The organism is Streptomyces sp. IBSBF 2435 (assembly GCF_036815005.1).
GTDB lineage: Bacteria > Actinomycetota > Actinomycetes > Streptomycetales > Streptomycetaceae > Actinacidiphila.
On the sequence record NZ_JAJSYW010000023.1, the window covers coordinates 1 to 45,691 of the forward strand.

A 45,691-nucleotide genomic window follows, 5' to 3' on the forward strand; every position below is an offset into this window, starting at 1 on the left:
CCAGGGGACGGGGGCGCGGTGGTGGGTGGCCTGCGTGCACATCGCGATGACCTGGGAGGGGGACGGCCGCAGGGCCGGGTCCTTGATCAGGCAGCGGGTGACGATCTCCCGCAGTTCGCCGGGCAGTTCGGAGAGGTCGGGCTCCTCCTGGACGGCGCGGGCGCCGAAGGGCGCCGTACCGATGGCCGCGTACGCGGCGAGCTGGCCGAGGGCGAAGACGTCGGTGGCCGGTACGGGCGGCTTGTCCGCGGCCTGCTCGGGCGAGGAGAAGGCCGGGATGCCCGGGGCGTCGGCGGCGGCGCGGGTGACGCCGTAACCCGTGACGCGCGGGCCGTCCGCGGCGAGCAGCACCGTACCGGGGCCGAGCCCGGCGTGGACGACGCCGGCGTGGTGGACCGCGCGCAGCGCCTCGGCGACCCCGGCCACCAGCCGCAGCACGACCGGCACCGGCAGCGGCCGTCCGGTGTCGCTGACGGCGGCGTGCAGGGTGAGCGCGGGGACGTAGCCGGCGGCCAGCCAGTACCGGGAGCCGTCGTGGCCGCTGCCGAGCACCGGCACGGTGTAGGGGCCGTGCACCCGCCGTACGGCCTGCACGTCGTGTTCGAAGGCGGCGGCGAAGCCGGAGCGGGCGGCCAGTTCCGGGCGCACCGCGGTCAGGGCGACGGGCCGGCCGCCGGGCGCGTAGGCGAGGTAGACCGGGCCGAGGGCGCCGACGCCGAGCCTGGCGGCGATCCGGTGCCCGGCGACGAGCGCCGGGTCGTCGGGCGTGAGCGGCTGGTAGAGCGGTCCTGGATGCCCGGCGTGCCCGGGGCCGACCAGACCGCCGGTGTGCTGAGCGCCCATCAGTCCCCGTTCCTCGGGCTCGCGCGGACGAGCCCGCCGACGCGGCGGCGGGCTCGCTCCCCGCGTCGCCCGCGGGGAGGGAGGCCTGCGCGGACACGACGCCCTCGTACCGCCCCTCCCGGCCCCTGGCCAGACGATACCGGAACACACAGACCCGGCTGCGGCCTGTTCCGCTGCGGGCGGTCACGCGGTATGCAGGATGCATGGACACAAAGGGCGAGGTGGCCGGGCTGCTGCTGGCGGCGGGTGGCGGACGGCGGCTGGGCGGGCGGCCGAAGGCGTTGCTGCCGTACGCAGGCCGCCCACTGGTGGAGCACGCGGTGGGCGCGCTGCGGGACGGCGGCTGCGGCCCGCTGTACGTGGTGCTGGGCGCGGCGGCCGAGGAGGTGCGGGCCACCGCGGACCTGCCGGACTGCGTGCTGGTCGACAATCCGAGCTGGCCCGAGGGCATGGGCTCGTCGCTGCGGGTGGGCCTGGCCTCGCTCGCCGCCGCGCCCGTGCGCCCGGCGGCGGTGGTGATCGCGCTGGTCGACCAGCCGGGGGTGGGCGCGGCGGCGGTCGCGCGGGTGGTGGCGGCGGCCCGGGCCGGCGACGACCTGGTGTCGGCGCTGGTGTCGGCCGCGTACGGGGAGCGCCGCGCGCACCCGGTGCTGGTCGGGGCGGCCCGCTGGGCGGGGGTCGCGGGCAGCGCGGGCGAGGACCGGGGGGCGCGGACGTACCTGCGCGAGCACGTCGCGCACACCATCCTGGTGGACTGCTCGGACATCGCCGACCCGGCGGATATCGACACGCCCGCCGACCTGCGCCTTCTGGCACCCCCTGCACCGCGTGCCACAAAACGTTGAACTTCCGCACTGCGAAAACTATGCTCCACCTTGCAGAAGCGCCCGCAGCTCGTGGCGGCCCGGCACCGCGTGCCACGCACGCACGACGGCATGCCCCGCACGCGCGACGCACCCGACGGACGCCGGCACCGCTCTGGAGGAATGACCGCATGTCCGCACCGACCCCTTCGTCCGCCGCCGCCGTCACCGGGACGGCCGGGCACCATGTGCCGCGCGAGGAGGAGGTGCTGACTCCCGAGGCGCTGGACTTCCTCGCCGAGCTGCACCGCCGCTTCGCGCCGCGCCGCGCGGAACTGCTGGCCCTGCGCGCCGAGCGCCGCGCGGAGATCGCCCGCACCGCGACCCTGGACTTCCGGCCCGAGACCGCGCACATCCGCGCCGACGACAGCTGGCGGGTGGCCGAGGCCCCCGCCGCGCTGAACGACCGCCGGGTGGAGATCACCGGCCCCACCGACCGCAAGATGACGATCAACGCGCTGAATTCCGGCGCGCGGATCTGGCTCGCCGACTTCGAGGACGCCTCGGCCCCCACGTGGGAGAACGTCATCGGCGGCCAGCTCAACCTGATCGACGCCTACGAGCGGCGGATCGACTTCACCTCCCCCGAGGGCAAGACGTACGCGCTCGGCGCCGCCGACCAGCTGGCCACCGTCGTGGTGCGGCCGCGCGGCTGGCACCTCGACGAGCGCCACCTGACCGTGGACGGCGAGCAACTGCCGGGCGGCCTGGTCGACTTCGGGCTGTACTTCTTCCACAACGCGCAGCGGCTGCTCGACCTCGGCAAGGGGCCGTACTTCTACCTGCCCAAGACCGAGTCGTACCTCGAAGCCCGGCTGTGGAACGACGTGTTCGTCTTCGCGCAGGACCGGCTCGGCGTCCCGCAGGGCAGCGTCCGGGCCACCGTGCTGATCGAGACGATCACCGCCGCGTACGAAATGGACGAGATCCTGTACGAGTTGCGCGACCACGCCTCGGGGCTCAACGCGGGCCGCTGGGACTACCTCTTCTCGATCGTGAAGAACTTCCGCGACGGCGGCGCGCGTTTCGTGCTGCCGGACCGCAACGCGGTCACGATGACCGCGCCCTTCATGCGCGCGTACACCGAACTGCTGGTCCGCACCTGCCACAAGCGCGGGGCGCACGCGATCGGCGGCATGGCGGCCTTCATCCCGTCCCGCCGGGACGCCGAGGTCAACAAGGTCGCCTTCGAGAAGGTCAAGGCGGACAAGGACCGTGAGGCGGCCGACGGTTTCGACGGCTCCTGGGTCGCGCACCCCGACCTGGTGCCGATCGCCCGCGCCTCCTTCGACGCGGTCCTCGGCGACCGCCCGAACCAGAAGGACCGGCTGCGCGAGGACGTCCGGGTGACCGCGGCCGAACTCATCGACATCGCCTCGCTCGACGCCAGCCCCACCTACGAGGGGCTGCGCAACGCCGTCCAGGTCGGCATCCGCTACATCGAGGCGTGGCTGCGCGGCACGGGCGCTGTCGCGATCTTCAACCTGATGGAGGACGCGGCCACCGCGGAGATCTCCCGCTCGCAGATCTGGCAGTGGACCAACACCGGCATCGTCCTCGACAACGGCGAGAAGGCCACCCCGGAACTGGTCCGCCGGGTCGCCGCCGACGAGATCGCCGCGATCCGCACCGAGGTCGGCGAGGCCGCCTTCACGGCGGGCAAGTGGACCGAGGCGTACGACCTGCTGCTGCGCACCGCCCTGGACGCCGAGTACGTCGACTTCCTGACCCTGCCCGCCTACGAGCAGTTGGCGGACTGAGCCGGGCGCACCGCCCCGGACCGTCAGGTCGTGGTCCGGGGCGGTGCCGCCGTGCCCGGTGGGGGCACGGCCACCGGTCGGGGGCCGTCCCTCCCCGACCGGTCGTCGCGGTCAGCCGGTCAGGCCGGCGATCCTGGCCAGGCGGCGCGCCTGCGCGCGGGTGAGGCGGGCGATCGCGTCCTCGTCCACCCGGGTCAGCCGGCCCTGTTCCACCACGGGGCGGCCGTTGACCAGCGAGAGGGTGACCGGGGCCGCGGCGCCGAGGACCAGGGCGGCCACCGGGTCGGCGATCGACGCGTGGCCGAGGCCGTCCAGCTTCCACAGCACCAGGTCGGCGAGCTTGCCCGGCTCCAGCGAGCCGATCTCGGCGGCCCTGCCCAGGACTTCGGCGCCGCCGTAGGTGCCGAGCCGCAGCGCCTGCCGGGCGTTCAGCGCCTTCTCGCCGCCGCCGAGGCGGTTGATGAGCAGCGCGTTGCGCAACTCGGTGTGCAGCTCGCCGGATTCGTTGGACGCGGTGCCGTCCACGCCCAGGCCGACCGGGACGCCCGCGGCGAGCATGTCGGGGACCCGGGCGATGCCGGCCGCGAGCCGGGCGTTGGAGGACGGGCAGTGGGCGACGCCGGTGCCGGTGCGGGCGAAGGCGGCGATGTCGGAGTCGTTCATGTGGACGCAGTGCGCCATCCACACGTCGTCGCCGAGCCAGCCGGTGGACTCGAAGTAGTCGGTCGGCCCCATGCCGAACAGCTCGTGGCAGAACTTCTCCTCCTCCACCGTCTCGCTGCCGTGGGTGTGCAGGCGTACGCCCTTGCGGCGGGCCAGCACCGCGGCCTCGCGCAGCAGCCCGGTCGAGACCGAGAAGGGCGAGCAGGGCGCGGCGGCGATGTGCAGCATCGACCCGAAGGACGCGTCGTGGTGGGTGTCGATGGCGGCCTCGGTGGCCAGCAGCGCGTCCTCGGTGGTCTCCACGGCGAAGTCCGGCGGCAGCCCGCCGTCGCTCTTGCCGCGGTCCATCGAGCCGCGCGCGGCGGTGAAGCGCACCCCGGTCTCGGCGGCGGCCCTGATCTCGGCGCCGAGCAGGTCGCCGGTGCCGCGCGGGAAGACGTAGTGGTGGTCCATGGCGGTGGTGACGCCGCCGCGGGCCATCATCGCCAGCGACCCGGCGGCGCCCGCGTGGACGATGTCCTCGTCGATCCGCGCCCACACCGGGTACAGCTCGACCAGCCAGTCGAAGAGGTTGCTGTCCTGGGCGAGGCCCCGGGTGAGCCACTGGTAGAAGTGGTGGTGGGTGTTGACCAGGCCGGGGGTGGCCAGGTGCCCGGTGCCGTCGATCCGCCGGGTCACACCGGCCAGTCCCGCGGGGGCGGGTCCCGCGCCCACCGACTCGATGACGTTTCCCGCGACGACGATGTGCCCGGTGTCGTATTCGGTGCCGGCCGCGTCCACGGTGGCGACGGCGCAGTTCTCGATGACGACGCGCCCGGCGCCGGGCTCCGCACCCGTCCCGGTCGTCCCGGCGCCGGCTTCCGCACTGGTCTCGGTCATGGTGTCCGCGCCTCTCAGTCCGTCACCGGGATGCCGGCCTCGGCGCCGTCGCGCAGCACCGTGCCCTCGATCAGCCCGTAGGGGCGGTCGGCGGCCAGATAGACCTCGTTGTCGTTCTTCAGGCCGAAGGGCGCCAGGTCGGCGAGGAAGTGGTGCTTGTTCGGCAGCGACAGCCGCACCTCGTCGATCGCGGCGGTCCCCGTGCTGTTGTCGATGACCCGCGAGCCCATCGCGAACAGCGTCTGCTGGAGTGAGAGCGAGTACGTCTCGGCGAACGCGCCCAGCAGGTCGCCGCGCACCGCCGCGTACGACTCCTCCCAGTCCGGCACGTCCTTCTCGCCGCCGGTCCAGCCGAACCGCCAGCGGGCGTTGACCTCGGTGGCGAGGATCCGGTCGTGCGTCTCCTTGAGCGTGGTGTAGCCGTCCTTGGCGAAGCCCCAGAACTCGGAGTCGGTCGAGTTGAGCACCACCAGGCCGGCGAGACCGGAGATGACCTGCCAGCGCTCGCCGTCGAAGGCGACCTCGGTGGTGCGGGTCTCCTGGCCCTTGCGGACGAAGGAGTGCTCGCCGCGGTCCGCGCCGCCGGCCGGGATGCGCTCCCAGGCGTACTCCTCGATACGTATCCGCGCCCGGTGGATCGGCTGCCGGCTGGTCACGAAGTGCCGGGCCAGATGGATGCCGAAGGCCTCGGCGGAGTCGATGCCGTGTTCCTTGGCGAAGGCGAAGACGGTGTTCTTGGTGGTGTCGGTGGGCAGCACGTTCGCGTTCGACCCGGACAGGTGGACCTCGTCCATGTCGCCGGACAGCGCGACCGAGACGTTCAGGTCCTTGATGTGGTGGGTGTCGCCGTCGCGGGTGACGCGGACAACGCGGTTCTCCGCCTTGCCGTACTGGTTCTGGCCGAGCATCGTGGGCATGTCGCTAGCTCCCTCGGTATACGGAGTAGCCGAACGGGTTGAGCAGCAGCGGTACGTGGAAATGCTCGCCCGGGACGACGGCGAAGACCACCGCGACCTCGGGGAAGAAGGCTCCGCTGTCCCTTGGACCGTGGTCCGTGCGGGGGGCGTCCTGCTGGGCCTCGGCTGGATGGGCGTGACGTGCGAGGTACGGCGCCACCTCGAAGTGCAGCCGTACGTGGGTGGCGGCCTCCGGCAGCGCGGGCAGGTCCTTGCAGCGGCCGTCCGGGTCGGTCGCGGACGTGCCGTGCGGCTCCCACGGCGCGTCAGGGCCGGTGCGGACCGACAGCGTGACGGCCACTCCCCCGGCGGGGCGGCCCGCGCTGGTGTCCAGGATGTGGGTGGACACGGATGTCATGAGGGGTCCTCCTGCGCGGTCGCCGCGAGCCTGCCGAGCCTGATCCGGTTGATCTTTCCCAGTTCGGCGCGGACGATCTCGCGCTCGGTGTCCTCGTCATTGCCGAGCCGCGCTTCGAGCGCGGCCCTGATCCGCGCGCCGGTCGCCCCGGTGGCGCAGATCAGGAAGACATGGCCGTGGGCTTCCTGGTAGGCGAGGTTGAGCGCGAGCAGTTCGGCACGCTCCGACACCTCGACACCGCTCTGCTCACGGGCCGAGGCCGGGTCGCCCGGGGTGGGGCGGCCGATCGGCGGGTGCCCGGCCATCGCCTCGCGCAGGTCGGCGGCGGTCAGCGCCGCCATGGCCGTGTCGCTCGCCGCGAGCAGGTCGTCGAGCCGGTCGTACGGCCGCCGCGCGGCCACCGCCGCGCCCCACGCGACGCTGGCGCACACCTCGTGCAGCAGGGCGGCAGCGGCGGGGGCGGGGGCCGCGTTGAGCCGGGCAAGGCCCGGTGAGGCGCTGGAAGTCACACCCGCACGCTAGGAGCCGCCGCGCGTCAGCGTCAACAGTTTGTTGAAAACTTCTGGTTACGGCGCCGGCGGCCGTACGGCGTCACTGGCTGTCGCGGGCGGCGTTCTCCCTGTTCAGGTAGTTGTAGACGGTGAAGCGGCTGACGCCGAGCGCCGAGGCCACGATCTCCACACCGTGCCGCACCGAGAAGGCGCCGCGCTCCTCCAAAATCCGCACCACCTGCTGCTTCTCCTTTCGGCCCAGCTCAGGCAGCGGCCCGTGCCTGCGCCGCAGGTCGGCCAGCAGGTGGTCGAGCGAATCGGCCAGGTGGGGAAGCCGTACCGCGACGACCGGCGCGCCCTCCCAGCTGAGCACCACATCGTCGCCGCGCGCCTGCGCGGGCGCGACCAGCTCGCCGCCCATCGCGTCCACCAGCGGCTTGACCGCCTCGGCGAAGGGGTGCGCCAGCCCGTCCGCGGCGCTCATGCGCCGTCCTCCCCCAGCGCGCTGACCTGGAGTGAGACCCGGGTGGCGCCGGCCGCCAGAGTACGCCGCAGCAGCTCGCCGACCGCCGCGACGACCTCGTCGGCCGAGCCCTCGGCCGTATTGCCGAACGGCCCCACGTCCACCGCGTCCAGCATGCCGGCCTCCACGACCTCCCTGGCCACCACCGCGTGGCGGGGCGGCACGTCCAGGTCGAACGGCTCGGTCGTGAATTCCAGCCTCAGTCTCACCAGGGTCACCCTTCGGCGGCTGCGGGACGTGCGGTTCGCCGCCCGCCGCCCCCGCAGCGCCCGGGCGGCGGCGTCGCAGCCGACCCTATGCGACCTCGGCGGGCACCGTCAGGGCGGCCCGCGCCGCGGCCGTCATCGCCGCGATGCCGGTCTCCAGCGTCAGCCGCGGGTGCGGGGCGAACAGCGGCGAGTGGTTCGGCGGCAGCACGCCCATCCGGGCCGCCGCGTCCGCACCGGGGCCGCCGGCCGCCGCCCACTGCCGGGGTCCCGCGCCGCCGAGCATCCAGTAGCCGGTGCGGATGCCGGGCACGCCGTGCAGGTCGAGACCCGCGTCGCCGTACAGCGGGAAGTCCTCGGTGGCCATCGACGGCTGCCAGCGGGTGACCCGGTGCGGCCCGAAGGCGGCCTCGTGGGCGCGGCGGACGACCGCGGTCGCCCCGGGGTCCGGCACGGTGGGCCGGGAGCGCGACAGCACCCGGACGTCGGGCTCCGGCGGCGCGGGCAGGGGGGCGGCGGCTGCCTCGGCGCGGACGATACGGCGCACGGCCGCGACCGCCCGCTCCAGGCTCTCGTCGGTGAAGGCACGTACCGTCACTTCGAGCGTCGCCCGGTCGGCGATGACATTGCTGCCGCCCGGCGTGCCCGCCCTTATCGAGCCCACGGTGACCACCAACGGCTCCCCCGGGCCCGTCTCGCGGGACACGACGGTCTGCAGCCGCATCACCACGGCCGCGGCGGCGATCACCGGGTCCGCGGACAACTGCGGCGCCCCGGCGTGGCCGCCCCTGCCGTGCAGCACCACTTCGAGGGTCGCGCTGCCCGCGAGCAGCGGCCCCTCGGCGTGCGCGACCATGCCCGCGGGCAGCGGCACCACATGCTGGGCCAGCACATGGGACGGCACGGGGAAGCGCCGGTAGAGCCCGTCCGCGAGCATCGCCGCCGCCCCGCTCAGCGTCTCCTCCGCAGGCTGCCCGACGACCACCAGGGTGCCGCACCACGTGTCCGCCGTCCCGGCGAGCACGGCGGCGGCGCCGGACAGCGCGGCCAGGTGCGCGTCATGGCCGCAGGCGTGCATCACGGGCACGGGTGTGCCATCGGCTCCCGGCGCGGTGACCGTGCTCGCGTAGGGCAGGCCTGTCTCCTCGCGGACCGGGAGCGCGTCGAGTTCGGCGCGGATCATCACGACGGGACCGGGGCCGTTGCGCAGGACGCCGACCACGCCGTGGCCGCCGACACCGCGCTCGACATCGAGGCCCGCGCCGCCGAGGGCGGCGGCGAGACGGGCCGCGGTGCGCTCCTCGGCCCCCGACAGCTCCGGGTCGCGGTGGACGGCGACGTACAGCTCGGCGGCCCGCGCCAGTGCGTCGCCGGGCACGGGCGCCGGGGCCGGCGGGGGCGGGGCCACGGCGTCAGGGGCGGGTCCTGCCTGCGGGGTCATCGGGGGCTCCTGACGGGTCGGTGGCAGGCGGCGCCGGCAGCGGCGCGCGGCGGACGGACGCGAGCGCGGGCGCGCGCGTGCCAGCGGAGTGACAGCGGGCGGCAGGGTGATCGGTCAGTGGACGCGCGTAGAAAAGACTCAGCCGGTCCGTTCAGGGCCGCGTCCCCCGCCGAGAAAAGGGAGTCACCATGGCGATCATCAAGCAGGACACGCCGCTCGCGTCGCTGGCCCAGGAGATCCTGGAGCTCGAGTCCGAGACCTTCGAGATCACCGACTACTCGGACGCCAGCGAGGTCATGCTCGGCTCCTCGACGAGCTGCTCCAGCACCAGCACCTGCTCCAGCACCACCAGCACCACCAGCTGCACCGCCTGACGGCTGCTCCGCCGTCCGCCGCTCCGCGGCCCGCTGTGTGCGGGCCGCGGAGCGGTTGCGTTCGGGGCCGCCGCCTGCGGCTTCCGGTCGTGCGGCCGAAACCGGAAGGGGCACCGGACACCCGGTCCTCACGGGAAGGGGTGCGGCACCCGGCGCACCTCGGACTCGCGCAGGTCGTCGGGGCGCAGCCCCGCCCGCCGCTGCGCGGTGCGCAGCCGCGGCATGGTCAGCGCCCGCTGCCGCGCCCACCCGAAGTCGATCGGCAGCAGGCCCGGCGCGATCGTGCACACCGTCCGCAGCCCCATCCTGCGCTGCTCGGGCGCCGTCTGGTCGACCACGATCACGTCGCAGCCCGCCCGGGCCAATTCCGCGGTGCACCACCGCAGGTCCTCGCGCAGGTCGAGGCCGCGCGGCCGCCGGTCCTCCCACTCGGCGTAGACCTCGGCCGGCGGGCGCACGGCGGTGGGCTCCAGATAGCTGCCGACGTAACGGGTCATCCGGGGCAGGCCGAAGAGCGCCGCGTGGTCCGGCAGCCTCCGTACCAGCCCGAAGTCCTCGGCCATCGCGGCCAGTTCGGCGGGGCGCTCGGTCACCTGGCGTGGCAGGTGCGGCAGATAGGTGAGGATCTCCGACACCGCCGCCTCCACCGCGGTCTCCGGGTCGAAGGCGGCGCCCGCGGCGAAGGCCAGCGTGCCGGGGCCGCCGTCCTTGCGCACGGCGAGGCCGGTGACGACGGGGACGGCCAGGTCGATGCGGTTGTCGAAGGCGTGCACGTCGTAACCGCACAGCGCGGCCCGGTCGGTCATGGCGCGCAGCACCGGGCTGCGGCAGGCGCCGAGGTCGATCTCGGTGAGCCGGGCGTCGCCGTACCAGGCGAGCAGGAAGGCGTCCCGCTCGATCAGCTCCAGCAGGCCGAACAGCACCGCCTCCTCCAGGCAGCTGCCGGTCGCGCAGCCGTTGGAGCACTCGAAGACGAAGTGGTCGGCGGCCGTGCCCGCGCTGTAGTACACCAGCCGGGCGGGCACCAGCACCGGGCGGTTGTCGCGCAGCGACCAGCCGTGTACCCAGGGGATCGGCCGCGACGGGTCGAAGGGCGCGATCATCGGGTCGTCGCGGTAGGCCTCCGGCGCGTACAGGCCGCAGTCGCGCGGGTCGAGGGCCGCCTCGCCGAGGTTGTCGTACGAGTCGGTGACGATGCCGCCGGCGTCCCTGCGGTGGGTGCCCGCGTAGCGTTCGAGGCCTTCGAGGAAGGCCAGGTCGCGGCTGGCGGCGAAGGAGTGGGACTGGCCGCTCCAGGTCACATCGGTCAGACCCGCGTAGCCCCGCATGAAGACGCTGCCCGCGACCGGCGCGGTCGTCGGCGAGGTGACATCGCTCCAGGTGCCCGCGCCGAGCACCCCGCACACCGGGTTCGCGAGCGCGGCAGCGGGCAGGTCGTACCCGCCGGGCGAGCGCAGCCGGTAGCGGTCGGCGGCGGGCTTCGGCCGGGACACCGGAAAGGCCTCGGGCTGCGCCGCCTGCGGGGTGTGGGGGGCGTGCGGGCAGAGCGGGTCGGCGAGCAGCGGCACCGTGCTGACCAGGCCGGTCTCCAGATCGAGCCGGGTGACCTGCGGCAGCCCGGCACTGTCCGGGGCCCGGGTACGGCCGGTGCGCGTACGGTCCGCGCCCCCGCCGGCATCCGTACGGCCCGCGGCCCGGCCGCCATCGACACCGCCTGCCGCCAGGCGGCACAGGGCCCACACCGCGTCGGCCGTGTAGTCCGGGAGCACCGGCCAGCGGCCCGCCGCGGTGCTGGCGAGGCCGGTCTCCAGAGCGTCGCGTTCGGTACGGGTGCGCAGCCGCTGCCAGCGGATGGCCAGGCAGCAGCCGCAGGCCGCGGTGGCGGCGGACCCGCCCCAGGGGCCGATCAGCACGGCGTCCGCGGTGAGGTGGACGGTGGCCGCCGCGCGCGCCGCGGCGGCCTGCGGGCTCTCCCGGCGCAGCACGTCGGCGCCGCCGATGACCGCGACCCGGGGCGCGGGGGCGCCCTCGCGGGCGGCCCGCCCGGCGAGCCTGCGCTCCAGGTCGAGGCCCGCCGACTCCAGCGGCAGCGGTCCCGGCGCGGGGGCGGGGACGGGGCGTACGGCGGTGTCGGTCGTCATGTCCGGTTGCTCCAGCGGAAGATGCGGGCGGCGATCAGCCCGAAGACGACGGTGAAGGCGGCCAGGCCGCCGCAGTCGAGGGCCAGCGAGCCGACGGTGGCGCGGCCGGCCAGGACGTCGGTCAGGCCGTCGTCGAGGTAGCGCAGCGGCAGCACCCACGACGCGGTCCGTATCCAGCCGGGCAGCAGGTCGGCCGGGTAGAAGGAGCCGGACAGGAAGGCCATCGGCACCATCACGCAGTTGGCGATGGCGGCGACCGCCTCGGGGGTGTCGGCGAGGCTGCCCACGACCAGGCCCATCGCCAGGAAGGCCGCCACGCCGAACACCAGCAGCGGCAGCGCCAGCGGCCAGCTGCCGTCCAGGTGCAGCCCGAAGAAGGGCAGCAGCGCGACCGCGGTGAAGAGCACCGCCTGCGACAGGCCGACCACGACGGCGACCACGAACCGCGAGCCGAGCACGGTCGGCAGCGGGGTCGGGGTGCGCCAGATCAGCCGCAGGATGTCGTCGCGGCGCCAGTGCATCAGCGCGAAGGCCGGGCCGAACAGCGCCGCGTTGCCGACGCCCCACGACAGCACGCCGGGCGCCACGTAGTTGATGTACGGCAGGCCGCCGTCGACGGACTGGCCGCGGAAGAGCAGCCCGAAGACGACCAGGAAGACCAGCGGGAAGGCGAAGGTGAAGAAGACGGTGGTGCGGTCGCGCACGGACGCCAGGAAGGTGGCCCTGGTGAGGGTGGCGTAGGCGCTCGGGACAGCGCGCGTGGCGCTGGTGGTGGTGGTCATCGGCCGTGCTCCGTTCCGACCGCCGGCGCACCGGCCCTGTCCTGCGCGGCGGGCGGCGGGGAGGCCGTCAGCCGCAGATACGCGTCCTCCAGCGTCGCCGTCCTGGTCTGGATCGCGTCCATGTCGACCAGCGCGCCCAGTTCGATCAGCACCCGGTTGGCGTGCCGGGTCTCGATGACGACCTCGCCGCCCTCCAGCAGCACCCGCTCCGCGCCCTCGACGGCCCGGGCCTGCTCGACGGTGATCCGGTCGGCGGGCACCAGCAGCCGGGCGGGCGCCGCCATCGACCTGATCAGCGCGCCCGGGCTGTCCAGGGCCACCACCCGGCCGCCGGCGATGATGGCGACCCGGTCGCACAGCGCCTCGGCCTCGTCCAGGTAGTGGGTGGTGTAGACGATGGTGCGGCCCTCGCCGCGCAGGTCCCGCAGGACCGACCACAGCGACCTGCGGGCCTCGGGGTCGAGCGCGGCGGTCGGCTCGTCGAGGAAGATCAGGTCGGGCTGGTGCACCAGCGCGGTGGCCAGCGCCAGCCGCTGCCGCTGGCCGCCGGACAGGTCGTCCACCCGGCTGCGCTCCTTGTCGGAGAGGCCGACCAGGTCGAGCGCGTAGCGGGCGGCGGCGCGGTCGGCGCCCTGGAGCGCGGCGACGGTCTCCAGGTGCTCCCACGCGGTGAGCCGGGTGAAGAAGGCCGAGGTCTGGGTCTGTACGCCGATCCTGCGCAGCAGCGCGGTGTTGCGCGGCCAGGGGCTGAGGCCGAACACGCTGACCGTGCCGGAGTCCGCCTTGCGCATGCCCTCGACGATCTCGACCAGGGTGGTCTTGCCCGCCCCGTTGGGGCCGAGCACACCGAAGAACTCGCCCTGCCCGACGGTCAGCGACACGTTGTCGAGCGCGTGCACCTCGCCGTAGCGCTTGCTGACGCCGTCGAGCACGATGGCGGTCCCCGCCGGACGGGGTTGTGCTGTCATGTCGCCCTTCTCCCGCTGCTGTGGTGAGGTGCCCGGCTGCCGTACGGCCGGGGTGGTTCGCGGCGCCTGCCGCTCGTGGGTGTCCGCCGCGGGCGCGCCCTGGGCGGTTCCCGGTACGGTCTGCGCCGTCTTGCGCGCGGCCGCGCGCTCGCGCAGGGCCGCGGCGCGCAGGCCGAGCAGCCGCAGGACCAGGGCCGCGGCGATCAGGGCCAGCGGCAGGTAGCAGGTCCAGGAGTCGTAGCGGGCGGGCAGCGCGGCCCGGCACAGCAGGCCGGCGCCGGCCAGTACCGCCGCGGCCAGCAGCGCGCAGCAGAGGGCGAATCCGCCGTAGACGGCGCGCAGCCTGCCGGGGTAGCGGCGCAGCCGGGTACGGGCGCCGTCCGGGGTGCGGCGCAGCGAGCCGGCCGCCACCGCGAGGAAGGTGCGGCTCTCGGTGGCCAGCCGCAGGGTGCCCAGCCCGTAGCCGAGGATCTTGTAGCCGTCGAGCGGCGGCAGCGGCACCAGGTTGAGCAGTGCCATGGCGGTGCCGAGCAGCAGCAGGCCGCCGAGCGCGGGCAGCGCCTGCGCGGAGTCCGGCAGCAGCGCCCACACCGGCCAGAAGGGCAGCAGGAAGAGCAGGTTCATCACCGCGCCCGCCACGGCCACGGCCACCTGCCTGCCGCGCCGGTCGAGGAACTGCACGTCCTCGACCTCGCAGTAGAGATACGTCATCACGCCCCAGAAGCGCTGCAGGCCGATCTCGCCGACCCGCAGCCCGTACGCCCGCGCGACCAGGCCGTGGGCCAGTTCGTGCAGGCCGAGGCTGACCCACAGCACGCAGCCGACGGCGGCGAGGGTGACCGGCTGGTGGTACAGCCGCTGCGTCTGGCCGGCCAGTTCGCCGAGCTTCACGGCCACCGCGACCGGCACCGCGGCGGCCAGCACCAGCAGCGGGACCAGGACGCCTGGCCGGCGCGCGAAGGCGGTGGCGCCGTGCAGCCGGTCCATGAGCGCGGGCGCGTCGGCGACCATCCGGGTCCTGCCGCTCATCAGGCGCGGCTTCCCGGCCGGCCGGTCGACGGCGGCGGGGGCGGCGGCGGCGGTGACCGGGCGCCCGCCGTCGAGCAGTTGGCGGGTGGAGAGCAGCCGCAGCATCTGCTGCCATTGCGCGTCGCCGAGCCGGGCTCCGAAGTGGCCCGCGTATTCCGCGCCGATCTCGGCGAGCGAGCGGCTGCCGTCGAGCCGGGCGATGATGAAGGCCTCCTTGGCGCCGACCTCCATCCGCACCCCGGTGACCGGGTCCCTGAGCAGGTGGACCACGGCGGGGCCGCGCGTCAGGGCGGGGCCGACGAGGATGCCGGGCCGCAGCGCGGGCCGCAGGTCGAGCAGGCCGCCGGTGGTCATGGCGCCGCCGTGGGGCGGGGCTCGCGCAGCGCGCGGGCCAGCACGTACGACAGGAAGGCCTCGTCGCGGACGGTGACCGACAGCCGGTTGTTGGTCATATGCATGTACGGCGACAGCAGCATCGGCAGCGCCTGGTCGGGGTCGGTGACCGGCAGGTCGCGGGTGCCGTCCCAGGACCGGAAGACCAGGTCGCCGCCGCGGGCCAGCGCCACGACCCGTTCGCGCAGGTCGAGGCAGTGCTCCGCCCAGCCGCCGAGGAAGCTCGGCAGCCGTTCGGGGGCGGGCTCGGCGACGGCCGCGCGGATCTGCTGGAAGCGGGCGGGCAGCGCGTCCATGGTGCCGTAGGCGCGGTCGTAGCCGTCCTGGGCGGTGTAATTGGTGGTGGAGAAGGCCGAGTTCCAGAAGTCGTGGTAGCGGTCGAGGAATTCCAGCAGCGCGGCCTCCTCCCGCAGCAGGCAGCCCGACATGGTCATCATCAACTGGGCGGACACGCCGAGCAGTACGGTCCGCAGGTGCAGGTTCATGGTGCCGAGCGCGCCGGAGACCAGCTCGCTGGAGCGCTGGAAGTGCCACTCGGCCAGCTCGACCCCGGCGGGACCGCCGTATTTGCCGTACTCGGGCTCGTAGGGCTCGGGGCTGAAGGTGTTGTTGGGCCGCAGCTTCATGTGGCCGTCCTCGTCGACCAGGCCGTTGCGCTCGCCGCCGGGGAACTCCAGCTCGAACAGGGTGTTGTAGAGGTCCGCGAGAAAGCCGCCCTTGACCTCGTAGAGCGCGGGGCGCTCGCGCAGGAAGGCCTCGATCGCACGGCCGGCGCGCGCCGCGACCTCGGCGGACGCGGCCGGTGAGGAGGGGCGCAGCCGCAGCCGGATGTGCGGGCCCTCAAGCCAGTAGTTGATGAAGAACCAGCCGCTGAGCAGGCCTTCGCCGGTGAGTTCCGCGACCAGCGGGCGGACGCAGCGCAGCAGGAAGGGGCGGGGGCTGGCGGCGTAGAAGACGTGGAAGGCCTGCCAGTCGCCGCGGGTCCCGGCGTCGGGGGCGTCGGCGGCGGGTGCGGTGGCGGTGGCCGCCTCTGGGGTGGTCATACGGCGCTGTCCTGCCTTCCTGGCCGGGCCGCGGCGGCGGGGGCCGCCGCGCGGGGGACGATTTCCACGGCCAGCTCGGCGACGTGGTGGCCGCGCGGGGAGCGCACATGCAGCTCGTCCTCGCCCGGCAGCATCTCCTCGAAGACCGTCCTGGTCCGGCCGCCGCCGGTCAGCGCGTCGAGGGCGATCAGCGACAGCGGGCTGTCGAAGTCGACGTATTGGGGCTTGGACCCGCCGAAGACCGCGCCGAAACCGCCCGCGCCGTCCTCGCGCTGCTCGTGCAGGGTGGCGAACACCCGGTCGGGCAGCCCGTGGTCGCGGCGCCAGCGCTGCCAGCGCAGGTAGAAGCCGGCGTCGTCCATGCCGGGTTCGCGCACCGGCAGGGCGCCCGGCGCGGCCGTCCAGGACCTGCGGTGCAGCACCAGGCTGCGGTAGCGGACCCGGGGCCTGGCGGTGACCCCGTCCTGCCCGGGCGCCTCGGGGACGCCGCGCCACACGTCGAAGGACGCGCGGGAGGTCGGCGAGAGCAGCAGCAGCGTACGCGGCACCTCGGGCAGCACCATCGGCACCAGATAGCCCAGGTAGAGCGGTACGACCTCGCGGTCCAGCCGGCGGGAGCGCAGCACCAGCCGGTCGGCGTCCTCGTCGTGCTCGGCGTAGAGGTCGTCCAGGTCGATCCTGGCCTCGGCGGGGGCGGTGCTGCTCTCGCCGGGGCAGACGATCTCGTAGTCGGTGAGCCGGCCGTGCAGGTTGAGGTTGGTGGTGGCGGAGCCCGCGGTGATCTCGGCGAAGACCGCGCCGGGCGGCTGCCAGCCGCGCAGCGTCTCGCGCAGCCGCCCGGTCAGGCCGCCGTCCTGCCCTCCCCCGTCCTGCCCTGCTTCGTCCTGCCATGCGCCGTCCGCGTGCCGGCCCTCGTCGAAGCAGTGCGTGAAGCGGGTGAAGGGGAAGGACAGGCCGCCGTAGGAGTTGTTGAGCACCACCAGCGGGTCGCCGGTGCGGCGGGCGAGCTGGAGGAAGTGGCTGTGCGGGGCGAAGGAGGTGCCGAGCGGGGCGAGTTCGCCGGTGACCGCGGCGACCGTGTCCTCGCCGAGCCGCAGTTCCCCGCCGCCGTCGGGGTGCGCGGCCCAGCTCTCGCGCATCCGCCGGGTGAATTCGGCGCGGGCGGCGTCGAGGGCGGTGACCTCCGGCATGCCGAGCCAGTTCTCCTCGGGCGCGGGGCTGCCGTCGGCCGCGAAGGGCGACTTGAGCGAGGTGAACTGCAGGTACTGCGTGAAGATGTCCTCGTGGAAGTCGTGGACGAGCCGCAGCAGGTCCTCGCAGCGTCCGCCGCGCCCGTAGCGGGCCAGGAAGAAGCCCTTGAGGGTGAGCCGCTGCGGCAGTGCCACGTCGAAGGCGGGCATCATGCCGGTGAGCGCGTGCAGCGGGGCCGCCGCCAGCTCCGTCCACTCGGCCAGGTCGGCCGCGACCGGCTCCTCGCGGACGTCCTCGTAGAGCAGTGTCTGCGGCAGCGACGGGTCGGCCGCGCCGAGGTCGCCCTGGAGCGCGAGCAGGTCGCGGCGCAGCCGGGCCAGCAGCGCGCGGCGGGTGGCGACATCGGCGTCGCGGTAGCGGTCGACGCATGCGGCGGGGCCTTCGAGGCGGTCCGCGACGTCGTCGGCCCAGCGGCGGTCCAGGGCGCGCAGGGCGCCGCGGAAGGACCGCAGCGGGTCGGCGGTGTGGACGTCGGTGGCAAGCCCTGTCATCTGCAGGATGCCCAGGTCGAGCAGGGTGGCGGCATAGTGGGCGGCCTGCTCGCCGGTGGCCGCGGTCTCGGTGGTGAGCCAGCTCGTCAACTCGGCGTAGCGCAGTCGGCGCCGCTCGCGGAAGAGCGCCGTCATCCGTTCCAGGGTGCCGCTGTTGCGGAGGAAGAACAGCCGGTCGTGGGCCGCGTCGAAGCTCACCGCGGCACTGTCGTCACCCGCGGTGACCGAGCGGCGGACGTAGCGGATGCGGTCCTCGTCCAGCTCCCACCCGGCCGACAGGGTGACCGGCAGGTCGTCGCGGCGGGCGCTGTCGGCGGCGATCAGTTCGGCGAGCCTGGCCAGGACCACGACATTGAGCCGCGGGTGGCTGGTCCAGCCCCCGCCGGTGCGCACCTCGGGTCCGGTGTCGCCGAAGGTGCCCTCGGCGACGGCGGTGAAGGTGCTGAACGGGCTGGTCTTGCAGGCGGTGCGGTAGAGGTATGCCAGCAGCGAGCGCTCCTTCTTCCTGGTCCGCTTGTCCGGTACGGGCGCCCGGTCGGCGATGAAGGCGTCGAGCTGCCCGTCGAGGGTCGGCGAGGCCAGCGCGAGGGCGAGCCGCAGCCGGTCCTCGGCGGCGAGCCCGCGCAGCTCGGCCCGGCTCGCGGCGAGTTCGCGGTCGAGCAACGGGCCGCCCGCGCCCAGCAGTTCCTCCAGCCGCAGCCGGGCGTCGAGCCAGCCGGCGAGCAGGTCGCCGGTGCCGCCGCCGAGCCCGGCGGCGAGCCGGCGGACGGCGTCGGGGTCGCGGGGCAGCCGGTCGTTGAAGACCTGGCGGCGCAGCGCGAGCACCGCGCGGCGGTCCGCCTCGTCCTCGGTGGCCTTGACCAGCACGGTCAGCGGGTCGCTCAGCTCAGCCCCGATCGAGGCGAGTCGCTGCTCGGCTGCCAGCACCTGGTCGGCCCAGCGCCGGGCGCCGGGGCTGCGCAGCCGGTGCACGGCCTCCACCGGCAGCCCCGCCACCCGCAGCATGAAGCGGCGGTGCAGCAGCCAGCTCCGCGGGCTGTCCCCCGTGTCCGGCGCGGCGGCGTTGACACTCATGCCGCTCCTTTCTGTCCTTGGATCCGTGCGTGCATCGGGTGTTCGCGGCGGCCCGGGGCGGGCCGGGCGCTCAGGCGAGGTCGTAGCGGAAGTCGGCGGGGCGGGGCCGCTCGTGGCCGATCATCATGATCAGCAGCGGCACCTCGCCGGTCGCGTCGAGGTCCAGCTCCTCGGTGAAGGAGATCGCGTCGAAGCCGAGCGCGACCCCGCAGGACAGGCCTGCGGCGGCCGAGGCGGTGTAGACGGCCTGCGATATGCCGCCGATCACCGCGTTGACCAGGCGGTATCCCCGGCCGCCCACGGCGTCGAGCACGGCGGTCGTACGGGCCACGGGCACGATGACGGCCGCCGCCTGCTCCAGGTTGTAGTTGGCCAGGAAGTAGTTGCGCTGGAGGAATTCCCCCGGCGCGCCCGCCGTGACCAGCCGCAGCGAGCCGTCCGTACGGTCGTGCAGGTAGCTGCCCGGCTCGACGCCCGCCACGTGGTTGACGAAGACGTAGGCCCGGCTGAGCGGCCCGGCACCCGGTGTCTCGGTGTCGCTGTCGAGAGTGCCCGCCGCGTCGACGGCGGCCAGGACGGTCGCCAGCGCGTCCGCCGCCAGCGGTGCCGTCGCCTGGAAGCGGCCGAAGCTGCTGCGCCTGGCCCGCAGCGCGGTGCTCACCGGGGTGTCGAGCGCCCGTGGCGCGGGCAGCGCGGTCCGCTCGCCGCCCTCGGGCACCGGCAGCGCGAGCGCGCCGTCCAGCGCCCCGGCGGGCGGCCGGTCCGCGGCGCCGTCGAGCGTCGCGGCGTGCATGCGGCGTACGGTCTCGAAGGTCATGGTCGTCCGGGACCGCTCCTGGTCGGCGTACCGGACGCTGGGCGGTACGGGCGCGGGCGCGGCGGCGGGCGCGGGCGGTGGGGTCCGGCCGCGGTCCCAGCTGAGCGGGACCACCGCGAAGACGCCCTCCTCGTCCTCGTCGAGCCCCAGCAGCCTGCCGAGCCTGGCCTCGTCGAACCACAGGGCCGGGCCGATGTGCAGCCCGCGCGCCCTGGCCCAGATCCGCCAGGTCTGGAGCAGGGCGCCGGTGTCCATCGTCACGACGTGGTAGCTGAAGCTGTTGTATTTGAAGGCGTTCTGCCAGAAGCGCACGCCGAGGACCAGGAACTGGTCGTGGTCCGCGAATCCGTCGCCCGCCGCCGCGCGGACCTCGGCGGTGACGTCGCCGGCGAGCAGCCGCCGCAGGTCGTGGTGGGGCGTGGAGTAGTAGTACACGCCCGGGGTGAGCGGGCCCGAGGGGCCGGCCACCCAGTGCACGCCGACCGGGTAGAGGCCGCCGCCCGACGCGCTGCCGCGCGACCAGTTGGCCTGGGTGTACATCGGCAGTGTGCCGAGGTCGGAGTTGGCCTGGACGGCGAGCCTGCGGCCGATTAGTCCGTAGGACTCCTGGAGCATCCCGGCGAGCAGCGGCAGCGTGAAGACGCCGGTTCCGGGCGGCCCGAACAGGCCGCGCTGCACGGTGGCTTCGTCGCCCGCGGCACCGCGGGGGGCCGGCGGCAGCGGGAAGGACTCGGCGCCGGGGAAGTGCTTGCCCTTGCGCGGCCGGTCGGCCCAGTCGGGCACGAAGTCGGCCGGTTCCATGGGATACCTGCCCCGCCGGACGATGGCGGTCGCGTACTCATGGGCGAATCCCACGGGCGTTTCCTCTCTGTGCGGGCTCGGCGCTGTGCGGGTGCGGCGGGGCTGTCGGCGGTGCTGTGCGGGTGCGGCGGTGCTTCGAGGCTCGGCGGGGCTCTGGGCGGCCCCGCGGCTCGGACGTGCGGCCGCGTGCCGCTCAAGGGAACGGGTGCGGGGCCTGGTTGAGGTCGGCGGCGGCCAGGTCGTGGTCGTACAGGCCCGCTTCACGCAGTGCGGTGCGGGTCCTGGGCAGGTGGCGGGCGCGCTGCCGGCGCCAGCCGAAGTCGATGGGCAGCAGCCCCGGCACGATCACCCCGGCGGTGTGGAAGCCGAGTTCGCGCTGCTCGGGCATGGTCTGGTCGACGACGACGACGTCGAAGCCGGCCTTCGCGACCGCCGCGACGCAGGCCGCGACGTCGTCGCCGAGGTCGTCACCGGGCGGCAGCACCCCGGGTCCTGTCGCCGGGAGGTCGGCCAGCGCGACGGCGGGGCGGTCGCCGCGCAGCAGGAAGTCGGCGTGCACGGCCATGTCGGGCAGGCCGTAGAGCAGCGGGTGGTCGTGCAGCACCTGGACCCGGTCGAAGTCGGCGGCCAGGGCGCGCAGCCGGGCCTCGTCGCGGGCGGTCCTGCGGCGCAGGTTGACCGCGTCGGTGGCGATCTCGCACAGCCCGGCCGAGAGCGCCGCCTCCGGGTCGAGCCCGGCACCTGCCCCGAAGCACAGCCGGCCGAGGCCGCCGTCGGTCCGCTCGGCCACCGCGGTGACCACGGGGACCGGGAAGGTGATCCGGGTGTCGAAGAAGCGGGCGCGGTAGCCGTACATCGCGAGCCGGTCGATCATCGCGCGGGTCTGCGCGCTGCGGGTCCCGGTGACGTCGATCTCGGGCAGCGGCGCCCTGCCGTACCAGGCGAGCAGGAAGGCGTCGCGCTCGACGACCTCCATCAGGCCGTAGTAGACGGCCTCGGCCAGACTGCCGCCGGACGCGCAGCCGTTGGAGCTCTCCTGCACGAACCGGTGCTCGAGTCCGCCGGGCGCGTGGTAGTAGGCCAGGATCTCCGGTACGAGCAGCGGCTGCTGGTCGCGCAGCGACCAGCCCCACACCCAGGGGATCGGCCGGCCCGGGTCGAAGGGCCGCACACCGGGCTCGGCCCGGTGGAAGTCGTCGGAGTACAGCCCGCAGGCGCGCGGGTCGAGCACCGGCTCGCCGCCGGCGAGTTCGTCGTACGCGGCCGTCACGGCGGTGCGCTTGCCGCGCGGGCGCATGCCGGCGAAGCGCTCAAGGCCTTCGAGCAGCCCGACGCGCTCGCTGGAGCGGTAGCGCGGGGTGTGCCCGCCCCAGAAGCACTCCCGCAGGTAGTCGCCGGAGCGCAGCAGGAACGACCCGACGGTCGAGGACGTGGACGCCGAGATCAGGTCCGGCACGACGGACGGCCCGAGCATGCCGGCCGCCGGGTTGACGAACGCCTCGAAGGGCACGTCGTAGTCGTCGGCGGGCCGCAGCCGGAAGACCTCGGGCGCGGGTTTCGGGGCGGGCGCGAAGTCGATCCGCGCGCCGTCCGCGGTGTCGGCGGGCCGTACCCCGCAGCGCGGGCACTCGGCGTCCGGTACGAAGGCGAAGCGGGTCACGCGCAGCGTCTCGGCGTCCACCAGGAAGGAGTACGGCAGCCGTCCGTCGCCGCCGGGCCGTGCCCGGTGGGCCGCGATCAGCGCGGCGACGGCGTCCACCCCGAACGCCGGGTCGCCCGCGCCCGGCCCCGCCGCCCGCGTCCCGGCCCCCGTCTCCAGCGCCTCCCGCAGCGCCCGCGACCGCACGCCTTGCCAGCGGCGCGCCAGGCACCGGGGGCAGCCGGCGGCGCCGTCGGGGGCGAACGGCCCGACGAGGACGAGGTGCCCGTAGCGGTAGACCCCGACCGTGCCGTGCGGCATGTCCTCGCCGTCAACGACGGCCAGTTCGTCCCGCACACCGAGCGCTCCGACGACGACGTCACCGGCGCTGCCGCCGGTGAGCCCGCGCAGGCTCACGGCGAGCCGCTCGGCCAGCCGGGCGCAGGCCTCCCCGAGCGGCCCGTGGAATCCGGCGGGGCGCGCGGCGGCGTCCACCGGGGGGGCGGTGGTCACTGGCCGGCCTCGGGGGTGGTGAGCAGGACGCGGGCGGTGTGGATGCGGCCCGCGGCCAGGTCGGGGGTGTGGGCCGGGGCCGTCAGGGCGTCGCGGCCGGCCGCGCGCAGAGCCGCGGCGACCGCTGGCCAGTCGGTGTCCGCGGCGGCGGGTGCCTCGCCGGCCGGTACGAGGGCGGACGGGTCGAGGTCGGCCAGGAGGGCGTCGCCGAGGTCGGGTTCGCCGCCGGTCTGCACGGCGCCGAGCAGGTCCCGTACCGCGGTGAGCACGGCGTCGCGGCGGCGCAGGCCCGCGGCGACGGCCCAGCACGGCCGGCCCGTCGCCGGGTCGGCGGCCCTGGCCAGGACGACCGGCAGGGCGCGCTCCCCCGGGCCGCCGGCCAGGTCCAGGATCTCCAGCTCCGCGCCGAGCCCCGCGGCCGAGCGCAGCAGGAACGTGATCTCGGCGTCGTCGCCGTCCAGCGCGGCCGGCGCGATGCGGGCGACGGCGGCCGAGCCGCCGAGCGCCCGGCGCAGCGCGTCGTGGGCGAGCGCGGTCCGCAGGCCGCGGGCCACCGCGGCGGCCGGGGTCGTACCCGCTCCGGTGCCCGCCGAGGTCGGCTCGACGACGCGGCCCTGGTTGTCGGCGCCGAACGGCCGCAGCGCCGCCGCGGGCACCAGCAGCGTCTCGCCGCTCAGCAGCGACGTCACCGGGCACCAGCGCGGGATCAGCGCGGCCGGTGTGCCGAGCCCCGACGCGATACTCAGTTCCGCCGGTCCGACCGTCCGCCACTTCCCGCGGGCCGCCTCCAGCTCCGCCCCGCACAGCGCCTGCTGGACCGGCACCACGCGCTCGGCGTAGACCTCGGAGGCGCGCAGCAGCGCCCGCAGCCGCGCCCCGGCCACATGGTGGACGTCGAAGGCGGTGATCTCGCGCCGCACCCGGTGCCCGGTGCCGAGCACCACCGTGCTGACCTTGAGCGGCGTCTGCACCCAGTCCTCGTCGGCGTACGCGGCGAAGACCCCGGTCTGCGCCTGCACCAGCGCCGACCGCCCGGAGATCTCGGCGAGCGCGGCCTGAGCGGCGTCCTCCTCCCCGGCGCCGTCCCCGACAGGCCCGCCGAGCGGCGAGACGGCGCCCGCCACCGGCTCGCCGGCCTGTCCGAGGGGCGGCAGGTCGGCCAGCAGCACGGCCGGCTCCGGCGTCTCCGGGGCGGTGGCGCAGTGCGGGCAGCGCGGGTGCGGCAGCAGCGGCTCGGCCGTGGTGTCGAGGGAGTCGGTGTGCTGGATGAGCAGCTGGTTCTCGGTCTCCGCGGGCAGCACACCGGTCGTGCGGCGGAAGACCTCGTAACCGAGGAGGTTGCCGATCATCGCCGCGAGCGGGCCGCCGACCGCGGGGGCGGCCGGGTCGCGCGGGCCGCCGGGGGCCATCGCGCTCCACACGTCGGCGGCGGCGCCCGCCTCGCCGTTCGTCCCGAGCCGCAGCGCCGCGCAGGTCCAGCAGCCCGCGGCGCCACGGGACATGAGCGGGCCGATCACCACGGAGTCGCCGAAGGGCCAGGCGGGCAGCAGCAGCCGCCCGGCCGGTATGCCGGCGTCGAGCAGCGCGGCGAGCCGCCGGGGGGCGTGGGCGCCGGTGACCAGCACCATGTCGTAGCCGTCGAGGTCGTCCCAGCCGTACGCTGCCTGGTCGGCGCCCGCGGTGGCCTCCAGCAGGGCGACCTCGGCCGGGCAGCCCGCGTCCCGCAGCGCCGCCGCCTCGTCGGTGACGTCGGCGAAGCCGTTGCCCGGGCGGTCGATGGAGTGCGGTACGGCGACGGCCGCGCAGCCGTTGCGTATCAGGCTCAGCGCGGCCCAGCGCGCCACCGCGTCGTCGCCGACGACGGCGACCCGGGTCTGCCGGAAGCGCTGGAAGCGGGCGACGGAGCCGTCGGTGTAGTGGTCGATGTAGTCGACCTGCGCGGCGAAGCGCTCGGCCACCGCGGCGTCGAGCGGCTCGGTTTCGGCGTCCACGGGAGCGGCGTCCCGGGCGAAACCACGCGCGTAGAGCGTACCGACCAGTCGGACGACCATCTCGCGCTGCCGCTCGCCGAGCCCCTCACAGAGCTCGGCGACCGTGTGATCGCCGGTCAGATGCGGGACCATGAGCGTCGCGAAGCGGTAGGCGGACGGCATGACGACGCTGAAACCGCCGCGCGCGTTGTGGAAGTGCACGCCGGTGGGCGTCTGGGTGTAGAGCACGTCCCGGCGGATCCGCGGCCGGGTGCCTGCGAGTTCGTCGTAAGTGGACACCATGTCAGTCACGCCTCCGTGGGGTGCAGTCCTGCGGCACCTGGCCGCTGCGGTTCTGTGGTGGTGTGTCCGGTACGGGCCGGCGCGGACGCGGACAGGGAAGCCGGCGGCGCCAGTGCCGCGGCCGGGGCGCTGGCGCCGCCGGCCGCCGCGGCACGGGTGAACACCCGCAGGAGTTCATGCACCCGGTACAGCCCGCGCGGACCCTCTTCGAGCAGGCCCGCGCCGACCAGGCTGTCCAGCACGCGTCCGCCGTCCACGGGTTCGCCGACCGCCGGGTCGGCGCCGTGCGCGGGCGCGGCGGCGGGCGGCGGTGACTGCCGGCGCGGCGGCCTGGTCTCCTGGCCGCTGTGCGACTCGCCGCGCAGAATGGCCAGTTCGAGCCGTTGCAGGGCGGATCCCGGGTCGACGCCGAGCACATGCGCGAGGTGCGTCTTGAGCCGCCGGTATTCGGCCAGCGCCTCGGCCCGGCGGCCGGTCCGGTCGAGCGCTTCCATCAACTGCTCGGTGAAGCGCTCGTGCAGCGGGTAGGCGCGGGCGGTCGGCCAGATCTCGGTCAGCGCCTCGCGGTGCCTGCCGCACTCCAGTTCGAGGTCGAACACCCTCTCGATCGCGCGCAGCCACTCCTCCTGGAGCTTCGGCAGCTCGTCGCGGTGCAGCAGGTCGGAGGGCACATTGGCCAGCAGCGGCGGCTGCCACAGTTCGAGTGCCGCCCGCAGCAGCCGCAGTTCGGCCTCCGGCTTCCCGGTGGCGTAGGCGGCGCCGAGCAGTTCGCGGAAGCGGACCAGGTCGAGCGTGGCCGCGTCGGCGGTCAGCCGGTAGCCCCCGGGCACCGCTTCGATCATATTGCCCGCGATGCCGTATTTGCCGAACAGCCGGCGCAGCCGCAGAACACAGCTGTGCAGTGCGGACTTGCCCTGCGCGGGTGTTTCCTCACCCCAGATGACGCGCTGCAAGAAATCCACGGATACGACCGAGTTGGCATTCAGCAGCAATGCGGCGAGCAACGCCGCAGGTCGCGAGGGTTGAAGCACCACGGATTCGCTGCCGTCAGCGACGGCCAGCATTCCGAGCACCGTGAAACGTGTGTGGTTCGCCGGTGACGTCGGCGATCCTTCATTTTCCGATGGTAATCCTGCACTGTTTTTGAGCGCGTTGGACAAGACCACCCATCCACCATCCCCGTAGCCCCGAGTCGACCGCCGCCGCCGCTCCGCGGGTGTGCGCGGGTGAACGGTAGAAGTCCCAGTCGGTTTGGCTGGTTGCGGTCACGGAGGACAGTACGGCAGGCCTCTTTACCTTGTCCAGAGAATCCTCCCGGCGCCGGAGCATCAATGCCATCGGCATCGCCCGCACGACCACAAAGCCGAATTCCCGCCCGCAATCGGGACACACCGGGCCGCATGCGTCGGACACGGAAGCGAGCAATCGGACATATCCCGCAGAAATTACCGGAGTGTAAAGCGGCGTTAACTCTACCCAATAGCCGGCGGCTTTACGCGAGCCACCCGCGGGCCGGTCGCGGTTTAGGACACACGCGGATCGGGGCGAATAGGCGGCGGCCATTCGGCGGGTGCGCGCACCATGCGGCTGAGCTGCGGCGGAAGCCGGCGGTCCGCGCCGGGGCCGCTCACCGGGCGCCGCCCGGGCGGGTCGGCGGACAGCGCCCGCCATGACTTGACAGCCGCGGCGGAGCTGATTCACTCTTCCACAAGACAGAATTCTACTTCCGCAATACGGAAGGGGCGCCCTCTCGTGAGCTTCACCGCCGCGCGCTTCGATGTGAACCTCTCGCTCCTGTTCACCGAACTCCCGCTGCTGGAGCGGCCGGCCGCCGCAGCCGCGGCGGGCTTCGACGCGGTCGAACTGTGGTGGCCTTGGCCCGGAGAACCCGACCCGGGCAAGGCCGCGCTCGACGGCCTGCGGACCGCGCTGGAAACCGCCGGCACGCGACTGGTCGGACTGAACTTCTACGCGGGTCTGCTGCCCGGCCCCGACCGCGGCGCGCTGTCCCTGCCGGGAGCCGAGTCGGAGCGCTTTCGCGCCAACATCGAGGTCGCCGCGGACTTCGCCGCGTCCGTGGGCTGCACGGCACTCAACGCCCTGTACGGCAACCGGGTCGACGGGGTGGACCCCGCCGAGCAGGACGCGCTCGCGCTCGACAATCTCGTACGGGCCGCGGCCGCCGCGGACCGCGCCGGGGCGGTGCTGCTGATCGAGGCGCTCAACGCGGTGGAGTCGCCGCGGTATCCGCTGACCGACGCGGAAGCCGCTGTCGCGGCGGTGCGACGGGTCAACGAGGCCAGCGGGCTCGGGAACGCGCGCTTGCTGCTCGACCTCTACCACCTGGCGGTGGGCGGGGCGGATCTGGCCGCGGTGATCGACCGCCACGCGGACTGCGCCGGGCATGTCCAGATCGCCGACCTTCCTGGCCGGGGGGCGCCGGGGACAGGGGCGTTGCCCCTGTCCGACCTCCTCGACCGGCTCGACCGGGCCGGCTACGAGGGGTACGTCGGGCTCGAACACAAACCGGCACCTGCCGGCAGCGCGGCCAGCTTCTCCTGGCTGCGGTGAGCTCGGCGCTCTGCGCCTGCTCTGTGGGGGCGCCGCTTGGGGTGCGTTCTTGTCCGCGGCGCCGTGGCGGCCGGGCGCGCGGTTCCCCGCACCCCTGCGGTTGCCGCTTGCGGTGGCGTTCCGCCTGCTGCACCGCCGTGGCTCGTCGCGCCGTTCCTCGCACCCCTGGGCGGTTGCCGCTTCCTGTCACCTTGCGCCTGCGGGGGCGTCGTCGTTGCGCGCGCCGGTCCTCGCGCTCCTGAGGGGGCGCGCCCTCCGGCGCAGGGGTGGCCTCCTCAAGGGGGCGGGGACCGCGTGGGCAGGCAGGACGGGGCGCGGACGATCCGGACACCGCACGAGGCAGCCGCAGGGAATCGTCGATAAGGAGATGCAAATGCGCACGAAGCCGAAAATCGCCTGGATAGGCCTGGGGATCATGGGGTCCCCCATGTCGGAGAACCTCATCGCCGCTGGTTACGACGTCACCGGGTACACGCTGGAGCCGGAAAAGCTGGCCCGGTTGGAAGCCGGGGGCGGCACCGCCGCGGAGTCCGTCGCCGAGGCGGTCGAGGACGCCGACGTGATCATCACGATGGTGCCCGCCTCTCCCCAGGTGGAGGCCGTCGCCTACGGCGAGCACGGCATCCTCGCGCACGCCCGCCGCGGCGCCCTGCTGATCGACACCTCCTCGATCGCCCCGCAGACCTCGATCGACCTCGCGAAGGCCGCCGCGGCCAAGGGAATCCGCGTGCTGGACGCCCCCGTCTCCGGCGGCGAGGCGGGAGCCGTCGAGGCGGTGCTGTCGATCATGGTCGGCGGTGACGCCGAGGACTTCGCGCAGGCGCGGCCGATCCTGGACGCGCTGGGCACGACCGTGGTCCTGTGCGGCCCGCACGGCGCGGGCCAGACGGTCAAAGCGGCAAACCAGCTGATCGTCGCGGTGAACATCCAGGCCTGCGCCGAGGCCGTGGTCTTCCTGGAGAAGTCCGGCGTGGACCTGTCCGCCGCCCTTGAGGTGCTCGGCGGCGGCCTCGCCGGCTCCACCGTGCTGACCCGCAAGAAGGCCAACTTCCTGGACCGCGAGTTCGCCCCCGGCTTCCGTATCGACCTGCACCACAAGGACATGGGCATCGTCACCGACGCCGCCCGTACGGTCGGGGCCGCGCTGCCGGTGGGTTCCGTGGTGGCGGACCTGGTCGCGTCACTGCGGGCGCAGGGCGACGGCGGGCTCGACCACTCGGCTCTGCTGCGCGGGGTCGAGCGGCTCTCGGGGCTGCCGGTCACGGTCTGATCGGCGCCCTCCCGGAACACCGTCCGGCGGTGCGTGACTGTCCTGTCGCGCCGAACGCACCGCCGGGCGGGCAGGGGTGACGGGCTGTCGGCCGCCGGTTACAGCGGGCGGGAACTTCCTGCACTATGGGGTCACGACACCGACCGGAAGTTGTGACCCCATGGCAGAGAGCGTGCTGGTGCGCTGTCCGGCCTGCCGCCGTGACCACACCTACACCGCGCCGACCTTCCCGTGTGCGTGCGGGGCGCCGCTCTGCCTGCCGGTGCTGCGCGGCGGGCTGCCGGTGGAGGTCATGCACCGCTCGTGGGACGACTCCTGGGTACGGCTGCGCTGCCCCGACTGCGGGCGGACCGGCCACTGGCCGCAGCCGGAGTTCGGCTGCACGTGCGGCGCGCTGATCCGGCTGCCGGTGGACGGCGAGGCGGCCGGCGAGGCGGGGCCGCTGCCCGTACCGCACGCCGGGCCCGCCGCGCCCGCACCGGGCGGGGCCGTACCGCCGCCGTCGGACCGGCCGCCGTTCCGCCCGGTCACCATCCGCACCGGGCGGGACGCGCTCACAGCGGCGGCGCAGTATCTGAAGTGGCTCGGCTTCGCCGATGTGCGCCTGGCCGGCGACCGTACGGCCAACGGCATCGACCTGCGCGGCAAGGACCTGGTCGCCCAGGTCGACCCGACCACCCAGCCGACTCCCGTGCGGGACGTCGAGTGCCTGTGGCTCAACTGCGCGAACGAGGACGCGGCGGGGGCGTTCTTCTCGCTCGCGGGGTACGCGCACGACGCGCGGCTGCGGGCGGACCACCTGGGTGTGCCGCTGTTCGTCATGGACCTCACGGGGACGCCGCAGCCGGTCAACGAGGCGGCGGACGTCCTGATTCGTTCAGGCCCTCCCTCCACGCGCTGAGCCCGCCTGCCCCTTGCGGCGCCCTCCCCGCCTGCCGCGCCGTCGCGGTCGCCCCGCGCTGTTCCCGCGCCCCGGGGTGAGTGCCACCTGCGGCACGTCCCTGCCCGCCGCGCCGCCACGGCTGAGCGCACAGTTCCCCGCGCCCCTTCGGGCCTGCCCTCTGCCGCGGGGTGGATCCGGGGGTTGACGGGGTCGAAGGCGGCGCTTACGTTTCTTCCGGATAGCAGAATGCAATTTCCGCATCATGGAAACTCTCGGGAGAGACAATGGCTCGGATGACCGCCGCGCGAGCAGCCGTGGAGATCCTCAAGCTCGAAGGCGTCGACGCCGCCTTCGGTGTACCCGGGGCCGCCATCAACCCCTTCTACGCGGCGCTCAAGGCCGCCGGCGGCATCAGGCACACGCTGGCCCGGCATGTGGAGGGGGCCTCGCACATGGCGGAGGGCTACACCCGGGCGCGGGCCGGGAACATCGGGGTGTGCGTCGGGACCTCGGGGCCGGCCGGGACCGACATGATCACCGGGCTGTACTCGGCGACCGGGGACTCGATCCCGATCCTGTGCGTCACCGGGCAGGCGCCCACCGCCGTGATCCACAAGGAGGACTTCCAGGCGGTGGACATCGCCGCCATCGCGGGGCCCGTGACGAAGGCCGCCACGACCGTGCTGGAGGCGGCCCAGGTGCCGGGGGTCTTCCAGCAGGCGTTCCATCTGATGCGCTCCGGGCGGCCGGGACCCGTACTGATCGACCTGCCGGTCGATGTGCAGCAGACGGAGATCGAGTTCGACCCGGAGACCTACCAGCCGCTGCCGGTGTACCGGCCGGCCGCCTCCCGGGCGCAGATCGAGAAGGCGGTGGCGATGCTCTGCGCCGCGCAGCGCCCGCTGATCGTGGCGGGCGGCGGGGTGATCAACGCCGACGCCAGCGAACTACTGGTGGAATTCGCGGAGTTGACCGGTGTGCCGGTGGTGCCGACCCTGATGGCGTGGGGGGCCGTCGCCGACGACCACCCGCTCAACGCCGGGATGGTGGGCCTCCAGACGTCGCACCGGTACGGCAACGCGACCTTCCTGGAGTCGGACTTCGTGCTCGGCATCGGCAACCGCTGGGCCAACCGGCACACCGGGCGGCTGGACGTCTACACCAGGGGCCGCACCTTCGTGCACGTGGACATCGAGCCCACCCAGATCGGGCGGATCTTCCCGCCCGACTACGGGATCGCCTCGGACGCCGGGATCGCCCTCGAACTGTTCGTGGCCGTGGCGCGGGAGGTGAAGGCGCGCGGCGAACTGCCGGACCGCTCGCGGTGGGCCGAGTCGGCCCGCGGCCGCAGGGCGACGATGCAGCGGCGTACGCACTTCGACCACGTGCCGATGAAGCCGCAGCGGGTCTACGAGGAGATGAACCGGGCCTTCGGTCCGGAAACCCGCTACGTGTCCACCATCGGCCTGTCGCAGATCGCCGGCGCCCAGCTGCTGCACGTCCACCGGCCGCGGCACTGGATCAACTGCGGGCAGGCCGGGCCGCTGGGCTGGACGGTCCCGGCCGCGCTCGGGGTCGCGACGGCGGAACCGGACGCGCAGGTCGTCGCCCTGTCCGGGGACTACGACTTCCAGTTCATGATCGAGGAGCTGGCGGTCGGCGCGCAGCACCGCATCCCGTATGTGCACGTGCTGGTCAACAACGCCTATCTGGGCCTGATCCGGCAGGCCCAGATCGGGCTCGGCATCGACTTCCAGGTCAATCTGGAGTTCGAGAACACCAACTCGCCCGAGCTGGGCGTCTACGGGGTGGACCACGTCAAGGTCGCCGAGGGCCTGGGCTGCAAGGCGATCCGGGTGACCGAGCCCGGGGAACTGGGCGCGGCCTTCGAGCGGGCGCGCGAGCTCGCGGCGGAGTACCGGGTGCCGGTGGTGGTCGAGGCGATCCTTGAGCGGGTCACCGACATCGCGATGTCCACCACCGCGGACATCTCCGCGGTGGTGGAGTTCGAGGAGCTGGCGACCGAGCCGGGGCACGCCCCGACCGCGGTCATACCCCTGGTGTGACGTCCCCGTGGGCGAAGTCCGCCCGCAGCTCCACCTTGCGCACCTTGCCGCTGACCGTCATCGGGAAGGCGTCCAGGATCCGCAGGTGGCGGGGGACCTTGAAGCGGGCGAGCCGGCCCTCGCAGTAGTCGGCGAGGTCGTCCAGGGTGGGCGGGTCGGCCGGGTCGCGCGGGATCACGCAGGCCAGCACCTGTTCGCCGTACTTCTCGTCGGGCACCCCGACCACCTGCACGTCGGACACCTTGGGGTGGCCGTAGAGGAATTCCTCGATCTCCCGCGGATAGACGTTCTCACCGCCCCTGACGATCATGTCCTTGATCCGGCCGACGATGGCCACGTAGCCGTCGTCGCGCATTATGGCGAGGTCGCCGGTGTGCATCCAGTTCCCGGCGTCCACCACCTCCGCCGTGCGGTCCGGCTCGTCCCAGTAGCCCAGCATCACCGAATAGCCGCGCGTACACAGCTCACCCGCTGTGCCGCGCGGCAGTGTGAGTCCCGAGGCCGGGTCCACCACCTTGACCTCGATGTGCGGCAGGGCCTGGCCGACGGTGCCGGTCCGGTTCTCCAGCGAGTCGTCGCGCCGGGTCTGGGTGGACACCGGCGAGGTCTCGGTCATCCCGTAGCAGATGGACACCTCGGCCATGTGCATCTCGGCCATCACCCGCTTCATCACCTCGCCCGGGCACGGCGACCCGGCCATGATGCCGGTGCGCAGCGACGTGAGGTCGTAGTCGGCGAAGTCGGGCAGGCCGAGCTCGGCGATGAACATCGTGGGGACCCCGTAGAGCGAGGTGCACCGTTCCTGCTCGACCGCGCGCAGGGTGGCGGCCGGGTCGAAGGACGGGGCCGGGATCACCACGCAGGCGCCGTGCGAGGTGGCGCCGAGGTTGCCCATCACCATGCCGAAGCAGTGGTAGAAGGGCACCGGCAGGCAGATCCGGTCCTGTTCGCTGTAGCCGACCGTACCGCCCACGAAATAGCCGTTGTTGAGGATGTTGTGGTGCGAGAGCGTGGCGCCCTTGGGGAAGCCGGTGGTGCCCGAGGTGTACTGGATGTTGACCGGGTCGTCGCAGCTCAACGTCGTCTCGACGGCCGCCAGATACCCCTGGTCGAGGTCCGTTCCCGCGGCGGTCAGCTCGTCCCACGACGGGTCGCCGATGTGCACGACCTCGCGCAGGTCCGGGCAGCTGCCGCGGACCTCGGCGGCCATCGCGCGGTAGTCGCTGCCGTGGTGCTCGGTGGAGGCGATCAGCATCGACACGCCGGACTGCCGCAGGGCGTAGGCCAGTTCGTGCAGCCGGTAGGCCGGGTTGACGTTGACCATGATCGCGCCGAGCCGGGCGGTGGCGTACTGCACCATCACCCATTCCGCGCAGTTGACCGCCCATATCCCGACCCGGTCGCCCTTGCGCACCCCGCGGGCGGCCAGTCCGCGGGCCACCTCCTCGACCGCGCGGCCGAATTCGGCGTACGTCCAGCGGCGCCCGCCCGGCACGTCGACCAGTGCCTCGCGGTCGGGGTGGGCGGTGATCGCCCGGTCGAGGTTGCGGCCGATGGTGTCGCCCAGCAAGGGGGTGCTCCCGGTTCCGTGCGCGTACGAGGGTTCGGCTGTGGTCACCGGTAGTCCTCCTCGTGGAATTCGTCACTGCCGTCGTGCATCGTCGCCTCGCGCAGCTCGATCCGGCGGATCTTGCCCGACACGGTCTTGGGCAGCGGGGCGAATTCCAGCCGTCTGATCCGCTTGTACGGCGCGAGCACCGAGCGCGAGTGGGCGAAGATCGCCTTGGCCGTCACGGCGTCCGGCTCCCAGCCCGCGGCGAGCACCACGTACGCCTTGGGGACCGCGAGCCGCAGATCGTCGGGCGCGGGCACCACGGCCGCCTCGGCGACGGCCTCGTGCTCCAGCAGCGCGCTCTCCAGCTCGAAGGGGCTGATCTTGTAGTCGCTCGACTTGAAGACGTCGTCCGCGCGGCCCACGTAGGTGATGTAGCCGTCGGCGTCCCGGGTGCCGATGTCGCCGGTGCGGTAGTAGCCGCCGCCCATCGCCTCCTCGGTGCGCTCGGGGTCGCCCGCGTAGCCGGTCATCAGGCCGACCGGGCGGCTGCTCAGGTCCAGGCAGATCTCGCCCTCGTTGGCGGGCACGCCGGTCACCGGGTCGATCAGGGTCACCGTGTAGCCGGGGTTGGGGCGCCCCATCGAGCCGGCCTTGACCAGCTGGCCGGGGCTGTTGGCGACCTGGACGGCGGTCTCGGTCTGCCCGAAGCCGTCCCTGATCAGCACGCCCCACAGCCGCCGTACGTGCTCGATCACCTCGGGGTTGAGCGGTTCGCCGGCCGCGACCACCTCCCGCGGCGGGGTGGTGAGCGCGCTCAGGTCGGCCTGGATCAGCATCCGCCACACGGTGGGCGGGGCGCAGAAGCTGGTCACCCCGCACCGGTCCATCTCGGCCATCAGCCGCACCGGGTCGAACCGCGTGTAGTTGTGAACGAAGACCGTCGCCTCGGCATTCCAGGGCGCGAAGAGGCTCGACCAGGCGTGCTTGGCCCAGCCGGGCGAGGAGATGTTCAGATGCACATCGCCCGGCCGCAGCCCGATCCAGTACATCGTGGCCAAGTGCCCGATCGGATACGACAGATGGGTGTGTTCGACCAGCTTGGGCCGGGCGGTGGTGCCGGAGGTGAAGTAGAGCATGAGCGGGTCCGACCCGGCGGTCGGCCCGTCCGGGGTGAAGCCGGGCGGTGCCGCGTACGCGTCCTCGTAGGCCAGCCAGGGCGGCTGCGCGCCGCCGCCGACCGCGATCCGGGTGTAGTCGCCCGGCACCTCGGCGAACTTGGCGGTGTCCGCGGCCCGTACGATCGCGTGCCGCACCCGCCCGCGGCCGATCCGGTCGCGCAGGTCGGCCGGTCCCAGCAGCGGGGTCGCCGGGATGGCCACCGCCCGCAGCTTCATCAGCGCCAGCACGGACTCCCACTGCTCGACCTGGTTGCCCAGCATCAGCAGCACCCGGTCGCCGGCCCGCACCCCGCGGGCGCGCAGCCAGGACGCGACCCGGTCGGAGCGGTCGGACATCTCACGGAAGGAGATCAGCGACTCGGCGCCGTCCTCCTCGACGATCCACAGGGCCGGGCGGTCGTTGCCCGCGGCGATGACATCGAACCAGTCCAGCGCCCAGTTGAAGTGCGCGGGCTCCGGCCAGCGGAATCCGTCGCGGGCCGCTGTGTAGTCCTCGCGGTGCCGCAGCAGGAAGTCCCGGGCGGCCCGGAATGCCCCGGTCGCGTCCGATGCCGCCATGTGTCCTCCTCGTGGATGTCCCCTCGGTAGCATCGTGCGGTAGTGACGTGGGTCTCACTACCCCCGGACGGGGGTGAGGAGGTGGCGCGGTGGACGGCAGTCGTGCCGAAGCGATGGAAATTCGGGCTGCCCTGCTGCGGATGCGCAGGTCGGGTTTACTGCCGGTGGCTTTCGGCGGGTTGGTGGCGGGAGCCGGCACGCGGCAGTTCAGGATCAGCGAGCTGTCGGGCGCCGACACGGATTCGCTGCGCGGGCTCGCGGTACGCACCGGGAACGGCCTCGGCGGCAAGTCCCTGGCGCTGGGCCGCCCTTACGCGGTGACCGACTACGGCTCGTCCCGCGCCATCAGCCACGAATACGACGCCGCCGTCGCGGGAGAAGGGCTGCGCTCGGTGCTCGCCGTGCCGATCGTGGTCCAACGGCAGGTCAGGGGAGTGCTGTACGGGGCGCTGCGCCAGCCGTACGCCCTCGGTGACCGGCCGCTGGCCGCCGCGCTGGACGCGGCCCGCGACCTTGAACAGGCGCTCGCCATAAAGGACGAGGCGCGGCGGCTGCTCGCCTCCTGCCAGGGGCCGGTCGCGGCGGACCCGCGGGCCTGGGAGGAGGTGCGCGAGGCGCACACCGAACTGCGGGCGCTTGCGGTGCGCATCCCCGACGTGCGGCTCCGCCAGGAGCTGCTGACCGCGTGCGCCCGGCTCGCGTCGGCCGCGGTGCCGCCCTCTCCCGCCCGCACGTCTGCCGTCCAGCTCACTCCGCGCGAGCTGGACGTCCTCGCGGCGGTCGCCTCCGGCGCGACCAATGCCGCGGCGGCGGCCCGGCTGCGGCTGCGGCCCGAGACCGTCAAGTCGTACCTGCGCTCGGCCATGCGGAAGCTGGGGGCGCACACCCGTCTCGAAGCGGTCAGCACCGCCCGCCGCACCGGCCTCCTGCCCTAGGCCGGCCCCTGGCGGCCCTCGTGCCTGCCCCGGGCGTTGCGTGCTTGTCCGACCCGCCGCCGTGGCTTGTCGCGCGGTTCCCCGCGCCCGTCGGGAGTTGCCACTTGCGGGTGGCGACTCGCCCGCGCCTGCGTCGTGGCTGCGCGCGCCGTTCCCCGCGCTCCTGGTGCGCTGCCCCTGTGGTGGAGGACGAGCCCCGGAAGGGGCGCGGAAAGCGGCGCGAGCAGCCACGATGGCGCCGCAGGCAGGCACGCACCGCAGCGGGCGATCACCCGGGGGCGCGGGGAGCCGCGCCCCCGGCCCCCACCGGGGCAAGGTCCCGGGGACGGCGCACAGCGGCTGGGCCCGGGGAAAAGAGAGCGCGGCACGCGAGTGGCGGGAGTAGTGTCCGCGGCGTGAGCGTCGATCGGGTAGGCGGCTTCGCCGCAATGTCACTGGTACTGGTCCTCATCCCGGGCCCGAGCGTCCTGTTCGTGCTGGGCCGCGCCCTCGCGCACGGCCGCCGCACGGCCCTGGGCAGTGTCCTGGGCAACGCGATCGGCGCGTACACGCTGAGCGCGACCGTCGCGGTCGGCCTCGGCGAGATCGTGTCCCGCTCGGTCGGCCTGTTCATCGCGCTGAAGCTGGCGGGCGCCGCCTACCTGGTCTTCCTCGGCGTGAAGGCCTTCCGCAGCCGCGGCGCGCTCGCCGCGGCGATGCCGGAGGACACCGAAGTGGCGGAGGCCGCCGGGGACCGCAGGGGCGACCTCCGTACGCTGTGGGAGGGCTTCGTCGTCGGGGTGACCAACCCCAAGACGATGGTGTTCTTCGCCGCCGTCCTGCCGCAGTTCGTGGACCGCGGCGCGGGCCGCGTGCACGAGCAGATGCTGGTGCTCGGCCTGGTGTTCACGGTGATCGCACTGCTCTGCGACAGCGTCTGGGCGCTGGGCGCGTCCGCCGCCCGCGCCTGGTTCGCGCGTTCGCCGCGGCGGATGGCGACGGTCGGCGGTACCGGGGGGCTCGCGATGATCGGCCTGGGCGTCACCGTCGCCGTGACGGGCCGCGCGGACACGTAGCAGCGCGGCCCGAGGGCGGTGTGAGCAGGCGCACACACCCGGCCCGAGCGAAACGTTTGCGTTTCGATAGTGCTGGTCGTACGGTCGTGGAGTACGAAACCGTTTCGTTCTTCCTGCGGTACAGCCCTGCCCGTCCCACCTCAGGAGTTCCGCCTGATGTCCACCCAACCCGCAGCCGACGTTCCCGTCGACAGGCTCTCGAAATCCGCACCGGAGCGTACGTCCGGCTCATCCGGCCCACGCGAGGAGAAGGCCAACCACCGCTGGTGGGTACTGGCCGTCATCGCCATCGCCCAGCTGATGGTGGTCCTCGACGCCACCGTCGTGAACATCGCGCTGCCGTCCGCCCAGAAGGCGCTGGACTTCTCCGACGGCAACCGGCAGTGGATCGTCACCGCCTACTCCCTCGCCTTCGGCTCCCTGCTGCTGCTCGGCGGCCGGCTGTCCGACCTGGTCGGCCGCAAGATCGTCTTCCTGATCGGCGTCGTCGGCTTCGCCGCCGCCTCCGCGCTGGCCGGCGCGGCACAGAACTTCGAGGTGCTGGTCACCGGCCGCGCCCTCCAGGGCCTGTTCGCCGCCATGCTCGCCCCCGCGGCGCTCTCGCTGCTCAACACGACCTTCACCGACGCCAAGGAGCGCGCGAAGGCCTTCGGCATATACGGCGCCATCGCCGGCGCGGGCGGCGGTATCGGCCTGCTGCTCGGCGGCGTGCTGACCGAGCACCTGAGCTGGCGCTGGACGCTGTACGTGAACCTGTTCTTCGCCGTGGTCGCCTTCATCGGCGGTATGGCGCTGCTGCGCAAGGGCGCGCCCGCCGAGCGGCCGAAGCTGGACCTGCCGGGCACCATCCTGGTCACCACCGGTCTGTTCTCCGTGGTCTACGGCTTCTCGAACGCCGAGACCCACCACTGGGGCTCCCCGCTGACCTGGGGCTTCCTGATAATCGGCGCCGTGCTGGTGGCCGCCTTCAGCTGGTGGCAGACCCGTACGGCGCACCCGCTGCTGCCGCTGCGCGTGCTGCTGGACCGCAACCGCGGCGCGTCCTTCACGGTGCTGGCACTGTCCGGCGCCGGAATGTTCGGCGTGTTCCTCTTCCTGACCTACTACCTGCAACTGTCGCTGCACTACAACCCGGTCAAGACCGGCCTCGGCTTCCTGCCGATGATCGGCGCGCTGATGGTGGCGGCCCAGCTGGTCACCAACACCCTGCTGCCGCGGCTCGGCCCGCGCCCGATCGTGCCGGTGGGCATGTTCCTCGCGGCGGTGGGCATGGCCTGGCTGACCACCCTCGACCTCGACAGCAGCTACGCGGGCAATGTGCTGCCGCCGCTGCTGGTGATCGGCTTCGGCCTCGGCCTGGTGATGCCCGCCGCGATGAGCGTGGCCACCGAGCGGATCGGCGAGGCGGACGCGGGCGTGGCCTCGGCCGCGGTCAACACGATGCAGCAGGTGGGCGCCTCGATCGGCACCGCGCTGCTGAACACGCTGGCCGCGAGCGCCGCGACCTCGTACATGACCCACCACACGGGCAAGGCAGCGGCGGCGCAGGCCCAGCTGCACAGCTACGCGACCGCGTACTGGTGGTCGGCCGGGCTGCTCACGCTCGGCAGTGTGCTGGCCCTGTTCATGTACCGCGGCGGCCGTCCGGTACCGGGCGACCAGCCGGCCGGAGCCGCGGCCGTACACATGTGAGACCGACCGCCCCCTGAACACCCGGCGCCGCCTGAGCGGACGGCGCCGGGTCCGGGGGCCGGTCGCCGGGTCATCGTGGGGACGGGACACCCGGCACCACCGGCCCCCCGCATACGCCGCCCCGCAGGACCGCGACCCCCGTACGCGGCCCGGCGGGGCGGCTTTCGTGCGCGCGCCGGCACGTACCGCCGGCTACGTGTCGGCGGTGAGCGTGCCCGCCGCGCCCCGGCTGTTCCTCCGCGACGGTGACGGAGCATCCCAGTTGACGCAGCCCCACCGGGTGATCGTACGGAAGAGGACCGCGCTCGGCGTGCGCGTCGGGCGGGGGCGGTTACGGTGAAGCCATGGACGTCAGCGCGCAGCCCGCGACCGGCCTCCGGCCGCTGTACGTACCGGTACGCAGCGGTCCCGCGGGCGTCGTCGTACGCCTGTGGCGCACGCCCGTCGGCACGCGGACGGCGGTGGCCTTCACCACGGATCAGCGGCTGCGGGCGGCACTGGGGCCTTGCCAGCGGTGGATTCGGCTGTCCGACAGTGCCTTGCGCCGGCTGGCTGAGCCACTCGGCGCAACGGCGCTCACCGTCGACCCCCTCCTCTTCAGCCGCCCGGCCTTTCCCCGGGCCACGCCCCCGACCCCACAACTCCACTAGCCCGGACCGCTCCACGCCCCGTCGGAGCGCGAGGAACTGCACGACCGGCCCCCACGCGGCCGCAGGCAAGCACGCCACCGCGAGTGGCACCCACCGGGGGGCGGCGAGCCACGACGGACCGGAGGGAAGGGCAGCCAGGACCCAGCTCGGGTCAAGAACCTGGCTGGACGTCACCGGTGGTCATCGCCGGCACCTCCCGGCGGGAATCGAGGTCGCCCGGGGGGATGCCCGGGTGGTGCTGGGCCGGGGACAGGGGCGTGGCCGGGGCGGCGTCGCCCAGGGTCAGCCGGGAGACGATCCGGTAGCGGTCACCCCGGTAGACCGAGTGGACGTACTCCACCGGCCGCCCCGTCGCGTCCTTGGTCAGCCGCTCGAAGAGCAGTGCGGGTGAGAGCACGGGCACCCCGATCAGCCTGGCCTCCTCCTCGTTGGTGACGGTCGGCTCGATGGACTGCACGGCCTCGTGCACCCGCACCCCGTGCCGCTCCCGCAGGAAGTCGTAGAAGTCGCCGGACTCCATGTCGTCGGGGCGCAGTCCGGGGACGAGTGCCGCGGGCACATGGAGGTACTCGATGGCCATCGGCTCGTCGTCGACGAGCCGCAGCCGCGCGATGTACGTGATCTCCGCGGCCGGCGAGATGTGCAGCTTGCGGCCGACACGGGCACCCGCCTGCACCGTGGTGAACTCCAGCACCCGGCTCGCCCAGCTGCCGGACGCCTGCGGCAGGCGGTACGCGTCGCGGGCCGGGGCCAGCTCCTGGGTGATCTTGGCGCGGGCGACGAACATGCCGCGCCCGTGCTCGCGCAGCAGCAGCCCGGTGGTGACCAGTTCGTCCACGGCCGAGCGCAGGGTGGGCCGGGAGACGCCGAGCTGTTCGCACAGGGTGCGCTCGGAGGGGATCGGGTCGCCGGGGGCGCGGGACTCGACGAGTTCCATGAGGTAGTCGCGGACCCGTTCGCGTTTCACCGCGGAGCGCGACGGCTCGCTGACCATGACTGGTGTCCTTTCCGTACTGCGGGTTGTCCAGCTGAGGTTATCCAGATGCTGACCAGCATGCCAGCCATGGCGGGCGGCTGCGTCCCGGTACACAACGGTATACGACCGGATTCCCGGCAGCGCGCGAGGCCTTGACGTCACCAGTGGTCTATGCCACCTTCTGCGAGCAGCACCAGACCAGTTGGCAAGTGGTCAATTCCGCCCGCGCTTCCCGAGGTGACATCACCGTGAGATCCCGACTCCTCCCCGCCGCCGCCGCGCTCGCCCTGGCGGCCGTCACCGGCCTCACCGCCTGCGGCTCGTCGTCCGACGACTCCTCCGACTCCCCCGGCAGCGCCGCCGCGGCCCCGGCCGAGCTGACCGTCTGGATCATGCAGGACAGCATGTCCGACGGTGTCCTCAGCCGTTTCAAGACCTCCTTCGAGGCGGCGCACAAGGGCACCACCCTGGACATCCAGATCCAGCCGTGGGACGGCATAGGCCAGAAGATCACCAGCGCGCTGGCCAGCAAGGACGCGCCGGACGTGATGGAGGTCGGCAACACGCAGGTCGCGCAGTACGCGGCCAGCGGCGGCGTCGAGGACCTCACCGCCAAGGTGGCCGACCTCCAGGGCTCCGACTGGATACCCGGGCTCGCCGACCCGGGGAAGATCGACGGCAAGCAGTACGGCGTGCCGTGGTACGCCGCCAACCGCGTGGTGATCTACAACAAGGACCTCTTCGCGAAGGCCGGCATCACCGCCCCGCCCAAGACCCGCGCCGAGTGGATCGCGGACACCGCCAAGCTCAACACCGGCGGCAACGACGGGATCTACCTGCCGGGGCAGACCTGGTACGCGCTGGCCGGCTTCGTCTGGGACGAGGGCGGCGACCTCGCGGTCAAGGACGGCGACCAGTGGAAGGGTGCCCTGGACACCCCGCAGGCCAAGGCGGGCATGGCCTTCTACCAGCAGCTCCAGGCACTCGGCAAGGGTCCCAAGGACGCCGACGAGGCCAAGCCGCTGCAGGCGGACGTCTTCGCCAAGGGCAAGAGCGCGCAGATCATCTCGGTGCCCGGCGGCGCCGCGGTCATCACCAAGGCCAACCCGGCGATGAAGGACAGGATCGGCTTCTTCCCGATCCCGGGCAAGACCGCCGACAAGCCCGGCGCGGTCTTCACCGGCGGCTCCGACCTGGTGATCCCGGAGGCCTCGCGGCACCAGGCGCTGGCCTACGAAGTGGTCAAGGCGCTCGCGGGCACCGCCTTCCAGACCGACATGGCCAAGGAGATGAGCTACGTGCCCAACCGCACCTCGCTGGCTTCGGTCCTGGCCGGCAATCCCGGCGCGTCGGTGATGGCGGTCGGCGCGGCGAACGGCCACGCCACCCCGAATTCCCCGAACTGGGCGGCGGTCGAGGCGAACAACCCGATCAAGCAGTACATGACCCAGGTGCTGACCGGCGCCGACCCGGACGCGGCGGGCAGGACCGCCTCCGACGCGATCACCAAGGCGCTCAACACCGCCTCCTGACCCCGCCCCGCCGCAGCCCGCCGACACCCCAGGAGGATCCCGTGCTCACCGCCCACTCCGCCGCCGCGCCGCGGCCGGCCGTCACGGATCCGCCACCGGCGCCGCCGCGGGTGCGGCGGCGGGTACGGGTCGCCGCGCTCTGGCCGTACCTGCTGGTCGCGCCCACCGTGGTCGGGGCGGTGTTCCTGCTGGTCTACCCGATCGTCAGAAACACCGTCATGTCCTTCCAGCACTTCGGCCTCGGCCAGCTGATCCGGGGCGGCGCGACCTGGGTCGGCTTCGCCAACTACCGCACGGTGCTGGACGATCCGGAGTTCTGGACGGTGGTGCGCCGCACCCTGTGGTGGACCGGGCTGAACGTCGCGCTGATCATGGTGCTCGGCACCGCGGTGTCGCTGATGCTGATCAGGCTCGGCCGGCGGATGCGGCTGGCGGTGATGAGCGGCCTGGTGCTGACCTGGGCGACGCCCGTCATCGCCGCCACCACCATCTTCCAGTGGCTGTTCCAGTCCCGTTTCGGAGTGGTCAACTGGGCACTGGTCAAGCTGGGCTTCGACTCGTACCGGGACTACACCTGGTTCGCGCACGGCGGCTCGACCTTCGCGATCCTGGTCGTCCTGGTGGTGTGGCAGTCGGTGCCGTTCGCCGCGCTGACCCTCTACGGCGGCCTCACCACCATCCCGGCCGAGCTGTACGAGTCGGCGAAGATCGACGGGGCGAGCGCCTGGCAGTCCTTCCGGCTGGTCACCTTCCCGATGCTGCGCCCGCTGTTCGCGCTCGTCACCTCGCTCGAAGTGATCTGGTGCTTCAAGGCGTTCACCCAGATCTGGGTGATCGGCGAGGGCGGCCCGAACGGCGCCACCACCACCTTGCCGGTCTACGCCTTCCAGATCGCCCAGTCGCTGCACAAGTACGACCTCGGCGCGGCCGTCTCCACCCTGACCGTGCTGATCCTGCTCGTCGCGCTGGTGTTCAACCTGCGCCGGATGTTCCGCCAGGAGGGAGCGCTGTGACCGCTCTTACCACCACTGGTAAAGCCCCGGTGCGGCTGCCGCGCCGACGCCCGCGGCTGCGCCGGCTGCCGCTGAACCTGGCCGCCCTGCTCACGCTGGCCGTGTCGGTCTTCCCGATCTACTGGATGGTGCTCACCGCCTTCACGCCCGCCTCCGACATCCAGTCGGACTCGCCGTCCTTCCTGCCGCTGCACCCCACGCTGGCGCACTTCCGCACCGCCGTGGACTCCCCCGGCTTCGGCACCTTCTGGCGCAACAGCCTGACGGTGACGCTCGGCGCGGTGCTGATGGCGCTGGTGGTGGCGCTGCTGGCGGCCTTCGCGGTCGGGCGGATGCGGTGGCGCGGGCGGCGGGCGTTCATCCTGCTGGTGTTCGTCGCGCAGATGGCGCCCTGGGAGGCGCTGCTGATCCCGATGTACGTGATCGCCAGGGACACCGACATGCTCGACAGGCTGTCGATGCTGACACTGATCTACTTCATGATGACGCTGCCCTTCACCATCGTGACGCTGCGCGGCTTCCTGGCCGCGATCCCGGTGGAGCTGGAGGAGGCGGCGCAGGTCGACGGCTGCACCAGGCCGCAGGCCTTCCGCCGGGTGACCTTCCCGCTGCTGGCGCCCGGGCTGCTGTCCACCTCGCTGTTCGGCTTCATCACGGCGTGGAACGAGTTCGCCTTCGCCAACACCCTGATCATCAAGAACCAGGGCGCCCGCACCCTGCCGGTCTGGCTGTCGTCGTTCAGCAATGTCTTCGGCACCGACTGGGGCGCCACGATGGCCGCCTCGTCGCTGTTCATGCTGCCGGTGCTGGTGGTCTTCCTGCTCCTGCAGAACCGCGTCACCTCCGGCATGACCGCGGGCGCCGTCAAGGGCTGACCGCACCGGCGGCCCCGCCGTCCCCGAACACCCGCGCCCCCGCGGTCCGCGCCGCCGAGCGCGCGACCCGTGCTGCCCCGCGCCGCCCTATCCCCGCTCCCGCCCGCCGGCGGCCGGGGAGACCTGGAGAGCCACCGCCGTGATCATTCCGCACCCCACCCAGTTCGCCCGTATCCCCGGCCACTTCACCTTCGACGAGTCCACCGCGGTGCGCGCCTCGGGCGACGCGCTGGGCGCCGCCCGGCTGCTGCGTACGCTGCTCGCCCCGGCCACCGGGCTGCCGCTGCGGCAGTCCCCCACCGGCACTGTCGTCCTGGTCGTCGACGCGATGCTCGGCGGCCTCGGCGACGAGGGCTACGGCCTGACCGTCGGCCCCGACGCGGTGCTGCTGCGGGCGGCCCGCCCGGCCGGGCTGCTGCGCGGTGTGCAGACGATCCGCCAGCTGCTGCCCGCGCAGGCCCTGTCTGCGCGCCCGGTGAGCGGGGTGCCGTGGCGGATGCCCGGGGTGCAGATCACCGATGTGCCGCGGTTCGGCTGGCGGGGCGCGATGCTCGATGTGGCCAGGCACTTCCAGCCGGTGTCCTTCCTGCGCCGCTTCACCGACCTGCTGGCCTTCCACAAACTCAATGTGCTGCATCTGCACCTGACCGACGACCAGGGCTGGCGGATGCCGGTCGCGGCCTTCCCCGCGCTGACCGAGGTCGGCGGGGCGCGCGCGGGCGCGGTGCCGCACTCCGGCGCCTACACGGCCGCCGAGCTGCGCGGCCTGGTCGCCTACGCTGCCGAGCGCGGGGTCACCGTCGTCCCCGAGATCGAGATGCCCGGCCATGCGCGCGCGGCCCTGGCGGCGTATCCGGGGCTGGGCAATGTGCCGGGGCGTGCGCTGGACGTGTGGACCGAGTGGGGCGTGTGCGACACGGTGCTCGGCGTCCACGACGAGGTGCTGGACTTCTGCAGGACCGTGCTCGGCGAGGTGCTCGACGTCTTCCCCTCCCCGTATGTGCACGTCGGCGGCGACGAGTGCCCAGTCACCGAGTGGGAGACCAGTACGGCCGCGCGGCGGCGGGCGGCCGAACTGGGGCTCGGGGCGCCCCGGGCGCTGCACGGCTGGTTCCTGGGGCAGGTCGGCGACTTCCTGCTGGCGCAGGGGCGGCGGCCGGTGTGCTGGGCGGAGGACTCGGGCGCGCTGCCCGCAGACTTCACCGTGATGCCGTGGCGGGACTCCGCGCACGGCCTCGCCGCGGCCCGGCGCGGCCACGACGTGATCATGACTCCCTACCGCTCGACGTACCTCGACTACCCGCAGTCCGCCGACCCGGCGGAGCCGCCGGGCCAGGCGGGCGGTGTGGTGGACCTGCGGGCGGTGCACGGCGCCGAGGCCGCGCCCGCCGACTGGGACCCGGCCGCCGCCGCCCGGGTGCTCGGCACCCAGGCGCAGCTGTGGACCGAGTACGTCAGCACTCCCGCGCATGCCGAGTATCTGGCCTTCCCGCGGCTGGCCGCACTCGCCGACCGGGCCTGGAACCCGGCCAGCGACTGGTCCGCCGACTTCTCCCCCGCGCTGCGGCTGCACGAGGCCCGCCTCGACGCGCTGCGTGTGCCGCGCCGCAGCCCGGCCCCCACGACCACTCTGCGCTGACCCAGTCACCACCCCACTGGAAAGGGATCACCCGTGTCAGGAAACACCGCACAAAACCGTTCACCCAAGGGCAGATTGCGGCTCACCGCGAGGATGCGCACCGCGATGGCGGTGTGCGCGGCGGCCGGCCTCGGCTGCGCCGCGCTCACCGCGCTGCCCGCGGCGGCGGCCCAGGACTCGCTGACCGCGCAGTACCGTACGAGCGCCTCCGGTGCGACCGCCGACCAGGCGGAGCCGTGGCTGGAGGTCACCAACACCGGTACGGGCAGCGTCCCGTTGAGCCGGGTCACGGTCCGCTACTACTTCAAGTCCGACGGCCCGGGGGTCACCTACCGCTTCGCGTGCTCCTGGGCGGTCAAGGGCTGCGCCAACGTCACCGGCACCTTCGGCGCACTGGCCAATCCCACCGCGACCGCCGACCGCTACCTGGAGGTCGGCTTCACCGCGGGCGCGGGCTCGCTCGCGCCCGGGCAGAACACCGGTGACCTGCAACTGCGCTTCTACCGGGCGGACTGGCAGACGCTGACCCAGTCCGACGACTACTCCTTCAACGGCGCGCAGACCGCGTACGCGAACTGGCCGAAGCTCACCGTGCAGGACGCCGGCGCGCTCGTCTACGGCACCGCGCCCGCGGGCAACAACCCGACCCCGCCCACCACTCCCCCCACGAC

Annotated in this window: 36 protein-coding genes; 16 read left to right on the top strand and 20 right to left on the bottom strand. The window is 73.6% G+C overall.

The features are described from left to right. Positions 1 to 843, bottom strand: an 843-nt coding sequence (locus tag V7E46_RS06830) for a serine/threonine-protein kinase (RefSeq protein ID WP_333767570.1), incomplete at its 3' end; no start/stop codon positions are given. A gap of 203 nt (positions 844 to 1,046) precedes the next feature. On the opposite strand from V7E46_RS06830, the gene V7E46_RS06835 reads away from it, so the two are divergent. Both V7E46_RS06835 and aceB read left to right on the top strand, forming a co-directional pair. After that, positions 1,047 to 1,688, top strand: a complete 642-nt coding sequence (locus V7E46_RS06835) for a nucleotidyltransferase family protein (RefSeq protein WP_329173635.1) — start codon at positions 1,047 to 1,049, stop codon at positions 1,686 to 1,688. Positions 1,689 to 1,837: 149 nt separating this feature from the next. Further along, on the top strand, positions 1,838 to 3,466 hold the full coding sequence (gene aceB / locus V7E46_RS06840; protein WP_333767571.1) for a malate synthase A: 1,629 nt from the start codon (positions 1,838 to 1,840) through the stop codon (positions 3,464 to 3,466). 111 nt (positions 3,467 to 3,577) lie between these two features. Here aceB and V7E46_RS06845 read toward each other — a convergent pair whose 3' ends face one another. The 7 genes from V7E46_RS06845 to V7E46_RS06875 all read right to left on the bottom strand — a co-directional run bounded on the left by V7E46_RS06845 (position 3,578) and on the right by V7E46_RS06875 (position 8,983). Continuing rightward, entirely contained in the window at positions 3,578 to 5,008 is a 1,431-nt protein-coding gene (locus tag V7E46_RS06845) for an 8-oxoguanine deaminase (RefSeq protein WP_333767572.1), read from the bottom strand. Positions 5,009 to 5,022: 14 nt separating this feature from the next. Then, positions 5,023 to 5,925: a factor-independent urate hydroxylase gene (gene pucL, locus V7E46_RS06850; protein WP_333767573.1), complete on the bottom strand. Its 903-nt coding sequence runs from the start codon at positions 5,923 to 5,925 to the stop codon at positions 5,023 to 5,025. A 4-nt stretch (positions 5,926 to 5,929) separates the two neighbouring features. Next, positions 5,930 to 6,322 carry a hydroxyisourate hydrolase gene (gene uraH / locus V7E46_RS06855; RefSeq protein ID WP_333767574.1) on the bottom strand — a complete coding sequence of 131 codons (393 nt, stop codon included), beginning with the start codon at positions 6,320 to 6,322 and terminating at the stop codon, positions 5,930 to 5,932. Further along, complete coding sequence (gene uraD, locus V7E46_RS06860) at positions 6,319 to 6,831, bottom strand: 2-oxo-4-hydroxy-4-carboxy-5-ureidoimidazoline decarboxylase (RefSeq protein WP_333767575.1); 513 nt, start codon at positions 6,829 to 6,831, stop codon at positions 6,319 to 6,321. The genes uraH and uraD overlap by 4 nt, the downstream gene beginning before the upstream one ends. A gap of 82 nt (positions 6,832 to 6,913) precedes the next feature. After that, complete coding sequence (locus V7E46_RS06865) at positions 6,914 to 7,297, bottom strand: helix-turn-helix domain-containing protein (RefSeq protein WP_333767576.1); 384 nt, start codon at positions 7,295 to 7,297, stop codon at positions 6,914 to 6,916. Then, positions 7,294 to 7,545: a hypothetical protein gene (locus tag V7E46_RS06870; RefSeq protein WP_333767577.1), complete on the bottom strand. Its 252-nt coding sequence runs from the start codon at positions 7,543 to 7,545 to the stop codon at positions 7,294 to 7,296. The genes V7E46_RS06865 and V7E46_RS06870 overlap by 4 nt, the downstream gene beginning before the upstream one ends. A gap of 85 nt (positions 7,546 to 7,630) precedes the next feature. Beyond that, on the bottom strand, positions 7,631 to 8,983 hold the full coding sequence (locus V7E46_RS06875) for an amidohydrolase (protein WP_333767578.1): 1,353 nt from the start codon (positions 8,981 to 8,983) through the stop codon (positions 7,631 to 7,633). A gap of 188 nt (positions 8,984 to 9,171) precedes the next feature. On the opposite strand from V7E46_RS06875, the gene V7E46_RS06880 reads away from it, so the two are divergent. Continuing rightward, entirely contained in the window at positions 9,172 to 9,357 is a 186-nt protein-coding gene (locus V7E46_RS06880; RefSeq protein WP_329173648.1) for a thiazolylpeptide-type bacteriocin, read from the top strand. Positions 9,358 to 9,485: 128 nt separating this feature from the next. Here the strand turns inward: V7E46_RS06880 and V7E46_RS06885 are convergent, their stop codons facing one another. The 9 genes from V7E46_RS06885 to V7E46_RS06925 all read right to left on the bottom strand — a co-directional run bounded on the left by V7E46_RS06885 (position 9,486) and on the right by V7E46_RS06925 (position 25,636). Then, complete coding sequence (locus tag V7E46_RS06885) at positions 9,486 to 11,498, bottom strand: YcaO-like family protein (RefSeq protein WP_333767579.1); 2,013 nt, start codon at positions 11,496 to 11,498, stop codon at positions 9,486 to 9,488. Continuing rightward, entirely contained in the window at positions 11,495 to 12,280 is a 786-nt protein-coding gene (locus V7E46_RS06890; RefSeq protein WP_333767580.1) for an ABC transporter permease, read from the bottom strand. The genes V7E46_RS06885 and V7E46_RS06890 overlap by 4 nt, the downstream gene beginning before the upstream one ends. Then, the gene (locus V7E46_RS06895) at positions 12,277 to 13,248 is read right to left on the bottom strand and encodes an ABC transporter ATP-binding protein (RefSeq protein WP_333767595.1); all 972 of its coding nucleotides are present in this window, start codon (positions 13,246 to 13,248) and stop codon (positions 12,277 to 12,279) included. Before V7E46_RS06895 ends, V7E46_RS06890 begins: the two co-directional genes overlap by 4 nt. A gap of 1,379 nt (positions 13,249 to 14,627) precedes the next feature. Further along, positions 14,628 to 15,713, bottom strand: a complete 1,086-nt coding sequence (locus V7E46_RS06900; RefSeq protein WP_333767581.1) for a lantibiotic dehydratase C-terminal domain-containing protein — start codon at positions 15,711 to 15,713, stop codon at positions 14,628 to 14,630. Then, positions 15,710 to 18,529 carry a lantibiotic dehydratase gene (locus tag V7E46_RS06905; protein WP_333767582.1) on the bottom strand — a complete coding sequence of 940 codons (2,820 nt, stop codon included), beginning with the start codon at positions 18,527 to 18,529 and terminating at the stop codon, positions 15,710 to 15,712. Before V7E46_RS06905 ends, V7E46_RS06900 begins: the two co-directional genes overlap by 4 nt. Before the next feature lie 70 nt (positions 18,530 to 18,599). Next, the gene (locus V7E46_RS06910; protein WP_333767583.1) at positions 18,600 to 20,201 is read right to left on the bottom strand and encodes a nitroreductase family protein; all 1,602 of its coding nucleotides are present in this window, start codon (positions 20,199 to 20,201) and stop codon (positions 18,600 to 18,602) included. A 139-nt stretch (positions 20,202 to 20,340) separates the two neighbouring features. Next, entirely contained in the window at positions 20,341 to 22,299 is a 1,959-nt protein-coding gene (locus V7E46_RS06915) for a TOMM precursor leader peptide-binding protein (RefSeq protein ID WP_333767584.1), read from the bottom strand. Next, positions 22,296 to 24,572, bottom strand: a complete 2,277-nt coding sequence (locus V7E46_RS06920) for a TOMM precursor leader peptide-binding protein (protein ID WP_333767585.1) — start codon at positions 24,570 to 24,572, stop codon at positions 22,296 to 22,298. Before V7E46_RS06920 ends, V7E46_RS06915 begins: the two co-directional genes overlap by 4 nt. 5 nt (positions 24,573 to 24,577) lie before the next feature. Continuing rightward, positions 24,578 to 25,636, bottom strand: coding sequence for an AfsR/SARP family transcriptional regulator (locus V7E46_RS06925; protein WP_443054037.1), 1,059 nt, complete (start codon positions 25,634 to 25,636; stop codon positions 24,578 to 24,580). A gap of 688 nt (positions 25,637 to 26,324) precedes the next feature. Between V7E46_RS06925 and V7E46_RS06930 the strand changes: the two genes are divergently transcribed. The 4 genes from V7E46_RS06930 to gcl all read left to right on the top strand — a co-directional run bounded on the left by V7E46_RS06930 (position 26,325) and on the right by gcl (position 31,362). Then, a complete protein-coding gene (locus tag V7E46_RS06930; protein ID WP_333767586.1) occupies positions 26,325 to 27,143 on the top strand; it encodes a TIM barrel protein in 819 nt (272 codons plus the stop codon). A gap of 373 nt (positions 27,144 to 27,516) precedes the next feature. Then, entirely contained in the window at positions 27,517 to 28,413 is an 897-nt protein-coding gene (locus V7E46_RS06935) for a 2-hydroxy-3-oxopropionate reductase (protein WP_333767587.1), read from the top strand. Positions 28,414 to 28,573: 160 nt separating this feature from the next. Next, complete coding sequence (locus V7E46_RS06940) at positions 28,574 to 29,314, top strand: hypothetical protein (RefSeq protein ID WP_333767588.1); 741 nt, start codon at positions 28,574 to 28,576, stop codon at positions 29,312 to 29,314. Between the two features lie 266 nt (positions 29,315 to 29,580). After that, positions 29,581 to 31,362: a glyoxylate carboligase gene (gcl, locus tag V7E46_RS06945; RefSeq protein WP_333767589.1), complete on the top strand. Its 1,782-nt coding sequence runs from the start codon at positions 29,581 to 29,583 to the stop codon at positions 31,360 to 31,362. Here gcl and V7E46_RS06950 read toward each other — a convergent pair. Together V7E46_RS06950 and V7E46_RS06955 are read right to left on the bottom strand one after the other, a co-directional pair. Beyond that, complete coding sequence (locus V7E46_RS06950) at positions 31,346 to 32,980, bottom strand: AMP-binding protein (protein WP_333767590.1); 1,635 nt, start codon at positions 32,978 to 32,980, stop codon at positions 31,346 to 31,348. The two genes, gcl and V7E46_RS06950, sit on opposite strands and share 17 nt — an antisense overlap. Beyond that, a complete protein-coding gene (locus V7E46_RS06955) occupies positions 32,977 to 34,653 on the bottom strand; it encodes an AMP-binding protein (RefSeq protein WP_333767591.1) in 1,677 nt (558 codons plus the stop codon). The genes V7E46_RS06950 and V7E46_RS06955 overlap by 4 nt, the downstream gene beginning before the upstream one ends. A 113-nt stretch (positions 34,654 to 34,766) precedes the next feature. Between V7E46_RS06955 and V7E46_RS06960 the strand changes: the two genes are divergently transcribed. From V7E46_RS06960 to V7E46_RS06975, 4 genes are all read left to right on the top strand, one after another. Next, entirely contained in the window at positions 34,767 to 35,588 is an 822-nt protein-coding gene (locus tag V7E46_RS06960; RefSeq protein WP_333767596.1) for a helix-turn-helix transcriptional regulator, read from the top strand. Between the two features lie 428 nt (positions 35,589 to 36,016). Beyond that, on the top strand, positions 36,017 to 36,643 hold the full coding sequence (locus tag V7E46_RS06965) for a LysE family translocator (RefSeq protein ID WP_333767597.1): 627 nt from the start codon (positions 36,017 to 36,019) through the stop codon (positions 36,641 to 36,643). Between the two features lie 156 nt (positions 36,644 to 36,799). Further along, the gene (locus V7E46_RS06970) at positions 36,800 to 38,335 is read left to right on the top strand and encodes an MFS transporter (RefSeq protein WP_333767592.1); all 1,536 of its coding nucleotides are present in this window, start codon (positions 36,800 to 36,802) and stop codon (positions 38,333 to 38,335) included. A 344-nt stretch (positions 38,336 to 38,679) separates the two neighbouring features. After that, positions 38,680 to 38,985: an SAV_915 family protein gene (locus tag V7E46_RS06975; protein WP_333767593.1), complete on the top strand. Its 306-nt coding sequence runs from the start codon at positions 38,680 to 38,682 to the stop codon at positions 38,983 to 38,985. A gap of 151 nt (positions 38,986 to 39,136) precedes the next feature. Here V7E46_RS06975 and V7E46_RS06980 read toward each other — a convergent pair whose 3' ends face one another. After that, positions 39,137 to 39,979 carry a GntR family transcriptional regulator gene (locus V7E46_RS06980; protein WP_333767594.1) on the bottom strand — a complete coding sequence of 281 codons (843 nt, stop codon included), beginning with the start codon at positions 39,977 to 39,979 and terminating at the stop codon, positions 39,137 to 39,139. Positions 39,980 to 40,209: 230 nt separating this feature from the next. Between V7E46_RS06980 and V7E46_RS06985 the strand changes: the two genes are divergently transcribed. The 5 genes from V7E46_RS06985 to V7E46_RS07005 all read left to right on the top strand — a co-directional run. After that, entirely contained in the window at positions 40,210 to 41,493 is a 1,284-nt protein-coding gene (locus tag V7E46_RS06985; protein WP_329173671.1) for an extracellular solute-binding protein, read from the top strand. Between the two features lie 41 nt (positions 41,494 to 41,534). Then, positions 41,535 to 42,506, top strand: a complete 972-nt coding sequence (locus V7E46_RS06990) for a carbohydrate ABC transporter permease (RefSeq protein ID WP_443054040.1) — start codon at positions 41,535 to 41,537, stop codon at positions 42,504 to 42,506. Next, complete coding sequence (locus tag V7E46_RS06995; RefSeq protein WP_443054041.1) at positions 42,503 to 43,381, top strand: carbohydrate ABC transporter permease; 879 nt, start codon at positions 42,503 to 42,505, stop codon at positions 43,379 to 43,381. The genes V7E46_RS06990 and V7E46_RS06995 overlap by 4 nt, the downstream gene beginning before the upstream one ends. Before the next feature lie 139 nt (positions 43,382 to 43,520). Beyond that, entirely contained in the window at positions 43,521 to 45,020 is a 1,500-nt protein-coding gene (locus tag V7E46_RS07000; protein WP_443054043.1) for a beta-N-acetylhexosaminidase, read from the top strand. Positions 45,021 to 45,113: 93 nt separating this feature from the next. Then, the coding region (locus V7E46_RS07005) for a cellulose binding domain-containing protein (protein ID WP_333767599.1) at positions 45,114 to 45,691 on the top strand (578 nt) is incomplete at its 3' end.

Bases quoted from the DNA above. Each gene is read 5' to 3' on its own strand.
- V7E46_RS06960 (WP_333767596.1), top strand. From the start codon at position 34,767: ATGGAAATTCGGGCTGCCCTGCTGCGGATGCGCAGGTCGGGTTTACTG.
- V7E46_RS06925 (WP_443054037.1), bottom strand. From the start codon at position 25,636: ATGCTGGCCGTCGCTGACGGCAGCGAATCCGTGGTGCTTCAACCCTCG.
- V7E46_RS06895 (WP_333767595.1), bottom strand. From the start codon at position 13,248: ATGACAGCACAACCCCGTCCGGCGGGGACCGCCATCGTGCTCGACGGC.
- gcl (WP_333767589.1), top strand. From the start codon at position 29,581: ATGGCTCGGATGACCGCCGCGCGAGCAGCCGTGGAGATCCTCAAGCTC.
- pucL (WP_333767573.1), bottom strand. From the start codon at position 5,925: ATGCCCACGATGCTCGGCCAGAACCAGTACGGCAAGGCGGAGAACCGC.
- V7E46_RS06940 (WP_333767588.1), top strand. From the start codon at position 28,574: ATGGCAGAGAGCGTGCTGGTGCGCTGTCCGGCCTGCCGCCGTGACCAC.
- V7E46_RS06935 (WP_333767587.1), top strand. From the start codon at position 27,517: ATGCGCACGAAGCCGAAAATCGCCTGGATAGGCCTGGGGATCATGGGG.
- V7E46_RS06965 (WP_333767597.1), top strand. From the start codon at position 36,017: ATGTCACTGGTACTGGTCCTCATCCCGGGCCCGAGCGTCCTGTTCGTG.
- V7E46_RS06890 (WP_333767580.1), bottom strand. From the start codon at position 12,280: ATGACCACCACCACCAGCGCCACGCGCGCTGTCCCGAGCGCCTACGCC.
- V7E46_RS06865 (WP_333767576.1), bottom strand. From the start codon at position 7,297: ATGAGCGCCGCGGACGGGCTGGCGCACCCCTTCGCCGAGGCGGTCAAG.
- V7E46_RS06835 (WP_329173635.1), top strand. From the start codon at position 1,047: ATGGACACAAAGGGCGAGGTGGCCGGGCTGCTGCTGGCGGCGGGTGGC.
- V7E46_RS06970 (WP_333767592.1), top strand. From the start codon at position 36,800: ATGTCCACCCAACCCGCAGCCGACGTTCCCGTCGACAGGCTCTCGAAA.
- V7E46_RS06980 (WP_333767594.1), bottom strand. From the start codon at position 39,979: ATGGTCAGCGAGCCGTCGCGCTCCGCGGTGAAACGCGAACGGGTCCGC.
- V7E46_RS06885 (WP_333767579.1), bottom strand. From the start codon at position 11,498: ATGACGACCGACACCGCCGTACGCCCCGTCCCCGCCCCCGCGCCGGGA.
- V7E46_RS06975 (WP_333767593.1), top strand. From the start codon at position 38,680: ATGGACGTCAGCGCGCAGCCCGCGACCGGCCTCCGGCCGCTGTACGTA.
- uraH (WP_333767574.1), bottom strand. From the start codon at position 6,322: ATGACATCCGTGTCCACCCACATCCTGGACACCAGCGCGGGCCGCCCC.
- V7E46_RS06900 (WP_333767581.1), bottom strand. From the start codon at position 15,713: ATGACCACCCCAGAGGCGGCCACCGCCACCGCACCCGCCGCCGACGCC.
- V7E46_RS06905 (WP_333767582.1), bottom strand. From the start codon at position 18,529: ATGAGTGTCAACGCCGCCGCGCCGGACACGGGGGACAGCCCGCGGAGC.
- V7E46_RS06845 (WP_333767572.1), bottom strand. From the start codon at position 5,008: ATGACCGAGACCAGTGCGGAAGCCGGCGCCGGGACGACCGGGACGGGT.
- V7E46_RS06920 (WP_333767585.1), bottom strand. From the start codon at position 24,572: ATGGTGTCCACTTACGACGAACTCGCAGGCACCCGGCCGCGGATCCGC.
- V7E46_RS06955 (WP_333767591.1), bottom strand. From the start codon at position 34,653: ATGGCGGCATCGGACGCGACCGGGGCATTCCGGGCCGCCCGGGACTTC.
- V7E46_RS06875 (WP_333767578.1), bottom strand. From the start codon at position 8,983: ATGACCCCGCAGGCAGGACCCGCCCCTGACGCCGTGGCCCCGCCCCCG.
- V7E46_RS06880 (WP_329173648.1), top strand. From the start codon at position 9,172: ATGGCGATCATCAAGCAGGACACGCCGCTCGCGTCGCTGGCCCAGGAG.
- aceB (WP_333767571.1), top strand. From the start codon at position 1,838: ATGTCCGCACCGACCCCTTCGTCCGCCGCCGCCGTCACCGGGACGGCC.